The sequence below is a fragment of the Dinoroseobacter sp. PD6 genome (assembly GCF_028807315.1).
GTDB lineage: Bacteria > Pseudomonadota > Alphaproteobacteria > Rhodobacterales > Rhodobacteraceae > Dinoroseobacter > Dinoroseobacter shibae.
On the sequence record NZ_JARAMN010000017.1, the window covers coordinates 1 to 41,246 of the forward strand.

Annotated in this window: 37 protein-coding genes and 1 pseudogene; 7 read left to right on the forward strand and 31 right to left on the reverse strand. The window is 63.0% G+C overall.

Annotated features, from left to right (window positions below):
- Nucleotides 1-563: 563 nt before the first annotated feature.
- From PVW48_RS19680 to PVW48_RS19690, 3 genes and pseudogenes are all read right to left on the reverse strand, one after another.
- Nucleotides 564-1,319: pseudogene (locus tag PVW48_RS19680) on the reverse strand (IS5 family transposase).
- Between the two features lie 256 nt (nucleotides 1,320-1,575).
- On the reverse strand, nucleotides 1,576-2,154 hold the full coding sequence (locus PVW48_RS19685; RefSeq protein WP_274582645.1) for a YqaA family protein: 579 nt from the start codon (nucleotides 2,152-2,154) through the stop codon (nucleotides 1,576-1,578).
- Nucleotides 2,141-3,550 (reverse strand): MATE family efflux transporter, encoded by a 1,410-nt coding sequence (locus PVW48_RS19690; RefSeq protein WP_274582646.1) that lies wholly within the window; start codon nucleotides 3,548-3,550, stop codon nucleotides 2,141-2,143. The genes PVW48_RS19685 and PVW48_RS19690 overlap by 14 nt, the downstream gene beginning before the upstream one ends.
- A 176-nt stretch (nucleotides 3,551-3,726) precedes the next feature.
- Between PVW48_RS19690 and PVW48_RS19695 the strand changes: the two genes are divergently transcribed.
- Nucleotides 3,727-5,301: a phospholipase D family protein gene (locus tag PVW48_RS19695; RefSeq protein ID WP_274582647.1), complete on the forward strand. Its 1,575-nt coding sequence runs from the start codon at nucleotides 3,727-3,729 to the stop codon at nucleotides 5,299-5,301.
- Between the two features lie 245 nt (nucleotides 5,302-5,546).
- Nucleotides 5,547-6,164: an HdeD family acid-resistance protein gene (locus PVW48_RS19700; protein ID WP_274582648.1), complete on the forward strand. Its 618-nt coding sequence runs from the start codon at nucleotides 5,547-5,549 to the stop codon at nucleotides 6,162-6,164.
- Nucleotides 6,165-6,168: 4 nt separating this feature from the next.
- Here the strand turns inward: PVW48_RS19700 and PVW48_RS19705 are convergent, their stop codons facing one another.
- From PVW48_RS19705 to PVW48_RS20095, 22 genes are all read right to left on the reverse strand, one after another.
- Nucleotides 6,169-6,600, reverse strand: coding sequence for a c-type cytochrome (locus tag PVW48_RS19705; protein ID WP_274582649.1), 432 nt, complete (start codon nucleotides 6,598-6,600; stop codon nucleotides 6,169-6,171).
- Nucleotides 6,597-8,222 (reverse strand): flavin monoamine oxidase family protein, encoded by a 1,626-nt coding sequence (locus PVW48_RS19710; RefSeq protein ID WP_274582650.1) that lies wholly within the window; start codon nucleotides 8,220-8,222, stop codon nucleotides 6,597-6,599. The genes PVW48_RS19705 and PVW48_RS19710 overlap by 4 nt, the downstream gene beginning before the upstream one ends.
- Nucleotides 8,223-8,244: 22 nt before the next feature.
- Nucleotides 8,245-8,964, reverse strand: coding sequence for a cytochrome c oxidase assembly protein (locus tag PVW48_RS19715; protein WP_274582651.1), 720 nt, complete (start codon nucleotides 8,962-8,964; stop codon nucleotides 8,245-8,247).
- Between the two features lie 16 nt (nucleotides 8,965-8,980).
- Nucleotides 8,981-9,310 (reverse strand): hypothetical protein, encoded by a 330-nt coding sequence (locus PVW48_RS19720; RefSeq protein WP_012187276.1) that lies wholly within the window; start codon nucleotides 9,308-9,310, stop codon nucleotides 8,981-8,983.
- On the reverse strand, nucleotides 9,307-11,868 hold the full coding sequence (ctaD, locus tag PVW48_RS19725; RefSeq protein ID WP_274582653.1) for a cytochrome c oxidase subunit I: 2,562 nt from the start codon (nucleotides 11,866-11,868) through the stop codon (nucleotides 9,307-9,309). The genes PVW48_RS19720 and ctaD overlap by 4 nt, the downstream gene beginning before the upstream one ends.
- Complete coding sequence (gene coxB, locus PVW48_RS19730; RefSeq protein ID WP_274582654.1) at nucleotides 11,865-12,902, reverse strand: cytochrome c oxidase subunit II; 1,038 nt, start codon at nucleotides 12,900-12,902, stop codon at nucleotides 11,865-11,867. Before coxB ends, ctaD begins: the two co-directional genes overlap by 4 nt.
- Nucleotides 12,902-13,339, reverse strand: a complete 438-nt coding sequence (locus PVW48_RS19735; RefSeq protein WP_274582656.1) for a c-type cytochrome — start codon at nucleotides 13,337-13,339, stop codon at nucleotides 12,902-12,904. Before PVW48_RS19735 ends, coxB begins: the two co-directional genes overlap by 1 nt.
- 67 nt (nucleotides 13,340-13,406) lie before the next feature.
- Complete coding sequence (locus PVW48_RS19740) at nucleotides 13,407-14,222, reverse strand: c-type cytochrome (protein WP_274582658.1); 816 nt, start codon at nucleotides 14,220-14,222, stop codon at nucleotides 13,407-13,409.
- A 15-nt stretch (nucleotides 14,223-14,237) separates the two neighbouring features.
- Complete coding sequence (locus PVW48_RS19745; RefSeq protein WP_274582660.1) at nucleotides 14,238-16,022, reverse strand: GMC family oxidoreductase; 1,785 nt, start codon at nucleotides 16,020-16,022, stop codon at nucleotides 14,238-14,240.
- Nucleotides 16,015-16,737: a gluconate 2-dehydrogenase subunit 3 family protein gene (locus tag PVW48_RS19750; RefSeq protein WP_274582662.1), complete on the reverse strand. Its 723-nt coding sequence runs from the start codon at nucleotides 16,735-16,737 to the stop codon at nucleotides 16,015-16,017. The genes PVW48_RS19745 and PVW48_RS19750 overlap by 8 nt, the downstream gene beginning before the upstream one ends.
- A gap of 77 nt (nucleotides 16,738-16,814) precedes the next feature.
- Nucleotides 16,815-17,324: an MgtC/SapB family protein gene (locus tag PVW48_RS19755; RefSeq protein WP_274582663.1), complete on the reverse strand. Its 510-nt coding sequence runs from the start codon at nucleotides 17,322-17,324 to the stop codon at nucleotides 16,815-16,817.
- A gap of 5 nt (nucleotides 17,325-17,329) precedes the next feature.
- Nucleotides 17,330-18,910: an alpha-amylase family glycosyl hydrolase gene (locus PVW48_RS19760; RefSeq protein ID WP_012187284.1), complete on the reverse strand. Its 1,581-nt coding sequence runs from the start codon at nucleotides 18,908-18,910 to the stop codon at nucleotides 17,330-17,332.
- A gap of 2 nt (nucleotides 18,911-18,912) precedes the next feature.
- The gene (locus tag PVW48_RS19765; protein ID WP_274582665.1) at nucleotides 18,913-19,767 is read right to left on the reverse strand and encodes an SDR family oxidoreductase; all 855 of its coding nucleotides are present in this window, start codon (nucleotides 19,765-19,767) and stop codon (nucleotides 18,913-18,915) included.
- 37 nt (nucleotides 19,768-19,804) lie between these two features.
- Nucleotides 19,805-20,788: an SDR family oxidoreductase gene (locus PVW48_RS19770; protein WP_274582666.1), complete on the reverse strand. Its 984-nt coding sequence runs from the start codon at nucleotides 20,786-20,788 to the stop codon at nucleotides 19,805-19,807.
- Nucleotides 20,789-20,848: 60 nt separating this feature from the next.
- Nucleotides 20,849-23,974 carry an efflux RND transporter permease subunit gene (locus PVW48_RS19775; RefSeq protein WP_274582667.1) on the reverse strand — a complete coding sequence of 1,042 codons (3,126 nt, stop codon included), beginning with the start codon at nucleotides 23,972-23,974 and terminating at the stop codon, nucleotides 20,849-20,851.
- A gap of 3 nt (nucleotides 23,975-23,977) precedes the next feature.
- The gene (locus tag PVW48_RS19780) at nucleotides 23,978-25,156 is read right to left on the reverse strand and encodes an efflux RND transporter periplasmic adaptor subunit (protein WP_274582668.1); all 1,179 of its coding nucleotides are present in this window, start codon (nucleotides 25,154-25,156) and stop codon (nucleotides 23,978-23,980) included.
- 12 nt (nucleotides 25,157-25,168) lie between these two features.
- Nucleotides 25,169-25,966 (reverse strand): SDR family NAD(P)-dependent oxidoreductase, encoded by a 798-nt coding sequence (locus PVW48_RS19785; RefSeq protein WP_274582670.1) that lies wholly within the window; start codon nucleotides 25,964-25,966, stop codon nucleotides 25,169-25,171.
- A 112-nt stretch (nucleotides 25,967-26,078) separates the two neighbouring features.
- Nucleotides 26,079-27,659 carry a sodium:solute symporter gene (locus tag PVW48_RS19790; protein WP_274582672.1) on the reverse strand — a complete coding sequence of 527 codons (1,581 nt, stop codon included), beginning with the start codon at nucleotides 27,657-27,659 and terminating at the stop codon, nucleotides 26,079-26,081.
- Between the two features lie 717 nt (nucleotides 27,660-28,376).
- Entirely contained in the window at nucleotides 28,377-29,498 is a 1,122-nt protein-coding gene (locus PVW48_RS19795) for a mechanosensitive ion channel family protein (protein ID WP_274582674.1), read from the reverse strand.
- Nucleotides 29,499-29,502: 4 nt separating this feature from the next.
- Complete coding sequence (locus PVW48_RS19800) at nucleotides 29,503-31,104, reverse strand: sodium:solute symporter (RefSeq protein ID WP_274582675.1); 1,602 nt, start codon at nucleotides 31,102-31,104, stop codon at nucleotides 29,503-29,505.
- 81 nt (nucleotides 31,105-31,185) lie between these two features.
- The gene (locus PVW48_RS19805) at nucleotides 31,186-32,079 is read right to left on the reverse strand and encodes a sodium:calcium antiporter (protein WP_338020484.1); all 894 of its coding nucleotides are present in this window, start codon (nucleotides 32,077-32,079) and stop codon (nucleotides 31,186-31,188) included.
- On the reverse strand, nucleotides 32,076-32,216 hold the full coding sequence (locus PVW48_RS20095; RefSeq protein WP_338020485.1) for a hypothetical protein: 141 nt from the start codon (nucleotides 32,214-32,216) through the stop codon (nucleotides 32,076-32,078). Before PVW48_RS20095 ends, PVW48_RS19805 begins: the two co-directional genes overlap by 4 nt.
- Before the next feature lie 264 nt (nucleotides 32,217-32,480).
- On the opposite strand from PVW48_RS20095, the gene PVW48_RS19810 reads away from it, so the two are divergent.
- Nucleotides 32,481-33,632 (forward strand): AI-2E family transporter, encoded by a 1,152-nt coding sequence (locus tag PVW48_RS19810; protein WP_274582676.1) that lies wholly within the window; start codon nucleotides 32,481-32,483, stop codon nucleotides 33,630-33,632.
- Between the two features lie 2 nt (nucleotides 33,633-33,634).
- On the opposite strand, the gene PVW48_RS19815 is transcribed toward PVW48_RS19810, so the two are convergent.
- Both PVW48_RS19815 and PVW48_RS19820 read right to left on the reverse strand, forming a co-directional pair.
- Complete coding sequence (locus tag PVW48_RS19815) at nucleotides 33,635-33,907, reverse strand: YrhK family protein (RefSeq protein ID WP_274582677.1); 273 nt, start codon at nucleotides 33,905-33,907, stop codon at nucleotides 33,635-33,637.
- A 131-nt stretch (nucleotides 33,908-34,038) separates the two neighbouring features.
- Nucleotides 34,039-34,419, reverse strand: coding sequence for a hypothetical protein (locus tag PVW48_RS19820; protein WP_274582678.1), 381 nt, complete (start codon nucleotides 34,417-34,419; stop codon nucleotides 34,039-34,041).
- Between the two features lie 261 nt (nucleotides 34,420-34,680).
- Between PVW48_RS19820 and PVW48_RS19825 the strand changes: the two genes are divergently transcribed.
- A complete protein-coding gene (locus PVW48_RS19825; protein ID WP_274582680.1) occupies nucleotides 34,681-36,060 on the forward strand; it encodes a Do family serine endopeptidase in 1,380 nt (459 codons plus the stop codon).
- Nucleotides 36,061-36,289: 229 nt separating this feature from the next.
- Here the strand turns inward: PVW48_RS19825 and dps are convergent, their stop codons facing one another.
- The 3 genes from dps to PVW48_RS19840 all read right to left on the reverse strand — a co-directional run bounded on the left by dps (nucleotide 36,290) and on the right by PVW48_RS19840 (nucleotide 39,102).
- Nucleotides 36,290-36,772, reverse strand: a complete 483-nt coding sequence (gene dps / locus PVW48_RS19830) for a DNA starvation/stationary phase protection protein Dps (protein ID WP_012187298.1) — start codon at nucleotides 36,770-36,772, stop codon at nucleotides 36,290-36,292.
- Between the two features lie 190 nt (nucleotides 36,773-36,962).
- A complete protein-coding gene (locus PVW48_RS19835; protein ID WP_012187299.1) occupies nucleotides 36,963-37,622 on the reverse strand; it encodes a potassium channel family protein in 660 nt (219 codons plus the stop codon).
- 4 nt (nucleotides 37,623-37,626) lie between these two features.
- A complete protein-coding gene (locus PVW48_RS19840; RefSeq protein WP_274582682.1) occupies nucleotides 37,627-39,102 on the reverse strand; it encodes a TrkH family potassium uptake protein in 1,476 nt (491 codons plus the stop codon).
- Nucleotides 39,103-39,289: 187 nt separating this feature from the next.
- Here PVW48_RS19840 and PVW48_RS19845 point away from each other — a divergent pair, with 187 nt between their 5' ends.
- The 3 genes from PVW48_RS19845 to PVW48_RS19855 all read left to right on the forward strand — a co-directional run bounded on the left by PVW48_RS19845 (nucleotide 39,290) and on the right by PVW48_RS19855 (nucleotide 40,402).
- A complete protein-coding gene (locus PVW48_RS19845; protein ID WP_012187301.1) occupies nucleotides 39,290-39,457 on the forward strand; it encodes a YqaE/Pmp3 family membrane protein in 168 nt (55 codons plus the stop codon).
- Nucleotides 39,420-39,830 carry a DUF4112 domain-containing protein gene (locus PVW48_RS19850; protein WP_274582685.1) on the forward strand — a complete coding sequence of 137 codons (411 nt, stop codon included), beginning with the start codon at nucleotides 39,420-39,422 and terminating at the stop codon, nucleotides 39,828-39,830. Before PVW48_RS19845 ends, PVW48_RS19850 begins: the two co-directional genes overlap by 38 nt.
- A 104-nt stretch (nucleotides 39,831-39,934) precedes the next feature.
- Nucleotides 39,935-40,402, forward strand: a complete 468-nt coding sequence (locus PVW48_RS19855; protein WP_274582687.1) for a host attachment family protein — start codon at nucleotides 39,935-39,937, stop codon at nucleotides 40,400-40,402.
- Between the two features lie 114 nt (nucleotides 40,403-40,516).
- Here the strand turns inward: PVW48_RS19855 and PVW48_RS19860 are convergent, their stop codons facing one another.
- The gene (locus PVW48_RS19860) at nucleotides 40,517-40,990 is read right to left on the reverse strand and encodes a PRC-barrel domain-containing protein (protein ID WP_012187304.1); all 474 of its coding nucleotides are present in this window, start codon (nucleotides 40,988-40,990) and stop codon (nucleotides 40,517-40,519) included.
- Nucleotides 40,991-41,246 lie beyond the last annotated feature (256 nt).

Below are 41,246 nucleotides of genomic sequence, written 5' to 3' on the forward strand. Positions count from 1 at the left end.
GAAGTCATCTTCCTCGCCCGCAACCAATCAAATAACCTTGTCCTCGCATGGGGTTGAAGCACCGAGGCGTCGTTTGGCGTTGTAGCGAAAGTGTCTACGCGCCAAGTGTTAAAGTGGCCTGTCAGGACGATATCCGTTCCGAGTTCGGCCAATGCGGAGACCGCGGCATTGGCGCCGCGCATCAATCGTTTGCGTTCGCCGCGTAGGCGTTCTAGCGGATGATGCACGAGCACGATGCGAAAGGCAGTGGCGTTCTATTGTCGAAGCCCGCGAGGACCCTTCTGATGTCCTCGGCATCGAACCATCCCCGCTGCCATCCCAGCAGACTGATCGAGTTGATCCCGATGTCGGGGCAATCCGGCTCGTGTTCCCGTGGTTCAAGATCGGTTGAAATCCATTTTCCACAGCGTGGCCATGGCCAGAATACCCTTTCGGCCAAATTGTCGAGCCGGTTTTCGCGATTTCCGGGCGCATCCAGTACGGGGCTGTGTAGGCTGTCGACGAGATCGCGAGCCAGGCGAAATTGCGCGGCGTGCGCAGGCTGGGGTTAGTTTCAGTAGTCATTACAAATAGATAACAGTCTCGGCGAGGGCAATGGTTGATGGGAACACCTTCGGGCAGCGGTCACAGCGGGCTGCCACGCGTCTTCAGTCTTTCAACCTCCCGAACATGATTTCGATCCGATTGCGGCGCTTGTATCTGCGCTTGTCGTACTTCACTGGCTTCTTGCGTTTTTTCCGGCCGGTGATGCATGCGCCTATCCCCTTGTCTTTCATCGCATCGCGGAATTAGCCTGCGTCACAGCCGCAATCCTCAAGTAGCCAGTTGACATCAGGCAGGCTGCTCAGCAATGCCCGCGCGCCGCTTTAATCGCTGACCTGTCCGGCGACGACGAACAGGTTGAGTAAACAGCCCTGGCTGTCGCACATTACATGTAGCTTCTTGTTCATGCCGGCCTGGGTGCGGCTGATCAGGCGTCCAGGCCCCCCTTTTTGACGACCATGTTGGCCGCTGTGCGGTGTGGCTTCGGGTAGGTTGCGTTGATCATCACGGCCTTTTCCTCGCAGTTTTTTGGTAGCCAAGCCTACCATGATCCTTGCGAAAATCCCTTTCTCACTCCCAACACTTCCACTGGCTGTAAAGCGTCTTATGCGCGCCGTAGGCTCCCGATGCGCCCCGCCAGCACCACCGATTGTACCCGATGAAGATAATCCCACTCTGCACCCGCCGATAACCGATCCGCGGTTCGCCGTGCGACTTCGGGAATAAGGGGAAAGCTTGGCCATTTACTCATCGGTCAGCCAAAATAGGTCGCTCATGTCACCGCTCCGTTTTGCGAGCCGTGAATCACGGCAAGCAGTGACAATCAATGCATCCTGGTCCTACCGCTCACACGCTCACATCAAGGCAACCGTGATCTTCAGAACTGTTTGACTCATCGGTGTATTGTTCCGGGCGCTTATGTCATGGCGTCTTTTGGTATGCTACGCGGCCATTGGGCAATGATGCGTTCGACCACACATTCAATATCAGGTTCTTTATAGCTGGTGCAGACAAGAGGCTGCCCATGAGTGATCAACGCCCGAGCATTTGCAGGGTGCCCCAGATAGTCCCGCCGATAATCACGGCGCCCAGCACGAGGCGGCCCGTCGGGATGTTCCATTCGGCGATCTTGGGGCCGAACAACTTGGCCAAGACCGCGAGTCCGAAATAGCGCAGCCCCCGCGAACTGGCGATGGCGGCGAGGAAGATCAGGAAATTGCCATGGGCCGCCCCGGCGCCCAGTGTCGCGATCTGCATCGGGGCGGGTGAGAAGGACACAAGAAAGATCGTCCAGAACAGACCGTCGCGCCCCAGATCGTCCAGAATGCTCTCGAACGTGGATCTCAGCCCCAACCAGTCGAGGATCGGCAGGACGACAGGCTCTGCCAGCCAGACGCCGAGGCCGAAGAACAGCGTCGCCCCGGCAAGGCAGCCGAGCCAGATCGCCAGCGCGATGGTGGTCGCATGACGATGCTCGCCGACCATGAGCGGTGCGACGATTGTCTCCAACGGGATCGGGACCACAGTGCTCTCGGCAAAGGACATGGCGGCAAGGCCAGTCCGGTGGCGGGCCAGACGTTTGGTCCAGGCTTCGCGCTTATCCCCGGGCATGGCGGTTCCTCCTGAGGTGTGCGAGCCGGTCGCTGGGGGCGCGGATGGGCAAGGCGCGCAGAGCCAGGAGGCTGTTGGCCTGGGCAAATACCGTCCCGAGCCATGCGGCGATGACGTTTGCCGCGACCGCGGCCAGAAGGATGCCGGTGAAGCCGAGGGTGAGGGCACCGAGCCATGCGAGTGGCACGTAGATCACGCCGATCCGCGTGAGGCTGAGCCCTAGCGCCCATCCGGGTTTCGACCGTGCGGTCAGAGCCGCGTTCACCGTCACCACGAGGCCGTATCCCCCAAGGCTCCACCCGACGATGGTCAGGTATTGCGCGGTATAGGAGGCGGCCGTGCCGTCGTCGGTCATCAGCTGTGCGATAGGATCCGCCAGAATCCAGAGGACTATTGCCGCGCAAAGGCCGTAGCCCAGGGCGAAACCTACCGAAAGGCGCAGCGCATGGCGGGCGCGGCCCTGCATGTCGGCGCCCCAGGCCTGGCCGATGATCGGCGCAAGGCCCGTTGACAGTGCGAAGAACGGCACGAGGCAAAGGGCCTGCACCCGTGCAGCGGCGCCGAAGCCTGCGACCGCTGCATCGCCCAGTGTCGCGGCGGCGGCCGTCACGAGCGCCATACCCGCCGGATTGACGGCCCGGGATGCGGCGGCGGGCAGGCCGATGGCGGCGATGTCGCGCACGGATCGGGTGAAGCCCCTGGCGGTGTGCGCGCCGAAGGCGATCGTGCCGCGCCGAATGGCAATACCCAGTGCCAGAACGCCAACGAGCATGCGCGCCGCGAGGGTCGCTATCCCAGCACCGGCCATGCCCAGCCCCTCGATCGTGCCGATGCCGAACACCAAGAGCGATGTCATCGCGATGTTGACCACCGCAGTCGCAACCATCAGTGCCGATGGGGTCAGCCCGTCGCCCCCCGCGCGAAAGGCCGCGTTCAGGATCATCGTGACCACGAGGATCGGGAAGCTCGCGGCCCACCAGGGCAGGTAGGCCAGAATGGCTGCGTGCACTTCGCCCTTGGCCCCGAGGGCCGTGAACAGGACCGGCGCGACCAGCCAGAGGGCGGACCCGGCGCCGAGGCCGATCAGAGCGCCGAAACCGACCGCATGGAGGGCCCGGCACGCCAGACTGTTGCCGCTTTCGGTGCGGCCGATGGCTTGTGACAGGACGGTGTTCGCGCCCGCGCTCATCCCGATGGAAAAGGCGCTGACGGCCACGATGACGGGATAGACGAAGCCGACAGCGGCCAGTTCGACCTCGCCCACGCGCGCGAGGAAAAACGCGTCCGCGAGCCCCACCATGAGGACGCCCAGAATGCCGAGAGACATTGGCGCACTAACGCGCCAGAGCAGGCCGCCCACGGACCCTTGGGTCATGTCGGTGTCGCGGCTGCTCATGCTGTGGCCTGTGCGGCGGGGCGGTTCGGGGAAGGGGGGTTATCGACGCAAGTCATTACCGACAAACACCTGGAGCCGCGGTTGGTTCCGCCCGGCGCGCGTTGGGCGGAACCCTTTGGGTGCAGCGGGGTTGATCATCGGAACGTCGCGTATGATTAAGACCAAGGACCGACCAAATGCTCACGTCACAAGATCGTTCGCACCAGGCGGAGAACAGCGACGCCAGAGTTCAGGTGCTGATCACGGCGGCCGAGGCATTTCCCGAGCTGGAACGTGCCTTTCTGGCAGCGTCATCGGAGATCTGGGCGAGCTTTCGAGTGTTTGACCTGCGCACGAAACTGCGCAGCGATGCCGCGAAGGCAATAGGCGAGACCTGGTTTGATCTGGTCGAACACACGCTGTCCCGTGGGGTGGCGATCCACATGGCGATCTCAGATTTCGATGCCATCATGGCCCCGCGCCTGCACAATCACACATGGAATTCGATGCGTGCCTTTCTGGCCGCGGCGGAAATCGCCGGCCCGCAGGCGTGTCTGGACGTGGTGGGTGCGGCGCATCCCGCCCGGGCGGGGCGCCCGCATCGTGTGCTTGTCTGGCCTTGGGTCTATCGCCGCCTGGCCGAGGTGGTCGAGGATCTGAACGCGGATACGCCCGACCGGCGCGCCCGACGGCTGGAGCATTTGCCGGGTCTTGCGCGCCATGTCGAGAAGGATGACGACGGGTTTGTCCGTGCCAAGCGTTGGCCGCCCGCGGACCTGTTGCCGGTGACGCACCACCAGAAGCTTGCCGTCTTCGACCGCAAGACCGTGTATATCGGGGGGCTCGACCTCGATGAGCGGCGTTATGACGACCCCGATCATCAGCGCGGCCGCGATGAGACATGGCACGACGTGCAGCTCATGGTGGAGGGAGGTGCGCTGGCCCGCGAAGCCCAGAGCCATGTCGAACAGTTCCTGAAGGTCACCGCCGGTCGTGGGGACCCGCCTCCGGCGACCGAGCTTTTGACGACCGTATCGCGGCGGCACCGGGTGACGACCCCGTTTCTGGGACCAAAACCCGTGCGCAATACGCTGCTGGAAGCGCATCTGGCGCGTATTGAATCGTCGGAGGATCTGATTTATCTCGAAACGCAGTTCTTTCGCGACATTCGCATTGCGGACGCACTGGCCAAGCGCAAGCGGGAGGCGCCATCGCTCGACCTCATCGTGGTGCTGCCCGGGGCGCCGGAGGATGTGGCTTTTGATGGCGCAACCTCGAGCGATGCGAAGTTCGGCGAGTTTCAGCAGGTACGCGCCTTTGACCGGGTGCAGCAGGCCTTCGGCGAGGATTGCATCTTTTGTGCGCCGGTGCGGCCCGAGGCTTATGAGACCGGCAAGCGGGATTGTCTTGCGGGATCGCCGATCATCTACGTGCATGCCAAGCTGGCGATCTTCGATACCACCCGGGCCATCGTGTCCTCGGCCAATCTCAACGGGCGGAGCCTGTCTTGGGATACCGAGGCGGGGCTCGAGCTTGATGATCCCGAGATGGTAGCCCACCTGCAAAGGCGGACCTTCAGCCATTGGTATGGAGAGGATGCGCCCGAAGCTTTCCTCGCCCCTGACACTGCTGTCGCGGAATGGCGCAAGCGAGCGATGCGCAATTTGCAAGCCAAGCCCTCGGCTCGGCAGGGTTTTCTCGTGCCCTATGACCCTGAACGGGCGCGTGCGTTTGGACGATGGGTGCCCGGTGTGCCGGATGCGCTCGTCTGACGCTCAGTTCTGAACGCTGGTGTTCCCACAATTCTTCTGTCCAAGCGCGGCGACCGCCCCCCACGTGCATCGGTCGCGCCCCTGTTTCGCCGTTCAGGTGAGCGATTGCACGTTAAGGCGTGTCCCCCCATTTCATCAGCAAACAGGCCAACGGTCAGTCTGGACACCTGGCACTTTTGGAACCCGGGCGGCGGTTTGGGCATTCGCCCAAGAGACGCTTGTTCATTCAGAGAGGGATCTTGCTCATGTCCAATGGTGCAACCGAACACACCACCGAGGCGCCCAATGCCGCCGAACGCCAGGCGTTCGTGGCCGGGCGCGAGGCCGGGTCGAACCGGTGGCTTCTGTACATCGTGGGCGGCGTGTCGATCCTTGCTGGGGTCATTGCGATTGCCATGCCGTTGCTGGGCACCTTGACGGCGGCAATCGTGGCTGGTGCTGCGCTTATCGCCAGCGGGTTCGCGGGATTGTTTACCGCGTTTCGCCGTCACGAAGGATGGCACGTGGCCGCTGCCTTTGCCTTGGCGCTGCTGTCTATTCTTGTCGGCATCATGATCTTTTTGCAGCCTATCGCGGGGATTTTCGCCCTCACGACGCTCGTGATCGCGTGGTTTGCCGCGAGCGGTCTGCTGCGCGTCTATTACGGCGCGCGCATGGTGCGCGACGGGGGCGGCTGGATGATCGGCACCGGTGTGCTGTCCATTGCGGTCGCGCTGCTCTTGTGGTTCGGTCTGCCGTTCAGCGCGACCTGGGTGCTGGGGGTCGTGTTGGGCGTGGACCTGATGCTGTGGGGGGCGTTGTTGATCGCCTATGCCGTTCGCGCGGGCAGGTGGACCGCCGCCGACCCGCAAGAGGTGGGCTGAGGGATCATGGCGATGGCGCGTCGCGCAGGTTCTGGACCTCCTCGGGCGTCAGGCTGCTGTCATAGCGGTTGCCGAGGTTCTGCTGGATATAGGTGACGACTTCGACGATCTGCTCGTTGCTCAGCCAATCGTTGAAGGCAGGCATCGCACCCATGCCGTTCACCACGATCCAGGCCGGATAGCGCGCGCTTTGCAGCCGCGGATTGGCCGCGAGGGTCGGGTATTGTGCGGCGCCCAAAGCGCCTTGGCCCTGCGGCTGGTGGCAGCCGGCGCAGGCGACCATGTAGATCTCTTCACCGCTGTTCACGAGGAAGCCGTCCGTGCTTGCCGAAAGGGCCTCGGTCGACTCGTGTCGTTCGGGATTGCCTTGGGCAAATAGCGCCGTCGCAGCCGTGATGCAGCCGACGGCCAGGGTCGTGATACGAAACGGGTTCATTGGTTGCCTCCTTGCGTGGAATACAGGCCCGAGGCGGCCACGTCGTTCAGGCGCCGGATCGCGTCGAGCGAAGACAGGATCGAGCCTTCCTGCCAACCGGGCAGGTAGCTCAGATGTTCGCCCGCACAGACGATCCGCCGGTCGACCCGGGCCGCGGCACGGTAGCTTTCGTCGCGGGTGTCCCAATTCGAATAGCACCCCAGCATCCAGGGCACACGGTGCCAGCTCAGCGCGACACCGGAGCTGAATTCCTCGGCTGCCTGGGGGTGAATGATCTCCAACTGGTTGCGGATGCTCTCTATCCGTTCTTCGGGCGACATGGAGTTGTAGGCATAGGCCTGAGGCCCATAGACATACGCGGCCAGCAACACGCCCGGTCCGGTCGAGTGCATTTCGTTCGAGGGATAGCCGATCTCGGCGATCGGCAGGTCGGTCAGGGTGATGCCGCCATAGATCGCGAGATCCTGTTCCCAGAAGCGACGCTTCATTTCGAAGCCGGCCTTGACCGACTCGTGATAGTGCAACTCGCGCATGGCCGCGCGCATGTCGGCGGCGACATCGATTTCGATCTGGCTGAGCACCGTGAAGGGGATCGTGCAGACGCACCAATCGCCGGTTGATCGATGGTCCTTGCCGTCGGCGCCCGTCTCGCTCCATTCGACGGTGACGCCTGCGCTGTCCTGCATGATCCTGGTGACCCGCGCGTTGTGGGTGATCAGATCGCCGACCTCGCGTTCGAAGGCATGGGCGATCTCCTCCATCCCGCCCTTGGGCTGGAACATCGGTGCGTGGTGGCGATAGGTCGTGTGATTGCGCAGGTACTGCCAGAACCGGCTGTCGAGGATGTCTTTCAGCTCAATGGGTTTTTCCGGCGTGGGGGCGGCGTCGAGAAGCCCGCCGCCCGGGGCGCCTGAATTGGGGTAGCCGCGATAGCTCGAGACCTCCAGCCGCTCGGTATAGCGATACTGGCTGTCGAGCACCCCGAAGGACTTGAGGCTTTCAAGTAGCATCTCGGCGTCCTCGGTGGTGATCTGGTCGGCGAAGGCGCCCTGGTTCACGCTTTTGGCCAGCATCTCGGTGATGCCGCCGACGTAATCGGCCCAGATGTTGTGGTATCGCTGGGGCTTGCCGCCGAACGCGTTGGGGGAGTGCAGGAAGGCGTTCTGGTCCTCCTGCACGAAGATCTCAAGCTCTACCCCGAGGCGCTGACAGTAATCCAGTACCGCGCGGTGGTGGTGCGGGATGCGCCAGGGGCCGATGTTGATGTATTGGCCTTGGCTGAAGTTGCAGGTCTGCTCGTATCCACCAAGCTCACGGAAGCTGTCGCCGCCCTTGAGCGTCCAGCAACGGCCGCCCGCGCGGCTCTGGTATTCGAGGATTTCGACCTCGTAGCCCGCGCGCCGCAACTCATAGGCCGCGACCATGCCCGCAAGGCCAGCGCCGAGCACGAGGGCCTTTTCGCCCTGGGGGGCGCCTTCGAGGGCCGGTGGGCCGTCATAGGGCGAGGGCAGGCTATGGCCCATCGTGGTCATTGCGCCCATCATGGCACTGGCGCCGCCGGCAACACCGATCAGCTGAAGCAGGTCGCGGCGGGACATTTGAAACCGGGGGTCGTCTTGCATGGCTGGTCTCCTTTTGCGGGGGTCAGCGGGTTTGCGCAGGGGTCGGCCCGGGCGGTGTCTCTTTGAAGAACCGCAGGGCCAGGGAAGCGATGGAGGTCAAGAACAGCGCCCCGCCCGCCACCCACATCAGGGCTCCTGCGAGTTGCTGATCGGCCAGGGCGGTCAGCCCGTAGTTGAGGGTCGTGGCCAGGTGCCAGTCGTGCCAGGCGACGGGTGCAAGGGTCAGCATCGAGGCGTAGACCGTCAGCTGTGCGCCGGTCAGCGCCGCGGCGCCGAGCGCCATGTGTGGGCGCGCGCGCATCGCCGCAAAGAGCAGGGTGGCGGACCCGAAAAGGCTCAGATGCATGGACCAGTAGCCCAGATCGCTCTCGAGCGTGGCCTGATAGGGGCCGGGCGCGTGCCAAACCCAGAACAGCACCGCGAACAGGATCGCGCAGGGCAGGGCGGGCAGGCGCATCCTTGGCAGAGCCGCGGCCAGGATCGGCGCGGCGACGAGCGTCAGCAGGATATGCTGGCCGACGCGGGCCGAGAAAAGCGCGATGGAGGCCGCACAGAGCGGCGAGACGAAGAGCAGGCCGACAAGGCCCCAGGCAAGCCCGAAGCGTGCCTTGTCCTTCAGAAGGACAAATCCGGCGAGCCCGGCCAATGCGAGCCCGGACAACAGGTACGGGTCAAGGGTCCAGCGGCTCCAGAGCTCGGCTGGTATGGGCGGGGCGCCGCAGAAGGGGACGTAGGTGTCCATAGTGTTCTCCTTGTTTTTAGCCCGTACAGCCCGACACGCGCAGAATGGGCCAGACGTTGGCAAGAACCGCCAGGAACGAGATCAGCGCCGACCACCAGGCCGCTTGCGCGAGCGGCAATTCCGGACCGTCGGGCCCGACGCGCCTCATGCCGCGGCCGGACAGGATCAGCAGCACGAGGATCGCAACCGCGATCGTACCGGTCACCAGCGCCGCGACGGCAGCCATGGTATCCGGCCCCAGCAACCCGCGCGGCGAGCAAGCGGCCGAGATCAGCGCATAGATGGCGATGAAATGGATCGCCCACAGCGTAATGGGCGTGGCGATGCGAAAGAGGTTCGTGGTCATTGTGGCGTCCCCGCGAACAGGAAGGCGATGGCGGTGATCAGCGCCATGGTGGCGGTGGCTTTGCCGAAGCTGCCAAGCAGCATGTCGGGCAGGCCCTGACCGGGCTTGGTGGCGCCCACGGCCTTGCGCAGAGCGTTGAACACCGTCCAGAAGAGCGCCACGGATATCAGGGCCGTGAGATAGGCGCCTATCGCCCATCCGACGGCGGCGAAAGCCGTGCTCCAGGGGTCGATGGGCAGGAGGGCAAGGCCAAAGCACATGGTCAGCCCGATCAGGCAGGCGGCCAGCAGGATATTGAGGCTTCCGGTGATCCAGAGCGATGCGCGCGCGTGGGCCCGTCCGACCATCCAGCTAAGCGCGAAGACAACGACCGACAGGCCGAGCGCGAGAAGGGCGAAGATGCGCGCGGGGCGCTGGGTCGCCTCGGCAAAGATCGGTTGCGTGTTCCAGAGGTAGAGCCCCGCGAAGAGCAGCGAGAAAAACAGCGCAAAGAGGATCATGATCGTTCCGACGAGACCCACATGCAGGTGACTTTGCTTGTCGATCGCATTGACCGGCAGGCGCAGTCCCTCGATGCCGATGTCTCGGTCGACACCGCTGTCCGAAGGCTCCCATGCCCAGCCGGCGAAGCCGATCAGCGCGATGCCCGCCCCGACCGCGCAGAGCCAGTAGACCGAGGCGAGGGTGGCGCCGAAGAGCAGCGCAAGGCCCAAGGCCGCGGTCAGCGGGAACCATGTCGGGTGCGGCAGGCGCAGTATCTGCAACGGTTCGCCCGTGACGATGTGGCAGCCCAGTGTTTCGCGCCGGTGATCCGGGTAGTCGCGCAGGGCGCCGCGCACCTCTGCGCCGGGCGTCTCGGACAGTTCCGGTTGATCCCAAAGCGGCTCGCGCGAGGTGATGCGCGGGATGGCGCGGAAGTTGTAGCCGGGCGCGACCGGTTCATAGAGCCATTCCAGCGTGCTCGCGCCCCATGGATTGCGCCCCGCCCGTGGCCCGACGCGCCGGTGGCGGAAGAAATCCCAGATGAACAGCGCGATCCCGGCGGCGAGAATGAAGGCGCCGATGGTCGACAGCATGTTGAGCCGGTCCCAGCCGATGCCTTCGGGATAGGTCGCGACCCGCCGCGGCATGCCGCGCATCCCCGTCAGGTGCATCATGAAGAAGGCCAGGTTGAAGCCGGAAAACATGAGCCAGAAGGCCCATTTGCCCAACCGCTCGGACATCATGCGGCCGGTGAAATGGGGCACCCAGTAGTACAGCGCGCCGAACATCGGGAACACCATTCCGCCGATCAACACGTAATGCAGATGCGCCACCACGAAGTAGCTGTCATGCGCTTGCAGGTTGAACGGCACCGCCGCCACCATGACGCCCGTCATGCCACCCATGACGAAGATGAACAGAAAGCCCAGTATGAAATGCATCGGTACGGTCAGGCGCGGCTTGCCTTGGCTGAGCGTGGCGATGAGGCAGAAGATCTGCACACCTGTCGGCACGGCGACCATGGTTGAGGCCGCGGAGAACAACGACAGCGACAGGATCGGCAGGCCGGTTGCGAACATGTGATGCGCCCAGAGCCCGAAACTCAGGAAGGACATCGTCACCACCGCCGCGACGGCAAAGCCGTAGCCGAAGAGCGGCTTGCCCACGAAGGTCGGCAGCATTGTGGCCACCATGCCGGCCGCCGGCAGGAAGATGATATAGACTTCCGGGTGGCCGAACAGCCAGAACAGGTGCTGCCACAGGAGCGGATCGCCCCCCAAGGTGTGGTCGAAGAACGGCAGACCCAGCAGGCGCTCTGCCTCCAGCAGGATCGAGCCGATGATCAGCGGCGGAAAGGCAATCGCGATCATGAAGGCCGTGGCCAGGAGATACCACATCAGGATCGGCATCTTGGTCAGGCTCATGCCCGGCGCGCGGGAACACAGGATAGCGGCGATGATCTCGACCGCCGCGGTGACGCTTGCGATCTCGGCCAGGGTGATCCCGATCAGCCAGAAATCCGCGCTGAGCCCTTCGGTATAGGCCGAGGTCGACAGCGGCACATACATGAACCACCCGCCATCCGGAGCCGCGTCGAACAGGAAGGACGACAGCACGATGATGCCGCCGAAGAGGTAGCAGTAATAGCCGAAGGCGCCGAGGCGTGGAAACACCAGGTCCCGCGCGCCGATCATCAGCGGGATCAGATAGACGGCAAACCCTTCCAACATCGGGATCGCGAACAGGAACATCATGATGGTCCCGTGCATGGTGAACAGCTGATTGTAGGTTTCGCTGCTCAGGAAGGTGTTTTCAGGCACCATCAGCTGAAGGCGCACCAGGAGCGCGAAGACCCCGGCGATCAGGAAAAAGATGAACCCGGTGATCAGGAAACGCTTGCCCACCGCCCGGTGGCTGACCGCGGACAGGACGCGAATGCCGGAGGGCTGTTCCCAGATGCCTTCGAAATCCTTGCCCATCTCGCCCTTCGGGGCAACGTCATAGGCGGGCTTGCGTGCCTCCGGCTGCGGGCTGGGCGGCTCGGCGCCCCGTGGCTGGGGGAAGGTGTCGGTCATTGCAGGCTCACGAGGTAAGCGGACAGGTTGCGCAGATCCGGACCGCTGAGGTGGTTGTAGGAGGGCATTTGCGCGCCGGGCTTCATGTCCTGCACATCGGCGATCCAGCCTGCGACGTTGCCCTGGTTCATGCGCCACATGCCCGCGCCGAGGCTGGCGCGCGCGCCCAGACGGGTCAGGTCGGGGCCCAGCCGCCCACCTTCTGCGACCCCGCGGATTTCGTGACAGGCGGCACAGCCGGCGCTCAGGAAAACCTCGCGTCCCTCGGCTTGCGCGGGTCGGGCCACGTCGCGCGCCGCGCCGCGCGTGGTGGCAAGCCACTTGTCGAAGGCCTCGGGGGGCAGGACCGTTACCTCGAATGCCATTTTCGGGTGGGACAACCCGCAGAACTCGGCGCATTGGCCGCGGAACTGGCCGGTTTCGGTCGCGGTTATCGTCAGAGTGTTGGTGCGTCCGGGGATCATGTCCATCTTGCCCGAAATCGAGGGCACCCAGAAGGAATGGATCACATCGTTGGAGTTCAGACGCAGGGTGACCGGGCGACCCTCGGGCAGGATCAATTCATTGGCGTCCCGCAACGGTGTCCCGTCCGGATCGTAGACCACATCCCACCAGAACTGATAGCCGGTCACCTCGATCACCAGTGCGTCGGGTGCGGGCCGCGTCGTCGCCACAAGGGCAGCGGTCGACGCCACCATCACGGTCGAGATTGCTATGAGCGGCGTGATCACGCCGCCGGTCCACACCCACCAATGGCCTGCTGGGCGTTTGCTGTGCCATGCGAACCAGGCGATCGCCATCACGACCACGAACACCGCCCCGAGGCCCACGACCATGCCGATTGTCAGGTCATAGGCGGCGGCGGCACCCAGCCCGCTTGGTTCCAGCGCGGATTGCGAATTCCAGATGTCGAGGGCGCTGCGATCCCCCAAGCTTTCGAGCGCAGCATCTTCGGCTGACGTGTCGAGATCCGGGGCCTGGCCCATGACGTCCCGCACACTGCGCTCGCCAAGAATGTCGAGATCTTCGTCCATCACTCGCCTCGCAACGTGAAGAGGTACGCTGCCATGTCACGTGCCTCGGCTTCGGTCACGCCAAGGTCGGGCATGGCCGTGTTCGGCGCATACGTGGTCGGATTGACAAGCCAGCGGACCAAGCCGCCCGGCTCGTTGGGCAGAACGCCGCCCACATAGGCGCGGTCGGCCAGCCCACCGAGGTCAGGTCCGACCGAGCCATCGGCGCCGGTCACGCCGGGTATGGTGTGGCAGGCACCGCAGCCGTGCAGGACCATGAGCTGCGCGCCGTGCGACGCATCGGCGCCATAGACGTTGCGCGCTGCGGCTTCCCAGTCCGGCTGACCATCGGCCGGGCCGCTGCGAAACCAGGCGGCAAGGTCGCTGAAGGCCGCGGATGTGGTCGTGGCGAGAGCGTGGCCGGGGCTGTTCTCGGGACGCAGGGCTGACCAAGCCATCGCGGCGACCGCAAGGGAGAACAGGGCCAGAACCGTTGCATATGTGGCTGTGGGGCGCATAGGCGGATCACTCGGTGTCGACGGTCATGTCGACGTTGACCGCAACCTCGGCGCCGGCACCGGCGGGCCGGACGCGGGCGTAGTATTCACTGACGGCGCGCATGTCTTCGGACGACATCTTTTCTGCGATGGAAGACATCACGTTCATCGCGTCATTGTCGCGCACGCCCTCTGCCCATAGCTCCAGTTGATGGGTCATGTAATTGGCGTATTGCCCGGCGAGGTAGGGAACGGAGGGCGGGTTGCCCATGCCGCTGGGTCCATGGCAATTCACGCAGGCGGGGATGCCCCGCTCGGCGGACCCCACCGCGCCCAATTGTCCGCCCCATTGAAGCAATTCCGGTTCGATATCGCCGATCACGGGGCGGAAGGGGGCATCAATGGCCGCGTAATAGGCCGAGACGGCCTCCATCTCGCGTTCGGTCAGGCGCTGAGCGACGCCCGACATCACCTTGTTGGGCCGCGCGCCGGAGGCGTAGTCGATCAGCTGTTTGTAGAGGTACCATCCCGATTGCCCGGCGATGCGCGGAAAAGCGCCGGACCCGTCGCCCATCCCCTCTGCCCCGTGGCAAGCGATGCACGCCATGCCGGAACCGCCCGCCTCGGCCCCGCCCATGGCGACCAGTCGGCCCAGTTCCAGCAGGTCATCGGTGACCTCTCGCTGAACCTCGACATTGAAAAGCACCCTGTCGTCTTCCAGCCGTGCTTCCAGCGCCTTGATACCGGGGTCGGTCTCATAGTCCTGCGCGTTCAGGGCAAAGACGCCAATACCGACAACGGCGAAAGCGGTTGTGATTACAAAGGGGCTGTTGAGGCGGGGCATGGGTGCAGTCCTTTCTCAGGCGTCCATCAGGGGGCGGGGATTGGGGAGGTAGTCGCGCTTCATGTGCTCAAGCGTCCAATACGCGAGCCCCATGAGCGGACCGGTGGGGTTGTAGCCGAGGTTCTGCGGGAAGAGGCAGGCCCCGAAAACGAAGACGTTGTGGTGGTCCCACATCTGACCGTAGCGGTTGACGACCGAGGTTTCAGGGTCGGTGCCGATGACCGCGCCGCCGACGTTGTGCGTCGTCTGGTAGGGGACGATGGAGTAGTTCTTGCCCTCGGCTGCGAGGTTCACGGAGCTGACGGAGGTGACATTGTCCATCTCCTGCGCGATTTCGACCGCGCGGTTCATCACGTAATCCGACATGCGCCGGTCGTTGTCGGGGAAGTTGAAGGTCATCCGCAGAAGCGGGCGCCCATAGGCATCGGTCCAGGTCGGGTCGAGGTCGAGGTAGTTCTCGGGTGTCGACACACTGGAGCCGTGGATCACCAGGTCCGCATGTCGCGTGTAGTTCTCGCGCACCGCGGCCTTCCACTCGGCACCCCAGGGGGGCGTGCCTTCGGGCACGGGCTGGTAGCTGATCGGGCGGCCGTGATACTGTTTGCAGGCAATATAGCCGCCGCCGACGAAGCCCAGGTCGGAATGATCGAAGTTATCGCCGTTGAAATCGTCGACAACGATACCGAGCGCGCCCGCCCCCATGAACGGGTCGGTCTGCACGGTCTCGTCAAAGAACGCGTCGATCGCGGCGATGGTCTGATAGCTGTAGTTGCGCCCGACCGTGCCCTGCCGCGTTTCGGGATCGTAGGGCGTGCCCAGGCCCGACACCAGCATCAGGTGCACGTTCCACAAACTGTAGGCGTTCAGGCAGACCGTATCGGCAGGTTGAAATACCTCTACCCCGTCCTCGTCGAGGTAGATGACCCCGGTGGCGGTCTGACCGTCCTGTGATTTGGTGACGCGCAGGACCTGCGCATCGAAGCGGATCTCGAAATTCTCGTGATCCTTGATCCGGTCATAGACGCAGATGATCGGGTCGGCCTTGGCGAAATAGCCGCAACCGAACCGCTCGCAAAAGCCGCAGTAGGTGCAGGGATGCAGCTGCGCGCCGTAAGGATTTTCATAGGCTTGGGTCACGTTGGCCGAGGGCATCGGAAAAGGGTTCAGACCCATCCGCTCGGCGGCGCGACCGAACTTGGTGTTCGAAATGGGTTGTTTCATCGCCGGGTTGGGGTAGCCGTCGCTGCGCGGCCCCTCGAAAGGGTTGCCGCCTACCTGACGCTCGCCGCGCAGGTTACCAGCGGCCCCGGCAGCGCCGCAGATCTTCTCGAAGAAATCGAGATGCGGTTCCAGCTCGTCATAGGTGACACCCCAGTCCTGGATGCTCAGTTCGTCGGGGATGAATTGGCTGCCGTAGCGGTCCTCGTAATTGCTGCGCATTTCCAAGTCCGAAGGCAGGGGGCGCCAGATCTGGCCGTTCCAGTGGATGCCCGCGCCGCCCAGCCCAGTGCCGGGCAGGAAAGATCCCAGCCGCCGCATCGGGAGCGCGCGTTGATCGCGTGAGTTGCGGAAGGTCAGGGTCTCTTTCTTGACGTCCTGCATGTGGCCGTAGCGCAGGGCATATTTCAGCTCGTCATGCTCCTCCGGACTGCCGAAGGACGTGGCATCGTGGCGGTGGTGCCCGCGTTCCAGCACGACGCAGCGTTGGCCGGCATGGGCCAACTCGTAAGCGGCGGTCAGGCCGGTCCAGCCGCCGCCCACGATCACGACATCGGTTTTGGGTAAACGACGCTCAGCCATCGGCGCGGCCCCCCTGCGGAATGGGCCGCGGCGGGGTCGATCGGCCATTTGGTTGGTGCGCAATGCCCATGGGCGGTGGTGGCGTGGAGATCGAGGCGTCATCCACGCGCTCGGTGTAATAGGCATGCGCCCCGGGAAAGCCGACCATCCGCCAGCCAGCATACTCGTAATTCCCCAGATGTATCGGGTCGGCGAAATAGCCTTCGTTGGTGAGGCTGTGGAGCAGCGTGAAGAAATCGGTGGCCGGGGTGCCGCCGCCGATGGGTTGCGTGCGCTCGGACAGCGCCCGGATCGCATCGGCGCGGCCAGTCTCTTCAAGATCGAAGAGCGCGGGGCCCTCGGCGATGTGGGCGTCAATGCCGCCCAGAAGAAGCTCGGCGGGCGTCATGTCGAGTTGCCAGCCTTGCTCGGGCGTGCCTGCGGGGAAGGGGCCTTGCAGGTAGAGACCCGCGCCCTGGCCGTAATCCGTGGCCATCTGCAGGTCTATGAAGTCGACAACCCCGGCCTGACTGGCACTCGGGTAGTCGTCTTCGGGGATGAACACATCGCATGCGGCGGCAAGCCAGCGGGCTTGCGTGTCCGTCAGGATCGCCCATGGCCGGGCGTCTGCCTGGGCGAAGGCATGGCGCGGAGTGCCGGAAAGACCGATCGCGGCTGCGACACCGCTGGCCCCGGCAGACTGCAAGATTGCACGACGTGAAAAGATGTGTGTCATGGAACGCCCCATTGGCATTTGTTGCAGGGGCAACGCCAAAAATTACGGCTCGGTTCCCGAAAAAACCCGATCTGCGATCAATTCGTTCCGGTGTCTGATGCTTGATCGCTGTCGCCGCCAGCCGTACGGACCTCGCCCAGCTTCAAGACACGGATGACGAGCAAGGCGAGCAAGGTGGTCGCGACCGCCATCATCCAAAACCCGAATCCGACGCTGAGTCCGATGGCGGCGGCCAGCCAGAGGCTGGTGCCCGTGGTAATGCCCCGCACCTTGCCCTGGCTGAAAACGATCATCCCGGCGGCAAGGAACGCGACACCGTTGGTGACCGCATTGACAAGGCGCAAGGGATCGCTCGACACCCGGTCGCTGTAGCTGTCCATATTGGCCAAAACTTCCAGCATGATGAGGCAGTAGAGCGCTGCCGCCAGCCCGACGAGCATATGGGTGCGCAGGCCCGCCGGGCGGCTCTTGGTCTCCCGTTCCAAGCCGATCAGACCGCACAAGACCAGCGCCCCGGCAAGCCGCAGCAGCACGACCTGCCAGGGGAGGGTGGTCAATGCAGTCAGCTCCTGGATGATCGGACCCACGTTGGCTAGCCTTTCTCCAACAGCCACCAGGCAGCGCTGCGGGGCGGAAGGTTGCTGCCCGGCGCGGGGGGCTTGGTCTGCAAGATCCGTTTTGCACCCTGTCTGGGTGCGAGGTCTTGTGGCGCGCCGGACATGTTGGCGGCCACCTGCACAACGAGCGTCCCAACGCGCAGCCGGAACCGAATGCAGGCATCAGGCGCGTCTTCGAGTTCCATCGTGGCCTCGGCAAGCCCCAGGTCACGCCGCCGGGCAAGCGCATCGCGGTAAAAGGCGAGAACCGAGGCCGGGTCGGCCTCCTGCTGTGCCACGCCGCCCTGTTCCGCCCGCGCCATAGGTAGCCACGGCACCGCTTTGCTGAAGCCGCATGCGGGCTGCGTGTCGTCCCAGGCCATGGGCGCGCGGGCGCCGTTGCGACCCACCGAGTCGGGCCAATACATCAGGTCATAAGGATCGGTCAGCTCGACCTTTTCGAGCTCTGCCTGTGGCTGCCCCAGTTCCTCGCCCTGAAACAGCAAGAGGGGGCCGGGCAGCGCGCAAAGGAACGCTGCGAGCATCTTCGCATCCGCTGCCCCGCCATCGCCGAAGGACGAGACCGCGCGTTTCTGGTCATGGCTGTTGAGCCACCAGGTCCATCCTTCAGCATCCTCCAGCCGGGTGAGAAGGTCGCGCAGTACCTCCGTGCTGGGCCCGCGTTCCGGCAAGTCGATCGCATAGCCGGCGTCAAGTCGATCGGGGCCGGTGAACTTGCACGTGACTTCGACCGAACGGGGGCCGTTGTTGATCTCCCCCAGAAGGTAGGCGTCGGGGCCTGCCATCTCGCGCAGGGTTTCCGCGAAGGCAGCGCATTCGTTGGGCAGCACGTCGTGAATATGCTCCTGGAAGGTATATGGATTGTTGGATGGCCCGGGGATCAGAGCCGCTTCGGCCTCGGCCGCGGGGGGATTGTCGCGAAACCCGGGGTCATAGAAAAAGCTCGTTACCGCGTCATAGCGGAAGCCATCGACGCCACGGTCGCGCCAGAACCGCGTGATCCGGTTCAGCCGTTCGTGCACGCGGTCGTTGTAATGGTTCAGGCAGGGCTGACAGGGCAGAAACTTGTGCAGGCAGTATTGCGCACGTTGCGGGTGCCAGCGCCAAGCGGCCTCTCCGAAAAACGACAGCCAGTTCGAGGGCGGGCTGCCGTCCTTGCACGGGTCCGCCCAGATGTAGACATCCTCGAAGCCTTCTTCACGGGCCAGCGATTTTGCGAACCAGTCATGGGTGTCCGACGTGTGGTTGAGCACCAGATCGATCATCACACGCAGGTCCAGATCATGGGCCCGCGCCACCAGCGCATCGAAATCGTCGAGGGTGCCGAACCGCCGGTCGACGGCGCAATGATCGGCAATGTCATACCCCCCGTCGCAGAACGGCGAGGGATAGAAGGGCGAAAGCCAGATGCCGTCCACCCCGAGGCCGGCAATGTAATCGAGCTGCCGGGTCACCCCCGGCAGATCGCCTTCCCCCGTCCCGGTCGTGTCAAGGAACGACCGGGGGTAGACCTGATAAATGACGGGGTTTTCGGGCCACGGCCCGCGTCGCGGCATGTTCAACTGCCCACGATCATGCCGCCGTTGGGGTGCAGGGTCTGGCCCGTGAAATACGACCCGTCACTGCTGGCGAGAAACAGGTAGGAGGTCGCGACCTCCCAAGGCTGTCCCGGTCTCTCCATGGGTACTTGCGATCCGAAGCCTTCGACCTTTTCGGCCGGCATGGTGCCGGGGATGAATGGTGTCCAGATCGGGCCAGGCGCCACGCAGTTGACCCGGATGCCCTTGCTCACCAATTGCGATGCGATGGAGCGACTGAAGGCCGTGATCGCGCCGCGGGTGGACGAATAGCTGATCAACGCGGCGTTGCCCTTGAAGGCGTTGACGCTGGCGGTGTTGATAATGGCGCCGCCCTCGGGCAGGTGGTCCGCCGCCGCCTGGGTGCAAAAGAAATACCCCATGACGTTGCTGTCGAATGTCCGGCGCAGATGATCCTCGGTAACGTCATCGAGTTCGGTCTCCAGCCATTGCTGGGCAGCATTGTTCACGAGAATGTCGATGCCGCCCATCTTTTCGGCCAGCTCTCGGACAGCATCGAAAGCTTGTGCGCGGTCGCCGATATCAGCCTGCACGGCGTGGCCCGTGGCTCCTTCGTTCTCGATCAGGCGGACGGTCTCTTTTGCGTCGCGGTCCTCATCGAGGTAGATGATTCCGACCTCGGCGCCTTCACGCGCGAAGAGGACCGAAACGGCCCGTCCGATGCCGCTGTCGCCGCCGGTAATAATGGCGCATTTGCCCTCGAGCTTGCCGACGCCGGGGTGGCGCGGCATGTAGTCGGGGGGCGGATCCATCTTGTATTCATGGGCAGGCATCGCGTCTTGCGATTGTGCGGGAATGTCGGTGTGCTTGGACATGGGATAAGTCCTTTCGGAGAAGTGTTTCGGAAAAGGCTCAGCGCCTCGGTAGCAACCGCGACAGCACGGCGGTGCCAATGATCAGGCCGCCGAACACGGCGAGCCGGGCCAGATCGGCATCTACGATCAGGCCGCTGGCTTTTGCCCTTTCGCCATAGCTGCCGTGCGCGCTGGCTGGGATGCTGTCGACCGGGCCGTGCAGGTTGTCATCCGAGGTTCCCTGTGCGTCGCGGTCGGATTTCTGCATTTCTGCGCCGCTGGTGGACATTTTCTTGTCGAGGTAGTCCGGCAAGAAAATGTTGCCGAAGACCAGTTGCAGAACGGAGGCCCCGACAAACAACTCGCGCGACCCTTTGTGGACGGCCCTCATTACCGCATCGGCGGCCACCTCGGGCTGATAGATCGGCGGCGCGGGTTGCGGCGCGGTCTCCAACCGGTTGCGGGCCCAGTCGAATTGCGGCGTGTTGAGGGCGGGCAGTTGCACGAGGCTCATGGTGATCCCGGCATTCTTGCGGATCAGTTCGGACCGCACTGAGGCGACGAAGCCGTTGATCGCATGTTTCGAGGCGCAGTAAGCCGATTGGAACGGCACCGCCCGGTACCCCAGTCCCGAGCCCAAGGTCACGATCTGACCCCGCCCGCGCGGCTCCATCTGCGCCAGTGCGGCGCGCGTGCCGTTTACGACACCCATGAAAGTGGTGTCGACGATGGCGCGGAATTCGTCATCCTTCATCTCGGTGAAGGGCGAAAAACTGGTCAGCATCGCGCAGTTGATCCACAGGTCGATCGGCCCGAGCCCTTCCTCGATCAAGGTGGCGGCGCGGGACACCTGGGCGGCGTCGCTGACATCGCAGGGCAGGGTCATGACCTGTGGGCCGTAGGTTTCCTCCATCTCGGCCAGCCGGTCCTCGCCCCTTGCCAGCACGCCGACCTTGTAGCCTTCGGCAATCAGTTTCTCGACGGTGGCCCGACCGACGCCGGCGCTACCGCCCGCGACGACGGCGATTTTCGACTGTGTCATCTGAAGCTCCTGTGGCTGCTTGCGGGGTCAACGGTTCCGGGCCACCGTGGGTTCCCGCGGTCATGTGCGTTGGGGGGTGCCGGTCTGCATGCGGGCCCTGCCTGCGGCGAAAAGCGAGGCATAGGCGGGGACCAACAGCATCAAAAGGACGGAGGAGAACAGGATGCCGAAGCCGAGCGAGACGGCCGTGGGGATCAGGAACTGCGCCTGCACCGATGTTTCCAGGATCAGCGGCGTGACCCCGAGAAAGGTGGTCAGTGTCGTCAACGTGATGGGTCGGAACCGCCGCAGCGTGGCGCGCCGGATGGCCTCGTTCGGGTCGGTGCCCCTGGCCTCCTCGGCGAGTATGAAATCCACGATCAGAAGGGCCCCATTTACCACCACGCCCGACAGGCCGATGATGCCGAACATGCTCAGCAAGGTCAGGTTCATGCCCAGGGCCGCATGGGCCAACACCGCGCCCACGAAACCGAATGGCAGAACCAGCAGAACAATCAGGGGCCGGAGGTAACTGCCGAAGGCAAGGGCCAGCACCGCGTAGATACCGAACAGGGCCAGTCCGAAATTCTGTGTCAGCGAATTGGAAAAGCGGCCCGCCTCTTCCTGCTCGCCGCCGGCGGTGACTTCGAGGCCGGGGAAATCCGCTCGCAGGTCTGGCACGATCTGCGAAAGAACCCATTCGGTCTCGGCCCCGCCGGTTGTAAGGCCAGTGTTCACATCCGCCATGATCGTCGTGACTGTGCGCCCGTCTGCACGGGTGATCGAGGTTGCGGCGGGCTTCTGGTCGATCTCAACCAGCCGTTCGAGCGGGATATCGCCCTCGGGGCCGGGGATGGTCAGGCGTCGCAAGTCGGCGACGGCATCGCGATCTTCCAGCGCAAGGCGCAGGCGGATATCGACCTCTTCGCGGCTCCGGGCGAATTGGTCGATGGTGACCCCGTAGAAAGCGGCGCGCAACTCGCGCGCGATGGCGGTCTCGCTGATCCCGAAGGTCGCGGCATCGGCGCGGGGGGTGATGACCAGCTCCTGCGCGGTGCTGGCGCTGTCGTCGCGCAGATCACGGACGCCTTCGCGCCCGCGCAGGGCTTGGGTGATGCGGTCCACCGCTGCTTGCCGGGCGCTATCGTCCTCGGCGGCGACCTCAAGTGCGATCGGTGCACCGACGCCGACAAGACTGGACGAGAACAGCAATTCTCGCGCTCCCGCCACCTCGCCCACCTGCTCGCGCCAGGCGTCGGTGAAGGCCGCGGCTGTGATATCGCGCGTCGCGGCATCGGCCAGTTGGGCCGAGATGTTTGCGGTGCTGCCAGAGCTTGTGCCGCCCTGACCAGGCCCGCCGCCGGTGGAAAAGCCAATCGTGATGCCCGTGCGCTCCAGTACATCCGCCCCGAGGGTGTCGGCGGCGTCGCGGGCGGCGCCCGCGATGTCGAGCGCCCGTTGCAAGGTTGCATCCTCGCTGGTGCCGTCGGGCATGCGCAACTCGGCGGTCACGAAGTTTCCTTCGATGCGGGGGAAGAACTCGAACCGGACCTTGCCGCCCTGGACCAGCCCGACGGTCAGGATCAAGCTGACGAGGCAGCCGGCGACGATGACGACCGGATGGCAGATGGCAAAGCGCACGGCACGGTCTAGCGGCCCGTCGGTGAAGCGCCGGAACCCGCGATCCACGCGCCTGCGCAGGCCGTCTGTCACACGCCGCGGCGAAAACCGGCGGGGTGGGGTGAGCCGGATGTTCGACAGGTGCCGGGGCAGGATGAAGAAACTTTCGAACAGCGACAGCAACAGCACGAAGATCACCACCGCGGCTACGGGGCCGATAAAGGAGCCCGACGCCCCCGGCAGGAGCAACAGCGGCGTGAAGGCAAGCACCGTGGTGCTGACCGAAAACAGGATGGCGCGCCAGACGCTCAGGATGCCCCGCTCCGCTGCGCGATCGGGGTCGCCCTCGCCTTCCAATTCGGAATAGGTGTTCTCGCCCACCACGATGGCGTCATCGACCACAATCCCGAGGGCGAGGATAAAACCGAAGAGCGAAAGCTGGCTGATGGCAACGCCGAAGGCCTGCATCAGCACGAACGCCCCGGCAAAGGTGATTGCCACACCGCCCGCGGCCCAGGCTGCGATGCGCAGGTCGAGAAACAGCGCCAGCACGATGAGGATCAGCACCGCGCCGATCCCACCATTCTTGGCCAGAAGGTCGATACGCCCCTGCAGCTGCGCACCGTTGTTGCGCCAGATCGTGGCTTCGACCCCGGGGGGCAGGCGCTCGGGCAGGGTTTGCTCGGTATAGCGTGTCACGGCGTCGGTGATTTGCAGAACCTGTTCGGTGCCCGTGCGCTCGACACTCAGGAACACCGCCGGCTGCCCCTCGATGGTGGCCAGCGTGGCATCCTCGGTCAAGCCGTCGCGGATGGTTGCGATCTGCCCCAAGCGCACGCGCGCGCCCGTGTCGCTGGTAAAGACCACCGTGTCCCGCAGGGCGTCTGCCGTTTGCGCCTCGCCCGAGACACGGACCTGCACGGTCGAGGCACCGGTGTCGATCTCGCCGCCCGACAGGTCGATGCTCGCCCCTGCGATCCGGTCGGCAAGGGCGGTCAGGCCGATGGCGTAAGCTTCGAGTGTTGCGCGGGGCACGGCGATCTCGATCTGGTCGGGGGCGACCCCTTTGACCGTGACCTGGCTGATCCCGTCCATGCCGGTCAGGTCTGCGCGGACGATTTCTGCCAGCGCCTTGAGCGTCTTGCGGTCCGCGGTCCCGAACAGAGCCAGCTCGACCGCTACCTCGGTCGGTTCCACCTCGGTCACCCGGGGGGATTCCGCGGCTTCGGGAAAGGTCGTGATGCGCGCGACGGCGTTGTCGATATCGTCCTTGACCATGCGTGGATCGGCGGCGCGTGTCAGTTGCACTGTAACCGTCCCGCGCCCGCGAGTGGCGGTGGCGTCGATGCTGCGGATCCCGGCGAGGCCCGTGACCTGCTCTTCGATCGGCACCAGGATGCTGTCGGCGACCTCTGCCGGGGTGGCGCCGGGATAGACCACTGTCACATTGATTGCGCCGGTGTTGATTTCAGGGAAGGTCCGAACAGTCAGGTTCAGTGCAGCGGTGAGACCCGCTAGGACCAAGGCCACCATCGCGAGGTTCGCGGCCACGGGATTGGTCAGAAACCAACGGATCAGACGCGCCATCGCTCAATCGCCCCGAGCGACCTGCATCGCATCGGCAGCCACGCGGACTGTGTCACCATCCGCGGGCGCGGCCAGATCGCTGAGCAGAACCTTGTCGCCTTGCGAAAGCGCCTCGCCGCGCAGGGTCACAGTACTGTCGGTACGGGACAGCACGTAGACATCGCGTCTCTCGAGCTGCCCGTCCGAGATGCGCCAGAGCGTGTCGCCGCCCTTAAGTGCCTCGGCCGCCACGCGCAGCGCCGGGGGCGCGCCCAAGGGAACGCGCAGGGACAATTCGACCAACTCGCCAATGCGCACGCTGGACTCGCCTTCGGCGAAAGGGTCGGGGATATCCACGATCAACGTCACCGTGCGAGTGGCCGTGTCGATGGCCGGAACGATGGCACCGACCTTGCCGGTGCGCAGGGTGCGGCCCGTCGCCGGATCGCTGACCGTTACCGAGAGGCCGCGCGCCGCGGCGGCCCGCCCCAGAACCGAGAGGTCCGAAGGCAAAAGTCCCATGCGCACTTCGGCATGGTCCGTGGCGACCAGTTGCCCGATGCTGTTGCCGGCCTGCACCAGTTGCCCCAGTGACGCGTTTTCGCGGGTGACGATGGCATCGAACGGCGCGCGCAGCTGCGTGTCGTTGAGCGCGATCTCGGCGCGGGCCAACTCGGCTTCGGCCATCGCGACATCTGCCTCGGCCCGGGACTGCGCCACTTGCGCATCATCCAGCGCGGCTTCGCTGATGACCTGCTCGACGCGAAGTTTCTGCTGCCGCTCGAGGCTGATGCGGGCCTCTTCCAGCGCGGCCTCGGCTTGCGCGAGCCGGGCCTCGGCGGTGCGCAGATTGGCCTCGGCCACCCTGGCGCCCAGCCTGATCAAAAGCGTACCCTGCACCACACGCTGCCCGACGTCGAAAGAGGGCGCGATTTCCACGATCCGCTCGGTGATCTGCGGGACGACCTCCACGGCATCTGAGGCTCTGACGAAGCCAGTTTGATGCAGGATCACGTGATCGGTGGCCTCCAGTGTAGTCGCGCGCACAAGCGGCGACTGCGTTGCATCGCCACCAGACCGACGCTCCGCTGGCTGCGACAGCCACCAGTACCCGCCTCCGGCCAGCAGCAGAAGTGTCGCGACCAGCACGAGCCACGGCCATTTGCGGCCGTGATCAGCCTTTGAGGGGTTGGATCGCGTCATTGGCTTGACAGATCAAACCGCCATCGTCGCCACGGACCCGCCGTCGACCCGGTAGTTGGCGCCCACCACGAAGCTGGCCTGTTGCGAACACAGGAATGCGATGGTCGCGGCGACCTCTTCGGGTTTGCCGCGGCGTTTGAGTTCCAAATAGGGCCGCTCTTCGTCGAGGAAGGTCTTGACCGCCTCGTCGCGGCTGGTTCCCATTTGCTCGGCTCGCTGGTCCATCATGCCGTCGGTCATCGGGGTCTCGATGAAGGCGGGGGAAACGGTGTTGACCAACACACCGTTGGGAGCAGTCACCCGGCTGAGGGCCTTGGCGAAGTTCAGCATTCCCGCCTTGGCGACGTTGTAGACCGCTTCGTCCGCATAGGGTTGCACGGCGTTCTCGGAGGCCACCATTACCACGCGGCCCCAACCGCGCTTTTCCATGCGCGGCACGAACCTGCGCAAGGTGCGCACGACCGACATGAAATCGGTATTCCATGCTTCGTGCCAGTCGGCATCGGTCATCTCCAGCGGATGGCCCTTGGCTCCGGTCACACCGGCGGCGCAGACCACGATATCGGGCATCTCGAACCGCTCCTCGACGGTCTGAACCAGGCCCTTGGCCTGTTCTGTGTCCGACAGGTCGGCCTGGAGGGCATGGGCGCGATCGCCTAGGGCCTCGGCAGCCTCGGCCACCTTGTCGCCTTTAAGATCCACGAGGATCACGTTTGCGCCTTCGTCGCGCAGATACTTCGCGGTTTCCCGGCCGATGCCAGAGGCGCCGCCGGTGATCAGGGCTGTCTTGCCTTTCAATCCGAATTCCATGGGGTGGGTCCTTTTGTGAGACTGTGTGTGTTGTGCGGTCAACGTCCCGGGGCAGGGGCGGTTCCCCCGCAGCCCGGCATCCGGCCCGCCGAGGCCGCGGGCCGGGTCCGCATCACCAAAATAGCACCAGCGTGCCGATCATCAGCAGGATCAGGAGGATCGCATGGGTCTTCACGTTCTTGAGCACCGGTGCAGTGGTTGCGGGGGTGTCGAAGGCGTCCGCCCGCTGCCAGAGCGCATCTTCGCGCACATCCGGTGTGTCGTCCCGCAGACTGAGCGCGACGAAGATCGCGGCGGAGACGGCGGTCATGACAGTGACGCTGATCGTGTAATGCAGAGGCCAGATACCGAACTGGTTCAGCATGAAGACCACGAGGCCGAGGGTATGGCCGATGATCAGCGTCCAGAAGGCTGCGTTTTCGGTGCCGCGGGACCACAGGGCGCCGAGTGTGAAGCACACCACAAGCGGCGGGACCAGCACCGAGAAGGCCTGTTGGATGTAGGCCCAGAGCCCGCCGAAATACTGGATCAGCGGCGCCCAGGCGATGGCGATCACCATGAAGCCAAGGGTCGCCATCATGCCCCATTTCTTCGCCGTCTCGGGGTCGGGCTCTTTTTCGGGCCTGGTCAGGAAATCGTTGATCAAGAGGGTTGAGGACGAGTTCAGGGTCGAGTCCACGGTGGACATGATCGCCGCGATCAACCCGGCCATGACAAGCCCGGTCAGGCCCGAAGGCAGCACCTCGGTGATGATGATCGGGAACACCTGGTCCGAGTTCTGGATATCTGGCAGTGTGACCAGCGCCATGACCCCGGGCAGGATGATGAAGAAGGTCGGCAGGATCTTGAGGATACCGCCCAGGATGGCGCCCCACTGCGCATTGCTCAGATCCTTCGCGCCCAGAACGCGCTGCACGATGTACTGGTTGGTGACCCAGTACCAAAAGCCCAGCAGCCAGACACCGGTGAACAGCCCCGGCCAGGGCAGGGTGTCGTCGTCGATGGGCTGCACGATGCTCAGATGGCCCTCGGGGACCTGGCTGCGCACCGACTCCCACGAGAAATCGACAGACTGGTACATCAGGAACGCAGTCAGGCCAGTGCCGCAGATCAGCACCACCGCCTGCAGGATATCGGTATAGACCACGGCGCGCAGGCCGCCGGTTGCCGTGTATATGCCCGCGAAGAGGCCAATCGCCACACAAGACATCCAGATGTCGAGATCGGGGAAGAAGACCTTGAGCACGACGGCACCCGCATAAAGCCCGCCAGCGGTATCGACGATCACGGTAAAGACGATAGTCAGGCCCGAGAAATACAGGCGCACGCGGCGGGAATAGCGATTTTCGAGGTATTCCGGCGTGGTCGAGATGCGCGATTTCAGGAACACCGGCGCGAAGATGAACGCCATGAACAGCAGCGGGATCCCGGCCATCCATTCATAGGAAGAGACCGTCAGGCCACCTGTGTAAGCGCTGCCGGTCAGGCCGACGAGGGTCGAGGTGGATATGTTGGAGGCGAAGAGCGAAAACCCGATCGCCGCCCAACCCAGTGACCGGCCGGCCAGAAACAGATCCTCTCCCGTCCGGGTCTTGCGCGCGACCCAGACCCCGATGGCGATCACGATCGCCAGATAGACGGCAATCACTCCGTAATCGAGCATCGTGAGATTGGCGTCGATCTGCTGTTCCATGGTGGGTCTCCTTCGGCCTTCGGGTATGCGTGCGGGCCGAAAATAGGACCGCGCCACGCGGGTTTACGCAGCACATTGGTAACGCCATGGTGAGGGGAAGGTTCCGTAACGGGGGGTGGCACAGCCGACCGCATTGCGGTCAGCGCGAGGTTCAGTCGCGCAGATGCGTGGGTCTGCGGTATAGTAAAAACGCAGGCGCGGGCAGGGTGGCGATCTTCTTGACCAGGCCGTTAAGGCTGTCCGGAGCCAGCGCGGACCGCACCGCGAAGATCAGCCAGCACCGCGGAGACGATGAAGACCGGTTTTCATCGAATATGCGACCCGGGTCACGCCGATGATGAGGCAAAGCCGTGCCGTAACATAGAGCGGAGTGAGTGCGACGCTGATCCGTCTATGCTCGGCCAAGCCTCAATCTATCTCGATCTGCTCGCTTGATCGGGCCCAGATGCAGATGTGCCGCCGAGAGTAATTGCTCTAGCTTGGCCGCGGCGTTCAGGTGCAGCTCGCTGTCGACGACCCAGACATGGGACCGCGGTGAAGCTCGCCGACGGTATTGGTTACAAAAACATGCTGCGCACCGGGAACGGAGAAACCCTTCGTGAACATGGGCGCCAACTTCCGACAAAATACCCGCAAATGACCAGTAACTCCGGGCGTTCGTCGGCGACAGCATAAGGGGGGCGGGTGCGAGCCTCGGGGTCGTTTTTTTTGGGTGCGTCAAGCCGCGTCGGCCTGCTCGAGCGATCCGGATGCGCGTTCGGGGCGCATTTCCAACTCCCCGCGGAGGCGCGGGAGGGCTTCGGGGTATTCGGCTTGCAGCCACGCGATCAACTTCTCGCGCACCTCGCAGCGCAAATCCCAGGCTTGGGGGGATGTGCGCGCGCTCATCAGTCCGCGGATATGCAGGGTGTCCTTGTCGGTGTCGGTCACCTGCAGGTTCACGACCTGGCCATCCCAGTGCGGCGAGTTTTCTACGGTCTTTTCAAGCTTGGCGCGCATTTCGGCGATGGGCACGGTGTAGTCCATGTACCAATAGACCGCGCCGATGATCGACGCATTTTCACGGGTCCAGTTCTGGAAGGGTTTCTCGATGAAGTAGCTGAGCGGCACGACCATGCGCCGCCAATCCCAGATGCGGACCACGACATAGGTGGCGTAGATCTCTTCGATCCAACCCCATTCTCCCTCGACGATTACCACGTCATCCAGCCGGATCGGTTGGGTGATGGCGATCTGGATACCCGCAATCAGGTTCGCAAGCACGGGGCGCGCCGCGAAGCCCAGGATCAGGCCCGCCGCCCCTGCCGAGGCAAACAGGCTGACGCCGTAGCGTTGCACGCTTTCAAAGGTCAGCAGAACCGCGCCGGCGGTCAGAATGCCGAAGACGATGTTGGCCGTGCGCTTCAGGACACGGACTTGAGTGACGAACTTGCGCGCCTGAAGGTTGTCGTCCGTATCCAGTCGGTGACGCCGAATTGCCCGATCGGAGAAGTGGCTCGTCAGAATGATAACGGTCCAGCCGACAAGAACGATGAGAAGGACAAGAAAGAGATGGCCCAAGCGGCTCTCCCATCCGTAGGGCAGGCCGATTTGTGGGATCGTGATAGCCAGTGCGGCAAGGATGAACGCAAGCCGCAAGGGGCGTCGGGCACGCTCGGCGAGGGAGCCGACCACGCCGCAATTCGTCTTGGTGAAACGGGACAGGAGCGCGAAGGCCAGCGCGTGCAGCAGGAGGGCCGCGACCACGGCCGCCAGAAGCAGCGCCGCCGGGGCCAAGAAGGCCGGCAGCCCCTCGATCAGGTCACCCCAGCGCGCGATCTGTGATGTGATCTCTTCCATCCGGTTACCAGAACCACGCGACAAAACCGATGGTCGACAGGATCAGCAACCCGGCCCAGATCGTACGGTCCTGCCACAGTGGCTCTTCCCATTGGGTGAAAATGGCCTTTGTGTCGGCGGCAGACCAGACGAGGTCCTCGATGTTTTCCTTGTCGGCCTTTCGGGTCAGAGCGGAGATCCCGAAATGAGTGGCCAGGCCCAGACACATCATGAGGGTCGACATGATCGTATAGTGGATCTCGGGCAGGCCCATGCCGGCCCAGACGCCCGTCACCTCTTTCATGATGAACAGAGGAATGCCCACCACGAGGCCAAGGATAATCGTCCAGAATGCGCCATTGCCGTTCAGCCATGGCACGAAAAGGCCGACGATATAGACCACGACGATGGTGGGGATTATGTAGCTCAACGAGGACTGGAAGTAGCTGAACAGGCTTTCGAACCCAGCAATGGAAGGCGCATAGATCGCGCCGAAGACCATGACAGCGCCGGTCACCAAACGGCCGATCCAGACCTGCTTGCCCTCGTCTACATCCCAGATCGGCTCGACGAAATCTTTGACCACGAGGGTGGAGGCGGAATTCATGGCCGAGTCGAGTGAGGACATAATCGCTGCGATCAGGGCGGCCATGATCAGGCCCCGCACACCAATCGGCATCAGTTCGAAAGCGAGGGTCGGGAAGGCGAGGTCAGGTGTTTCAAGCTCGGGATAGAGTTTCAGGGCGATGACCCCGGGGATGATCATCAGAAAGATGTTCGGCAGTTTGAGAAAGCCCGCGAAGAGGGCGCCGATCTGCCCTTCCTTGAGGTTCTTGGCGCCCAGCGTGCGCTGCACCACGAATTGATTGATGGTCCAGTAATAAAATCCCAGCAAGACCACACCCCACAGCCCCGTCCAGGGCAGAAAATCGTCATCGGCAGGCAAGATAAGTTGGTCATGGCCTTCGGGAATGTCGACGAAGAGCTGTTCCCACCCACCGATCTCGTCAAGGCCGAGCCAGAATAGGATCGCGGCGCCGATGATCAGCAGGATTGCCTGCACAGTGTCGGTGACCACCACCGCCGAAAGACCACCAAGGATGGTATAGATACCCGCAACGAGGGCCAGGACGGCGACGGCTGTCCAGAGGTTGAGGTAACCCGTCACGTTCGAAATCACGAGCCCACCGGCATAGAGCGCCCCGGCCGTGTCGATGAACAGGATGGCAAGAATGGTAAATATCGAGAAGGCCCGCCGTGAGCGCACGTCATAGCGCTGTTCGAGAAATTCGGGGACGGTGGAGATTTTCGCTTTCAGGAATGAGGGCAGCACGAAGATTGCGAACAGGATCAGGACGAGTGCAGCGGTCCATTCGTAGTTGAAGATAACGATACCGTTTGCATAGGCGCCGCCCATCAAACCCACGAAGCTGGAACCCGACATGTTCGACGCGAAGAGCGAAAACCCGATCAGGTACCAAGGCAGCGACCGTCCCGCGAGGAAGTAACCGTCTGCGCCTTCCTCGTTCTTGCGCGAGACATAGACGCCATGCGCGATCACGCCGATGAAATAGATGACAACAATGGCGTAATCGATCCAGTGAAGGTCAAATTTCGCGTCGCCCATGGTTTTGGCCCTTCATTGCGTTTGTGATGAACAGACAACCGGCAAAACGCGATGCGGTTCCCTGAAGAAGGGTCAAGAATGCTAGAAGGCCTGAACTGCGATCCCCCCGGCATAGATCGCCAGCATCGTCGCGCTTTCTGCGCCGATACGTCCGGGACCACGGCGTTCACGGTATAGAAGGCCCAGCAACAGAACGGCGGTCATCATTGCCGCAACACCCAGCCAGAAAAGGTCATCCCGTCCGATCGCGTGATAGACGGAGCCGTCCCGAAACCCGATGTCCGACAAGGTCAGAAACAGGATGTCGAAGGTGTTGCCGCCGATGATCCCGCCGACGGCCAGTTGCAGCGCCCCGCGCCGGACCGCAGCGAGGGTCGTGACCAGCTCCGGAAAGGAGGTCACGACGGCCGTCATCAAGGCCCCGACCATAGAGGACGACAGCTCGTAGCGTGTGATCAGCACTTGTGCCAACTGCGCGATGCACCAGCCTGCCGACCCCATGATCAACATCAACAGGACAAATTGCAGGATTAGGCCCCGAGCCGGTTGCGAGCGATCATCTTCATCCTCGGGTGTGTCGGGGCGGGTGTCGTTTGTGTCAACGGGCTCCCACATCGGCTGTTTGCGCAGGCGTGCGGTGGCGATCACACCGATGGCATATACCACGACCAGTAAGATGGAGGCGGGGTGGATCGCGAAGATCGTGAAGCTCGGCGCGGAATAGGCCACGAAAGGCACCGATAGCAGCAACAATAGGATACCGCATTGAAACATGTTGGCCAGCTCGGCTGCCGCGTGTTCCAGGTTGGCCCGGCGATAAAGCATGTCCGCGATGGCGAGGAAGGCGGTCTGCGCTGCAATGCCGCCGATCCCGTTGGAAAATGCAAGTGAGGCGTTGCCCGAGAGCGCCGAAGTCAGCGACACGACCGTCCCGGATACTGACGTGGCCGCGCCCAATAGAACGCCGCCGATCAACGCCTCGCCCAGGCCGGTCCGGTCCGGTCCGCGATGCGATCCGCGAGCCCGGTCATGCGCAACCCGCTGACGAGGATCACAACCGTCGCGACAAGGCCGATCCCCAACAGAACGGGCGAAGAGAGTGAGGCGAACATGCTGTGGGAACGCGCCCCGTGCCGTTTGGGGTCCATGCGTGCTGAAAGAAAAGCATTGGAACGGGAACCTCCGGCCGGCTCGGTTTGTTTCATCGGAGAGGTTTTTGGGCCGCATGTGTCGCAGGGCCGGTCGCATCGGAAATCCATGTCGCGCACACATCGCGGGGCGCTGGAGAGCTTTCATCGCGCGAACGGGTCGCGTCAGGCGACAATGGGGCGGCACATTCGCCTTTTCAATGCACAGTCGCCAGTAGAGGGTAGGTGATGGATCAGGTGGCACAGTCGAAGCAGACCAACGTCTCCGGCGCAGGGCGTGCGGCAATGGGCCGGCGAAACTACGCGCTCGGCCTCGTTGCGGCGCTTCTCGTAATCGCTATGTTTGCCGCCTTGCGCGCAATGGCACCAATCGCAATTCCGGTCGTCATCGCGGTTTTCGTCGCTCTGGCCGTTCTGCCCATGGATCGCGCGGTGGCCGAACGTTTGCCAAAACCCTTGTCTTGGCTCGGGCGAGCTTTTGTCATGGTTTTCTTGCTCTCGATCCTGGCCATGTTTATCGTTGGCCTGTCCTATTGTGTCACGCAGATCGCGACACAGCTGCCAGACGTCTCGGAAAGGCTGAGCAATGTGCTGCTGGAACGAGCCTCGTCGGGGCAGGGCAATACTGATGTTTGGACTGCTGCGCTTACACAGTTGCGAAACATGCTTGACGACCAAGGTGCCGCATTGGCGGACATGGCTTTCAACTGGGCCAGCGGGGTCGCGCAGGGTGTCGCGTCCTCCACTGGCGCGCTCTTGGCGGGGCTTTTTCTGGTGCTTTTTCTGGTGTTGCTGGCACTGTCCGAAGCGGACAACTGGGCTGCGAAGCTCGACAACATTCTTACGGAACGCGACCGCCCTTGGCGCCAGATGACCACGCGCCTCGGCCAGGCCTGGCGTCGCTTCCTTGCGACGCGCGCGGTGATGGGGCTGATCACTGCCGTCGCCTACACCCTGTGGTTCCTGCCGTTTGATCTCGATCTGCTGCTGGTCTGGGGCATCCTGACATTCTTGATGAACTTCATTCCGAACCTCGGCTCGATCGTGTCGGGTGTGCTGCCGAGCATCTATGCATTTCTGACGCTCGATCCCGGTACGGCCTTGTTACTGGCCGCCGGGCTGGTCTTGATCGAGCAGGTGATTGGGAACTGGCTCGATCCGCGAGTCCAGGGCAACAGCGTTGCCGTGTCGCCGTTGGTAATTCTCGTGGCCGTCCTGTTCTGGGGATGGTTTTGGGGGATTGCCGGGGCGTTTCTGGCTACACCGATAACGCTGGCGATCATGATCTTCTGCAATTACGTGCGTGCACTCAGGCCGCTGGCGTTGCTTCTGTCCAACCAACGCCGAGCAGCCGATCTGGACGACGCATTGTCAGGCTGACGTTAGCTCTTGCGTGCCTTGCGTTTGGAGCGAAGTGACACCAAGACCTCTCCGACACTACCAATCAGCATCAGCGTGGCGCCGGCGATGAAAAACCACACGCCGACGGTGCGCCACTTCACTTTTTCGCCGAGCATACCGGTCTGCGTTTCGGCCCAGTCAGGCAGAAAAAGAATACTGCCGATCAAGAACAGCGCATTGCCGATCATGCCGACACCCAAGTGCACCCACCCATATTGATGGACAAATATGCGGAGAAACTGGTGAACACGCATCGAAGGGTCTCCAGGAGCTCGTGTGAAGAACGGCTGTTTGCAAAAGGCGAGACCTTTGTGCTGGCCCCGCCGTCAAACTGCCTGAGTGGATAGAACCGCGCCTTGCGCCCGAAACCGGCCTAGCATCTTTGTTAGAAAATAAGCGCGAGGATGAACCCGAGGACAACCAGCGCCGCGATCCACTTGAAGGCCTTGCGCCAACTGTCATTGTACTCACGAGCCACCTGCGGTCGCTTTGTCGGGGTGTCCGCAGCGCCTGCATCCCCGGGGCCGGCACGCACGTCGGAAGGGTCTTCCGTGACATTCACCGCATGGGTAAGGGCCGGTTCGGTGCGTGGAGTCAAAGGCACGGCGGCCGGTGCACCGCTTTCGGAATCGGTTTCCTGTGCTGCGGCGGCTGGTTCCTGCTTGCGCCGCTGGCGGTTCGCCTCGACCAATTCCTCGCGGGTTCTCGGAAACGTCGTCGGAGGTGTTTCCACATCGGGGGTCCATTTGGGGTCTTGCGAGGCCATCGGTGCATACTTCCTTTTCTGAAACTTGCGACTTCAAAGGATTAATGCGCAGCGGCCAAGGCAGTTCCATGCTGCGCGGGAGCCATTTGGCTGGCCGGCTACCCGCTTGCCAGCAAGGGTTACTGGAACCGTGCCCCGTGGGCAGCGTTTCAAAAGCGATATGCCCAACCAAACGAGGTTCCCATGTATTGCTTACCCGCCCTTCCACGCGCTCTTGCGGTCCTTTCCCTGCTGCCCGCTGGTGGCTCAGCCCTGCCGGCCATGGCGCAGCAGACAGATTTCGACAGTCCGACCGATTTCTCCGAAATGGTGACGGAACGCCTGCCTGCCGTGGTCGGTATCCTGTCGACCGGCCCGGCGCCCGATCCGTCGCCTGCGATCCAGCCGCAACTGCCGCCCGGGATGCGAGAGTTCTTCGGCGGCCCAACACCGCCGACCCCGCAAGGCCCGATGCGGAGCCAAGGATCGGGGTTCATCATTTCGCAGGATGGTCTTGTCGTGACCAATAACCATGTGATCGCAGGCGCGGAACAGATCGAGGTGATTATGGATGACGATCGGCGGCTGGATGCGGAGTTGATCGGGACCGACCCTGCGACTGATATAGCGCTCCTGAGGATCGAAAATGTCGCCGATCTGCCCCATGTCGTCTGGGGGTCTTCCGACGATCTGTCCATCGGCGAGTGGGTCGTGGCCATCGGCAATCCCTTTGGCCTCGGGGGCACGGTGACCGCCGGGATCGTGTCTGCACGCGCTCGGGATATTAACGCGGGACCCTATGACAGTTTCATACAGACCGATGCCGCAATCAATTCCGGCAACTCGGGAGGCCCGCTCTTTCATGTCTCGGGCGACGTCGTGGGTGTCAACACCGCGATCTTCTCGCCGACGGGCGGCAATGTCGGCATCGGCTTCGCTGTACCGTCGGCCGTAGCCGAGCGCATTGTGGACGATCTGCAAGACGATGGACGAGTCGAGCGAGGCTGGCTCGGCGTGCAGGTGCAACCGGTGGACGAGGCCCTAGCCCGGGCTTTCAAGTTTGAAGACCCCCAAGGGGTACTGCTTGCGGATGTCACGAAGGGCAGCCCGGCCTTCGAGGCGGGGTTGGAGCCGGGCGACGTCCTGCTCGAAATCGACGGCGCCGCCGTCGACACACCCCGCGATCTGACTTTTGCCGTGGCTGACACGCCCGTCGGTGCCACGGTCATGGTGACCTACCTGCGCAACGGCAACAGAGTTCAGGCGGAGGTTACGATCGGGCAGCGGCCCGACCTGCAGTCCGCCACCGCGCAGCCTGATGCCGGGGGCCGTGATGACAGGTCGGACGCGGACGGCCCGCGCATAGGCGTGTCCGTCGCGCCGCTGTCTGGTGAGCTCCGCGCGCAAGCCGGCATCCCGAACGAGGTGTCGGGCCTGCTGGTGCAATCAGTTACGCAGGACAGTCCCGCCGCCGAAGCAGGTCTTCGCGCCGGCGACGTCCTTGTGGAGGCTGCTGATGTCACGTTGGGGCAGGTCGAAACACTGCGCGATGCCATCGCGCGCGCGGCCGAAGAGGGTGAGACGCTGCTGATCCGGGTTTTCCGCGGGCAAGGGTACAATTTCGTGGTGGTCAATCTTAGCGAAAAGGTCGTGTCGAAGTAAGATCGGAAACTCTCCTCAGAAAGGTCGCCGTATCCGTACGGCGGCCCTTTTTTACGGCATTTTGGGATCAACGGCCCTGTCCATGCGGAATTTTCGCAGGGAAAGGGCAGTCACGCGCCGCTCCCTGTTCGAAAAAAATACTGGGGTGACGTGTGCGCACGCTTCTCCAAAGCACCAAAAAAGGGGCTGCCCTTCACAGGCAGCCCCTTCCGATGCCGTGAGGCGGTTTTTACGCTCCCTCTGCGTTCGCGCCGATGAACCATGCGTCCTTGTCCACACCGCGGCTAATTTCGGTGAACAGGTCCGCTGTATCTTCGTCGCCTGCCTCCTCGGCAACCTCGGCAGCCGCACGAATAGCCTTGCCGACCTCCATGAAACGCGCCTTGAGGTGTTCGATATGCTCGGAGATCTCGGACAACTCGAGCGGATAGGCTTCAAGTGTGGATTGTTCGGCGACGACTTCCGCGGTGCCCTTGGCGTATCCGCCAAGTATCACCGCACGCTCGGCCATGGTATCGGCCCCGTCGCGTAGCCGGTCGGCCACATCGTCGAGAAGCTCGTGAACCCCGATGAAGCCGCGTCCTTTGAGGTTCCAATGCGCCTGTTTCACGGCTAGCGTAAGGTTGATAACGTTCACCAAGTTCTCGTTCAACAAATCGACGACCTGCGCCCGGGTGTCTTGGTTAAGGCCATCGGCGAAGTTCGTTGGCATGTCTCGCTCCTCATGTTGCGGTTCCAATCACCGTTTCAACCAACGACCAGGGCGTTGGGTTCCAGTGCATGCGCCGCTCTGTGCCGTGTGTCTGGTTTCTAAAAGTTCGCCTCGGTGCGATGCCCGACAGGGGCGTGGCGCCTTGGACCTGCTGCAGTGACTCGACTTGCCGAAATTCGCCCGAATAGGCTCAGTCGCTATCTGATGTCCGAAACACGTCTGCCAAGGCGTCGATCTTGTCGCGCTCCAACACGAAGAGGACCTGGTCATCCTCGGCCAGTTCGGTGTCATCCTCGACAAAGCTTTCGTCTGCGTCGCGGATCAGCGCAACGGCCTGGCAGTTCTCTGGCAAGTCAAGCTTCTGCAACGGGCGTCCGTCGAGACACGCGGGCACGTGGACGCATTTTATGGCCAGCTGGTTTGAGAGCGACGTGTCGTGGTCGATTTCGGCCCGGTCCTGCATCGCCTCAGCCACATCCGCAGCCACGGTTGCATGGGGATTGATCGCATCGTTCAGTTCCAGTTCGGTACAGACCTTCATCAGTTCGGATGACACGATTTGCGGAATGACGCGCCCATAGCCCACCGACCGGGCCACCAGGGCGGCGAGGATGTTGTCCTCGGATGCGTTGGTCACGGCCACGAAGACGTCGTTTTCATCGCGGAAGACTTCTCGGAGGGTCGTGGGCATCGTGCCATCCCCTTCCAGCATACCGCAATCGAGCTGGTCGGCCAGCCTCTCCAACCGGTCGCGGGACTTGTCGATGACAATCACTTCGTGCTCGGCGTCGATGAGTTGTTCGGCGATGGCCCTGCCGAAACGGGACGCGCCCAGAATGATGATACGCATTGAATTATCCTCCGGTGGTGCCGCGCCAGGTGCGCGGAGCAAGAAGCAAAAGCACGGCAAAGAATTCGACGCGGCCCAGCCACATGGCAAAGGTCATCGACAATTTCAGATCAACACTCATGCTCGGCCCCGTGATGCCCGTCGACAAACCAACCGTGCTAAGCGTCGACGTGGCCTCGAAAAGGGCTCCCAAGGCGTCATGGCCATGGGCCAGGATATGAAGCCAGAGCAGCATCAAAGCGCCCAGGTAGATGCCCAACAGCCCGAGAATGCTGACAAGCGTTTCCGGCGCGACCGGTTCGCCGTTTTGGCGCAGGGGCGCGACCGCGTTGCGCGGCAGCCGAAGCCGCTGCCCCGCATGCAGGATGGCGCCAACGATGACGGCGACCCGGGCCAGCTTTAGCCCACCGGCGGTCGAGCCCACATCGCCGCCCAGCACCATCGCCACCACGATCAGCAGCAAGACAGGTCCGAGATCCGAGATCGGTCCGGTAGAGAATCCTGCCGTGGTCAGACCGGAGATCAGGTTCAGAGCGCTGCTGTAGATTGCGCCGGCGTCACGCTCCCCCGCCGCCACGAGGAACGCGATCAACGCGGCCACGAACAGGATCACCGTCAGCCCGACGCGCCGAAGGCTACCCAAACGCCAAGCTTGGCGCCATTTGCCCTGACTGAGCAGAACGAAGCTCAGCAGCGATACTGCGCCCAGCACGCAACTCAGCATCACCATGCCTTGCGCCAGCGGCGTATACGATGCGAGACTGTCGGAGCGGGGCGCAAAGCCCGCGGTCGACACAGCCGACAGTGTCACCGCCAGCGCCTCGCGCCAGTCTGGAATGGTCGCCATGGTGGCCAGTGTCATGATGCCCGTAAGCGCGGCGTAAGCGGTCAATAACTGCCGCGCCTGTTTGCGGGTGGACGCGATCCGATCCCCTTGATCGATCCCCGCCTGCCCGAGCTTGCGTGCGGGCAAGCCGGACGGCAGCAACATGGCGAGAACCGCCGTCGCCATGACGAGCCCGCCGCACCATTGCACCCATGCGCGCAGGAAATGGCCCGCGAAGGGCCACGCGTCCGGGTTGAAAGCGACCGACAGCCCCGTCGTCGTAGCCCCGCTGACCGCCTCGAAAAGTGCGTCTACCACGGGCATTCCAAGGGCCATGAATGCGGGTGTGACAAACACCGCGCTCATCCCAAAAACCAAGGCTATCGTGACGATGGCTTCGACCCCGTGCAGATCGTCCGGCAGGGGCCGCCGCGCGACCGCGAGGAACACGAGCGCCGCGAATATCGCCGGGATGGCGAGCGCCAAAGCCAGTATGGCCTGACCTTCCGCAACCGCCCAGATCGCAGGCGGCGCGCACAATATGACAAAGACCGGCGCATGTTTCGCAAGCATGAGGGCAACCACCGGGGCGCGCGCCACTTGCATCAAAGGAGAGGTGCCACCGCGGAACGCCGCCGCGCGCTTGACGCTCATCGCCAACTTGGCTGGTCGCGCAAGGTGACCAACGTGAGGTGCTGTTTGAGAAACATAGGCAGGTAACGCCCCAAGCGCCGACAGGTTCCGGCAGTTCACCGGTTGCCCTTCGCGCGGAACCCGACAGCGTGCCGGGCCGTTGGGGTGTCATACGTGAACACCGACACCAACTGCAAAGGAGACGATTATGGACATTCTGCGCATCATCGTAGCCGTCATCCTCCCACCTCTGGGCGTATTTTTGGAGGTTGGGCTCGGCAAGCACTTCTGGATCAATATTCTTCTCACCATTCTGGGCTACATTCCGGGGATCGTACATGCCGTCTACATCATCGCCCGTCGCCAACCGGCGTGATCGCGCAGCACAATTTGCGCGCCTCGACCGGATCGCCAACATCTTCGATAGCCGGTTCAGGATCGCGGGTATCCGGTTTGGCTGGGACAGTATTCTTGGTCTTGTCCCTGGCATAGGAGATCTCGTGACCGCTGCGCCCGGCGTTTACATCATCGGCCAATCCGCGCGCATGGGTGTGCGACGTCGCGTTCTTGCGCGCATGGCGGTGAACACTGGTACTGACATGATCATCGGAGGTATCCCGTTAGTCGGAGACCTCTTCGATGTCGGGTTCAAGGCGAACCAGCGAAATGTCCGGCTTTTGAAAGAGGAACTGGATCGCGATGGCACATTCGACACGTGCGCAACGATGACCCAAGCCCACAGTAGCTGAAATGAACAACCGCGCCCGGCACACAGCCGGCGCGGTTTTGCGCATCAGCCCCGGGCAACGCAGTCTAGGCCGAACGAACTCACAGAATGGAAAAGGAGAATTTCATGCAACGCATATCGGGACTGCCAGAGAACGCCTTCGTCGTCGTCGCTGACGGTGAGAAGGCCTTGTTCTTGCGGAATGTGGGGGACAATCAGGACATGAACCTTGTCGTCGCGAGAAAGATCGAACAATCCAACCCAGCGGCGCGAGACTGGGCGACAGACAAACCGGGTCGTTTCAACGATGGGGCTGGCGTACAGCGCTCGGCTGTCGATGAAACGGATTGGCATCAGCTCGAGAAAGAGCGCTTCGCTCGGGATCTCGCGGACAAACTCTACAAGCTGGCGCATCAGGGACAATTCGACCATGTCGTCATCGTTGCAAGCCGCGTTGTATTGAGCGCCTTGCGCAAGGAACTTCACGAAGAGGTGTTAGATCACATTATTCTCGACATCCCGAAGATCTTGACCAACCATCCCTTGGACGAGATCGAGACGCACCTTGCGCGAGCCCTGGCAGATGCGGCGTGATTGGACGTTCGGCATCAGCAAGACACCACCAATGGCATGATATGAAAAAGGCCCCCGATAAGTCCGGGGGCCCGTGTGCGGTGTTCAGCCATATACTGGATGATGTGGGAAAGTTCAGTTCCAGAAACCTTCGTCCACACCTTCCATCGCTTCCAGCTCTTCCTCGCTCAGGCGCGTGACATAGGTGTAAGTGGTATCATCAACAGCCACGAGGTTCATGTCGCTGACGCTGATCATCACATGCTGGTCGCCCACATCGAGGAAGCCGCCAACCTCAGCGACGATCCCGATGACCTTGCCATCCTTGCTGAGCACCAGGTCCTCAATCTCGCCGATCTCGTTCCACTCGCTGTCCACCGCGTCATACATGGTATTGGCGTCCCAATCATCCATGTCGAACTCGTCGTCAGCCGCGTTCATGGTGTAGATCGCACCACCGGTGATATCACGACTGCGGATGAGTTCGGCGCGATTTTCGTACATGTCCGCGGACTTCATAATTGCCATTTCGCCGGTATTGTGGGTATCGGCGAACGCCATGGGAGTGGTGACCAGCAGGGCGATGGTGCTTGTTGTGAGAAGTTTCATGTCGGTTCTCCTTTACTTGTTGCGGTATACTCGACAAACGCCCCGGCCTCGCTCCGGTTCCCAGGTTTTCACTTTCGAGAACTGACATCCGGATGTTGCATCTTTAAGAATATGCAGGGCCTACCGAGATTCCTGCTGAGCGCACTCTTTCCCGGTCATTTCTTGCGTGTGCATCAGCGCATTTTTCAGAGCCACGAACGCGATGGGTGCTTTGTATCCTAGCTAGCGTTCAGTCATCGTTTATGGTCATGATCAA

Bases quoted from the DNA above. Each gene is read 5' to 3' on its own strand.
- PVW48_RS19685 (WP_274582645.1), bottom strand. From the start codon at position 2,154: ATGCCCGGGGATAAGCGCGAAGCCTGGACCAAACGTCTGGCCCGCCAC.
- PVW48_RS19690 (WP_274582646.1), bottom strand. From the start codon at position 3,550: ATGAGCAGCCGCGACACCGACATGACCCAAGGGTCCGTGGGCGGCCTG.
- PVW48_RS19695 (WP_274582647.1), top strand. From the start codon at position 3,727: ATGCTCACGTCACAAGATCGTTCGCACCAGGCGGAGAACAGCGACGCC.
- PVW48_RS19700 (WP_274582648.1), top strand. From the start codon at position 5,547: ATGTCCAATGGTGCAACCGAACACACCACCGAGGCGCCCAATGCCGCC.
- PVW48_RS19705 (WP_274582649.1), bottom strand. From the start codon at position 6,600: ATGAACCCGTTTCGTATCACGACCCTGGCCGTCGGCTGCATCACGGCT.
- PVW48_RS19710 (WP_274582650.1), bottom strand. From the start codon at position 8,222: ATGCAAGACGACCCCCGGTTTCAAATGTCCCGCCGCGACCTGCTTCAG.
- PVW48_RS19715 (WP_274582651.1), bottom strand. From the start codon at position 8,964: ATGGACACCTACGTCCCCTTCTGCGGCGCCCCGCCCATACCAGCCGAG.
- PVW48_RS19720 (WP_012187276.1), bottom strand. From the start codon at position 9,310: ATGACCACGAACCTCTTTCGCATCGCCACGCCCATTACGCTGTGGGCG.
- ctaD (WP_274582653.1), bottom strand. From the start codon at position 11,868: ATGACCGACACCTTCCCCCAGCCACGGGGCGCCGAGCCGCCCAGCCCG.
- coxB (WP_274582654.1), bottom strand. From the start codon at position 12,902: ATGGACGAAGATCTCGACATTCTTGGCGAGCGCAGTGTGCGGGACGTC.
- PVW48_RS19735 (WP_274582656.1), bottom strand. From the start codon at position 13,339: ATGGCTTGGTCAGCCCTGCGTCCCGAGAACAGCCCCGGCCACGCTCTC.
- PVW48_RS19740 (WP_274582658.1), bottom strand. From the start codon at position 14,222: ATGCCCCGCCTCAACAGCCCCTTTGTAATCACAACCGCTTTCGCCGTT.
- PVW48_RS19745 (WP_274582660.1), bottom strand. From the start codon at position 16,022: ATGGCTGAGCGTCGTTTACCCAAAACCGATGTCGTGATCGTGGGCGGC.
- PVW48_RS19750 (WP_274582662.1), bottom strand. From the start codon at position 16,737: ATGACACACATCTTTTCACGTCGTGCAATCTTGCAGTCTGCCGGGGCC.
- PVW48_RS19760 (WP_012187284.1), bottom strand. From the start codon at position 18,910: ATGCCGCGACGCGGGCCGTGGCCCGAAAACCCCGTCATTTATCAGGTC.
- PVW48_RS19765 (WP_274582665.1), bottom strand. From the start codon at position 19,767: ATGTCCAAGCACACCGACATTCCCGCACAATCGCAAGACGCGATGCCT.
- PVW48_RS19770 (WP_274582666.1), bottom strand. From the start codon at position 20,788: ATGACACAGTCGAAAATCGCCGTCGTCGCGGGCGGTAGCGCCGGCGTC.
- PVW48_RS19775 (WP_274582667.1), bottom strand. From the start codon at position 23,974: ATGGCGCGTCTGATCCGTTGGTTTCTGACCAATCCCGTGGCCGCGAAC.
- PVW48_RS19780 (WP_274582668.1), bottom strand. From the start codon at position 25,156: ATGACGCGATCCAACCCCTCAAAGGCTGATCACGGCCGCAAATGGCCG.
- PVW48_RS19785 (WP_274582670.1), bottom strand. From the start codon at position 25,966: ATGGAATTCGGATTGAAAGGCAAGACAGCCCTGATCACCGGCGGCGCC.
- PVW48_RS19790 (WP_274582672.1), bottom strand. From the start codon at position 27,659: ATGGAACAGCAGATCGACGCCAATCTCACGATGCTCGATTACGGAGTG.
- PVW48_RS19795 (WP_274582674.1), bottom strand. From the start codon at position 29,498: ATGGAAGAGATCACATCACAGATCGCGCGCTGGGGTGACCTGATCGAG.
- PVW48_RS19800 (WP_274582675.1), bottom strand. From the start codon at position 31,104: ATGGGCGACGCGAAATTTGACCTTCACTGGATCGATTACGCCATTGTT.
- PVW48_RS20095 (WP_338020485.1), bottom strand. From the start codon at position 32,216: ATGTTCGCCTCACTCTCTTCGCCCGTTCTGTTGGGGATCGGCCTTGTC.
- PVW48_RS19810 (WP_274582676.1), top strand. From the start codon at position 32,481: ATGGATCAGGTGGCACAGTCGAAGCAGACCAACGTCTCCGGCGCAGGG.
- PVW48_RS19815 (WP_274582677.1), bottom strand. From the start codon at position 33,907: ATGCGTGTTCACCAGTTTCTCCGCATATTTGTCCATCAATATGGGTGG.
- PVW48_RS19820 (WP_274582678.1), bottom strand. From the start codon at position 34,419: ATGGCCTCGCAAGACCCCAAATGGACCCCCGATGTGGAAACACCTCCG.
- PVW48_RS19825 (WP_274582680.1), top strand. From the start codon at position 34,681: ATGGCGCAGCAGACAGATTTCGACAGTCCGACCGATTTCTCCGAAATG.
- dps (WP_012187298.1), bottom strand. From the start codon at position 36,772: ATGCCAACGAACTTCGCCGATGGCCTTAACCAAGACACCCGGGCGCAG.
- PVW48_RS19835 (WP_012187299.1), bottom strand. From the start codon at position 37,622: ATGCGTATCATCATTCTGGGCGCGTCCCGTTTCGGCAGGGCCATCGCC.
- PVW48_RS19840 (WP_274582682.1), bottom strand. From the start codon at position 39,102: ATGAGCGTCAAGCGCGCGGCGGCGTTCCGCGGTGGCACCTCTCCTTTG.
- PVW48_RS19845 (WP_012187301.1), top strand. From the start codon at position 39,290: ATGGACATTCTGCGCATCATCGTAGCCGTCATCCTCCCACCTCTGGGC.
- PVW48_RS19850 (WP_274582685.1), top strand. From the start codon at position 39,420: ATGCCGTCTACATCATCGCCCGTCGCCAACCGGCGTGATCGCGCAGCA.
- PVW48_RS19855 (WP_274582687.1), top strand. From the start codon at position 39,935: ATGCAACGCATATCGGGACTGCCAGAGAACGCCTTCGTCGTCGTCGCT.
- PVW48_RS19860 (WP_012187304.1), bottom strand. From the start codon at position 40,990: ATGAAACTTCTCACAACAAGCACCATCGCCCTGCTGGTCACCACTCCC.